Genomic DNA, 56,910 nt, shown 5'->3' with positions numbered 1-56,910 from the left:
ATAAAACCCTGCCGATGGCCGAGCTCTCCACGGCGTTTGCGCAGGCATTTCTTCACTGGCAGGGCAACCAGCCGCGACGCGATGACGTCACCTGGTTTGGCCTGCGTTATTAACGAGCCTCTTATGCATCCAGCTTCCACCGGCACGCACCTGCCGCCCGACAGCGTTGCGCTGCACTATACCGGCTTCTTTTCGCCGCAGAACATCACCGCGATGGGTGAAGTGATCAAAGTGTTTCTGGAAAACCAGCAGGCCCCGCTGAAAGTGCGCCGCCGGCTGTTCTCCAGCTTTGTCGAGATTGTGCAGAACATCCTGCGCTATTCGCAGGACAGCCGTACCCTGAGCCATGCCGAACAGCACTATCGCTTTGGCACCGTAACGCTGCACGTGGATGGCGATAGCTATGTGCTGGAGAGCAGTAATCAGGTCGAACAGGCCGCCTGCGAGCAGCTGCGCGACTGGCTCGATCTGCTGCGTACCATGAGTAACGACGAAATTAAGCAGGCCTACCGTGTCGGTCTGCGCACCGAGAGCCCCGCCACCAGCAAAGGGGCCAATATCGGTTTGCTGACGCTTGCCCGTGATGTCAGTGAACCGCTGGAGTATGAACTGCGTCCGCTGCCCGCCAGCGGCTACGCCACGTTTTGGCTTAAAGCCACCATTCACCAGGATTGAGGTTGTATGCAAAACCTGATTATCGCTGCCACTGAGAGCACGCCCGAAGTGAGTTTTGATTTTGCCACCCGCCAGTTTGCGCTGCGCGGCGAGTCGTGGCCGGAGAACGCGGCGGCGTTTTATCGCCCGCTGCTGGATGCCCTTGAGCAGTGGCAACCCACCGACAACGACGCGGTGGTCGTCACTATCGCGCTGCGCTACTTCAACAGCTCCAGCACCAAAATGCTGTTCAGCCTGTTCGATCTGTTCAACCAGCTGGCGCAGCGCGGTCAGCGCGTCACGCTAAACTGGCTGTTTGATGCGGAAGATGACATCGCAGAAGAGTTTGGTCAGGAACTGGCGCTGGATTTTACCGATCTGCAGGTTAATCTGCAGGCGGAACTGGCGTCATGATGGACCTCAATGAGCTGTTCCGTGAAGAGAGCGAGGTGCTGAATCGCTCACAGCATGTGGCGGCGCAAAACACGCTGAGCGCGCAGGATTACCGCGAGGCGCTGCTGCACCTGAATCGCCACTATCAGCGCCTGATGCGCGAAACCTGGCGGCTGATCTCCCGCAGCGATCGCGCGGAGCGCGAGCTGAACCGCGTGAATGAGCAGTTAAACCAGCTGGCGCAGGAGCTGGAGTACAAAGCCAGCCACGATCCGCTGACGGCGGTGTGGAATCGCGGCGCGATTATTCAGCGCATCAGCCAGACGCTGGAGAGCGGTCCGGCGGCGCTGATTATTCTGGATATCGACCACTTCAAGAAGATCAACGACGAATACGGCCATCCGATGGGCGATAAGGTGATTTGCGGGCTGGTGACGCGCATTCAGGCGCACTGCCCGGCCGGCGCCAGCATTGGCCGCATCGGCGGCGAAGAGTTTACCGTGCTGCTGCCGCACTATCGTCTGTCCGACGCGGTGATTGTCGCCGGTGCGATCCACGCCTCGCTTAACGCCTCGCCGCTGGCGGTGCTGCCGCAGCAACTGGTGACCGCCAGCCTCGGCGTGAGCTACGGCAAGCCGGGCTCCGATTTCGACACGCTATACAGCAATGCCGATGCCGCGCTCTACGATGCCAAACACCACGGCCGCAACCGGGTATTTTTCCGCTGATCAGTGCACCTGCGCGGTGCTGGCCGTCTGCATCGGCACGCTGCTATCCGGCGGCGGCAGGAAGATGTGGTCGAGGATGTTGCGCATCACCGGCGCGGCGGTAATGCCTTCGTTACCGCCGTTTTCCAGAATCAGCGCCACCGCCACCTGCGGGTTGTTAAACGGCGCAAAGGCGGTATAGAAAATGTGGTCGCGCAGGCGCACCGGGATCATCTTCGCGTTGTAAGTCTGGTTCTGCTTCAGGCTAAACACCTGCGACGTACCGGACTTGGCGGCGATGCCGTACGGCGCGGTATGGAAATATTTATAACCGGTGCCGTTAGGCGCGTTAGCCATACCAAACATGGCGTGGCGCACCAGCGACCAGTACGGTGATTTCGCATCGCCAATCTGCGGCTGGGGCGCGGTCGGCTGATAAACCTGCTGCCAGGTGCCGCGCTGTGCTTTGGCCAGCAGGTGCGGATTAATCACCCGGCCGTTATTGATCAGCGCCACCATGGCTTTCACCATCTGAATCGGCGTGGCGATCCAGTAGCCCTGACCGATGCCCACCGACACCGTATCGCCCTGATACCACGTATGTTTATGCACTTTCTGCTTCCATTCGCGGCTTGGCAGCAGCCCGGCGTACTCTTCATTCAAATCGATACCGGTAGGTTTGCCGTAGCCGAACTGGCTGAGCATGCTGTGGATGCGGTCGATGCCCATCATGAACGCCACCTGATAGAAGAAGGTGTCGGCGGACTCTTCAATCGCTTTGGTGACGTCGAGCATGCCGTGGCCGGACTTTTTCCAGTCGCGGTATTTACGATCGGTGCCCGGCAGCGTCCAGGTGGGCGCGCCAAAGAAGGTGGTGCCCGGCGTAATCACTTTGCTCAGCAGCGCCGACATCGCCATGTAGGGTTTTACCGTCGATGCCGGTGGATACAGCCCCTGGGTAACGCGATTGATCAGCGGCAGGTTTTTATCCTGCAGCAGCGTTTTATAGGCTTTGTAGCTGATGCCCTTCACGAACGGGTTGGGATCGTAGCTCGGGCTGGAGACCATCGCCAGCACGCCGCCATCGTGCGGATCCTCAATCAGCACCGCCGCACGCTGCCCGGCCAGCTGGCTCTCCACATACTGCTGCAGATGCAGATCCAGCGTCAGCCAGATGTTTTTGCCCGCCACCGGCGGCACCTCTTTCAGCACGCGCACGATGCGGCCGTGGTTATCCACTTCCACTTCCTGATAGCCGGTCTTGCCGTGCAACAGAGATTCGTAGTAGCCCTCAATACCTTGCTTGCCGATGTTATGGTCGGCGGCATAGTTTTCGCCGACGCCCTCGGCATTGAGCCGCTTGTAATCGTTATCGTTAATCTTCGACACGTAGCCGACCACGTGCGCCAGATCGGCGCCGTACGGGTATTCCCGATCCTGATAGGTATCAATGGTGACGCCGGTGAAGCGGAACTGATTGACCGAGAAGCGCGCCACCTCCTCGTCGGTGAGCTCGGCCTTCAGCTCCACCGGTTTATAGCGGCTGCTCTGCTTCAGTTCATGCTCAAAGGTTTCGATATCATCCGGAGTCAGATCAACGATGGGCGTCAGCGCCTTCAGCGTCGCCTGCATGTTGTCGATTTTGTACGGCGTGACGAGGATGTCGTACCAGGTAACATTGCGCACCAGCGGGATGCCGTTGCGATCGAAAATCAGCCCGCGCGTCGGCGCGATGGGGATCATTTTGATGTCGTTCTCGTTAGAACGCGTCTGGTAATAGCTGTGCTGATCCACCTGTAAGCGATACAGGTTGATGCCAAGAATGGTGAAGCAGATAACAACCAGGGCAAACGCCACCAGCGCGCGGCGCACAAACAGTTTCTCTTCGGCTTCGAAATTGCGGAAATTCATCAGGGGCTTAGTCTCTTCATTATCACGCTAATGATAGGGAGAGATCGCCGCAGAGCCAGCAGGAAGATGCACAAGCCTGGGTAAAAGTGTGTCAGATGTTTACGGTGTAGCGGCTACGTCAGGAATGCGGGACAGAGGCTGGAGATAGGAGGCGGAAATGAGGACGGTGCGCGTGGGCGCCCTCTCCCGCGCGCAGGCATTAACCGTTGCTCGATCAGTCCCCTCTCCCGCGCGAGGGCGTTAACCGTTGCTCGATCGGTCCCCTCTCCCGCGCGCGGGAGAGGGTTAGGGTGAGGGCAAAGGAAAAGCGAGGAAAATCAATCCCCCAGCAGCACCGACTCCAGCGCGATCTTAATCATATCGTTGAACGTCGTCTGACGCTCTGCCGCGGTGGTTTGCTCGTGCGTACGGATGTGATCCGACACGGTACAGATGGTCAGCGCTTTGGCACCAAACTCTGCCGCCACACCGTAGATGCCGGCGGCTTCCATCTCCACGCCGAGGATGCCGTACTTCTCCATCACGTCGAACATCTGCGGGTCCGGCGTATAGAACAAATCCGCAGAGAAGATGTTACCGACGCGCGCGTCCACACCCAGCGCTTTAGCTGCGTCGACCGCGTTACGCACCATGTCGAAATCCGCGATGGCGGCAAAATCGTGATCTTTGAAACGCATGCGGTTAACTTTTGAGTCGGTGCAGGCGCCCATACCAATCACCACATCACGCAGTTTCACGTCTGCACGCACGGCACCGCAGGAACCCACACGAATGATCTTCTTCACGCCGAAATCGGTGATCAGCTCTTTGGTGTAGATCGAGCAGGATGGAATACCCATACCATGGCCCATCACGGAGATTTTGCGGCCTTTGTAAGTCCCGGTGAAGCCCAGCATGCCGCGTACGTTGTTCACTTCGACCACATCGTCGAGGAAAGTCTCGGCAATGTGTTTTGCACGCAGCGGATCGCCTGGCATCAGCACCACGTCCGCGAAATCGCCCATTTCGGCATTAATATGAGGAGTTGCCATTGTTGTTCTTCCTTATCAAAAAGTGGTGGCTGTTTTACAGCAAGCTTTTGCCGTAGTCCATGCTGGACAGGCCAAAATAGCTGGCGATGGTCTGGCCGATATCGGCGAAGGTATCACGGTAACCCAGCGAGCCCGGTTTTACTTCTGGACCGTAGATCAGAATCGGGATGTGCTCGCGCGTGTGCTCGGTGCCATGCCAGCTCGGATCGCAGCCGTGGTCAGCGGTGAGAATCAGGATATCGCCCTCTTTCACCAGCGCCATCAGCTCCGGCAGACGACGGTCAAACAGCTCCAGCCCACCGGCATAACCGGCGATATCGCGGCGATGGCCCCAGGTCGAGTCAAAATCGACGAAGTTGGTGAACACAATTGAGTTGTCCGGCGCCTTCTTCATCTGCTCAATGGTGGCATCAAACAGCGCGTCCAGACCGGTGGCTTTAACTTTTTGGGTGATGCCCTGCTCCGCGTAGATATCAGCGATTTTACCCACTGAAATCACTTCGCCGCCCTTCTCATCCACCAGCTTTTTCAGCATGGTCGGTGCAGGTGGTTCGACCGCCAGATCGTGACGGTTACCGGTGCGCTGGAATTTACCGGCTTTATCGCCGACAAACGGACGCGCAATCACACGGCCAATGTTATAGCCGCCGTTGGTCAGCTCTTCACGGGCGATTTCACACAGCGCGTACAGGCGATCGAGGCCAAAGGTCTCTTCATGACAGGCAATCTGGAACACCGAATCTGCCGAGGTGTAGAAAATCGGCTTGCCGCTTTTCATGTGCTCCTCGCCCAGCTGGTCGAGAATTACCGTGCCAGAGGAGTGGCAGTTGCCGAGGTAGCCCGGCAGATCGGCGCGTTTTACCAGCGTATCCAGCAGCTCCTGCGGGAAGCTGTTCTCTTTGTCGCTGAAGTAGCCCCAGTCAAACAGCACCGGCACCCCGGCGATTTCCCAGTGGCCGGACGGCGTATCTTTGCCCGAAGAGAGTTCGCTGGCGTAGGCGTAAGCGCCGATAATTTCCGCCTGCGGGTCCAGTCCCGGCGGGAAGCGGCCGGTAGAGAGTTCCGCCGCTTTGCCAAGGCCGAGCGCGGTCATATTGGGCAGATGCAGCGGACCTTCGCGGCCTTCATTGGCGCGGCCTTCAAAGCACGCTTCGGCGATATGGCCGAGCGTATCCGATCCTTCATCACCGAATTTATCGGCGTCTTTGCTGGAACCAATCCCGAAGGAGTCGAGAACCATAATAAAAGCACGTTTCATGCAAGTCTCCTGCGCCATAGCGCGATGACAAGTCAAAAAAAAGCGATCAGATCAGTATACCCGAACGGCCGCTGCCTGGCACGCAGTTACGCCACTATTCGCTGATGCGGCGATACACCACCGGCGTGGCCTGCGGAGCATGGTCGCTGAGCGTTATCGCCGCTTTCACTGCCGCAGCGGCCTGCTGCCACTGCGCTTCCGATGCGGCATGAATCACCGCCAGCGGCTGCTGCGCATTTACTTCACTGCCCAGCGTGATCATGTCGCTGAGGCCCACGCTGTAATCAATGCTGTCGCTGGCGCGCTGACGGCCACCGCCCAGCGCCACCACCGCCATGCCCAGCGCCCGCGTGTCCATGGCGCTGACGATGCCGGGACGATCGGCGTACACCGCTTTGCTCAGCATCGGTGCCGGCAGGTAGCGGTCCATCTGCTCGATGAAATCCGTCGGGCCGTTCTGCGCCGCCACCATGCGGGCAAACACCTCAGCCGCTTTACCGTTATCCAGCACCTGCTGCAGTTTTTGCCGCGCTTCGGCTTCGTTCGCCGCCAGTTTGCCGGAGATCAGCATCTCAGCGCACAGCGCCAGCGTGACCTCCAGCAGCCGCGGATTGCGCGCCTCGCCGGTGAGGAAATGCACCGCTTCACGCACTTCCAGCGCATTACCGGCGCTCGATGCCAGCACCTGATTCATGTCGGTGAGCAGCGCGGTGGTTTTGCATCCCGCGCCGTTGGCGACGCCGACAATCGCCTGCGCCAGCTGCTGCGAAGCCTCAAAGGTTGGCATAAACGCCCCGGATCCGACTTTGACATCCATCACCAGCGCGTCTAATCCCTCGGCTAATTTTTTGGCGAGGATCGAGGCGGTGATCAGCGGAATGGAATCCACGGTGGCGGTGATATCGCGCGTGGCGTAGAACCGCTTGTCCGCCGGCGCCAGCGAATTAGTCTGACCGATAATGGCAACGCCGACCTGTTTGATGATCTGGCGGAAGCGATCGTCGCTGGGGAAGATATCGAAGCCAGGAATGGCTTCCAGCTTATCCAGCGTGCCGCCGGTGTGACCGAGGCCGCGCCCGGAAATCATTGGCACGTAGCCGCCGCAGGCCGCCACCATCGGACCCAGCATCAGCGAAGTGACATCGCCCACGCCGCCGGTCGAGTGTTTATCAACAATCGGTCCGTTGAGATTCAGCGCCTGCCAGTTGAGCACCGTGCCGGAATCGCGCATCGCCATGGTCAGCGCCACGCGCTCTTCCAGGTTCATGTCGTGAAAATAAATCGTCATCGCCAGCGCGGCGATTTGCCCTTCAGACACGCTGTTATCACGCACACCGTTGATGAAAAAGCGGATTTCCGCTTCGCTCAGCGGCTGGCCGTCGCGTTTTTTACGAATAATTTCTTGTGGCAGGAACAAGGTTGCCTCCCCGGAAAAGCGATGTATCGCTGAATGACAGCCGCCAGCTGCGCGGCTATGCGCACCTGACGGCAGTGACGCCGTGGGCCGCCATTTTGGCGACCGCGTGGATCAATAACCGGCTTTGCTGGTCGCCGTAGCGTGGCCCAGGGTATTCAGCAGGCTGGCTAACAGGCTGGAAGCGCCGAAGCGGAAATGACGCGCATCCGCCCAGCCGCTGCCGAGGATATCGTCGGCCAGCTGCAGGTAGATAGCGGCATCTTCCGCCGTGCGCACGCCGCCAGCCGGTTTGAAGCCCACCTGCTGCTGCACGCCTTTGTCACGGATTACCTGCATCATGATCGCCGCCACCTCTGGCGTGGCGTTGACCGGCACTTTACCGGTAGAGGTTTTGATGAAATCCGCGCCGGCATCGATCGCGATTTCGGACGCCGCACGAATCAGCGCTTCCTCTTTCAGCTCGCCGGTTTCAATGATCACTTTCAGCAGCACGTTCGCCGCCGCGCAGGCCTCTTTACAGGCTTTTACCAGCGCAAAGCCGACGTCACGGTTACCGGCAATCAGGGCACGGTACGGGAACACCACGTCAACTTCATCCGCGCCGTAGGCGATTGCCGCATGGGTTTCCGCCAGCGCGATGTCGATGTCGTCGTTACCGTGCGGGAAGTTAGTGACGGTCGCGATGCGGATTTCCGGCGTGCCCTGCTCGCGCAGCGTTTTACGTGCAATCGGGATAAAGCGCGGATAGATACAGATCGCCGCCGTGTTACCGGCCGGTGATTTCGCCTGATGGCACAGCGCGATCACTTTTTCATCGGTGTCGTCTTCGTTAAGGGTGGTCAGGTCCATCAGTTGCAGCGCGCGCTGCGCGGCCGCGTTCAGATCGGTCATGGTGCTCTCCAAAGTCAGGCCGGTGACATCTGCTCACCGGAGAATGTGATAATTATAACAACCCACGCCGCGTAGAATTGCGAGGGTTGTCACAAGGAAAAGGAAACCGCGCATTGATATACATGCATTTAGCGATGTTAATCACATTAAATCGCTATTTTTCCGAACAGCGCGGCACGATGCGATTGTGATTATTATCACAAATGTTGCCGCAAAAAGGTATCGGATATCGTTAAAGCGTAGTTAATTTGCGACTGAGCGGGGGTTGTCAGCACATCATCAGAAGTGGCAGAGGCGTTGCAGCGACGCGATTCATCGCGCAATAAATTATGCCTCTGGCAAAATTGCAACGGCCATTAAGCAGATTTAACACGTAACTGACCGTGACGGCGCTATTACCTGAAGTGAGATAGTGGCAGGCGCAGGATCATTACTCAATCCGGCAGCGCGAACAAACGCAGGCTGTTGTGCCACAGCGCATCGGCGATCTCATCGGGCGGTTCCGGGCGCAGCTGGCACAATACTTCGAACACATTACGCGCCCGTTCCGGGCGATTTGGCTGACCCTGAAAACCGTGCAGCGGCATATCCGGCGCATCGGTTTCCAGCAGCAGCGCCTGCAATGGCAGGCTGGCGATGGTGTGGCGGGTTTTGCTGGCGCGCGCATAGGTAATGGTGCCGCCGACACCAATCGCGTAGCCAAGCGCGATGAAACGCTCCGCCTGCTGCTGGCTGCCGGCAAAGCCGTGCACCACGCCACGCCGCGGCACATCGTGACGGCGCAAATACTGCGCCAGCTGATCGTGCGTACGTCGCGAATGCAGGATCACCGGCAAATCATAGCGCTTTGCCAGCTTCAGCTGCGCCTCCAGCAGCCGGGTTTGCCGCGCAAAATCCGGCGCTTCCATATACAGATCCAGCCCGATTTCCCCGATCGCCACGCGTTTTACATCCGGCGTTTGCAGGTGCTGCTCAAGGTGATTGAGATCGTCATCCTGATGTTGCGCAATATTGATCGGGTGCAGCCCGAGCGCGCTATACAGCGCCGGATGCTGCTGTGCCAGCTGGCTCACCACGGCAAAACGGCTGGCATCCACGCACGGCACGATGATGCGTTCCACGCCCGCCTGCGCCGCCTGCGCGATACTCTGTTCGGCAGCGGTGACAAATGGCGGAAAATCAAAGTGGCAGTGGGTGTCGATAAATCTCATGCCAGCGATCCTGCATCGTAGTCGGCGTCATTACCCGCCAGCGGCGGCGTGCTGACCGGCCGGTTATCCGGCGCGTTGGCGACGGCGGCGGGCGGCGTCACGGCAATCGGTCGCGCCAGCGGTTCAGCATCGCTCAGCCACTGGCCCAGCGTCGCCAGGAAATAGCGCCCGCTGCGGCGGCCCAGATGATAATCCTGATTCAGCGACGCCAGACGACTGCCCAGCGCCATGCTGGCCAGCGGCTTGGGCGGAAAGATCTCAATGATGCGCAGATTATCCGGCGGCTGTTCAATAAACTGCTGAATCTGGCGGTAGCTCTCTTCGTGCTGATGCAGGATATTGATCATCGGCTGCAGGGCGCTGTCGCTCAGCCAGCGCTCCATGCGTTTAAACCACTTCGGCGTATACGCCATCTGTGACGGCACGGTACGGATCACCACAATGGTATCGGCGCCACGCCGCGCCGCTTCGCGCACCGGAATGGCGTCGCTGATGCCGCCGTCGAGATAGCTCACACCATCCATCAACACGCCGCTGCGGTAGAAACCGGGGATCGCGCTGGAAGCCTTAATGATGTCATGCCAGGTCAGATTGGTGGGATTGAAATACTGCGCGCTGTAATCATCGCTGCGGCAGGCGCACATGTAAAATTCGCTGCCTTTGGCAAACAGGCTTTCGGCGCTGCTCAGCGCCAGCGGGAACTCCTGTTTAGTGATATCCACCAGCCAGTCGAGATCGATCAGGTGGCCACCGCGCACAAAACGCAGCGGATCGAAAAAAAGTTTACTGGTGGTGTAACGGGTAATCACGCGCCGCGCATAACCGGGCTGAGCACAGACAAAGGCTGAGAGGTTTTGTGCACCGGCTGAGGTGCCGAGCATTAACTGAAAGGGGTTGAAGCCTGCGCGCTGAAATTCATCCAGTACGCCCGCCGTGAAGATGCCGCGTTGCCCGCCGCCTTCGCAGACCAGCGCGATTTTTTTGGATTTGAATGGCGTGAGTGCCAGTGGCTCAAAGGTGTCCAGCGACACCGGGATACGTATTCCCAATGGATGTCCCTCAGTGTTTGCTGCTCTGAGGGAGGCGCTCAATCAGCATCCCGGAGAACCAGTCATTGTCGTTCCCTGACCAACCGCATCCTGCAATCGTCGCGGCGCACCTTCAATGGTGGCAATGACTGGCCTCCGCTTTATGTGACTAGCGGGTTAACATGGTTAACGCAGTGGGTCAGGGTCGTTTGCGCCCGGTAAACAGGCTCACGAGGAACAGAATAATACCGACAATAAAGACAATTTTAGCTGCCCATGCTGCCGTACCCGCCAGACCGCCAAAACCTAATGCTGCAGCAATCAGAGCGATGACCAGAAAGATAATACCCCAACGAAACATAAGCCTCTCCTTTACCATAGTGAAAATCGAACTGCTTATTCTTCACATCACTGTTTTTAATACGGAACGGCACCGTTGGTGATGCCGTTCCGGTTGCGTTAAGATTTCACCTTGAGGTCATTCTTCACGCTTTTCACGCCTTCAATGGCTTTGGCGATCTTCTCAGCCCGATCGGACTGGGCCTGATTCGCCACTTCCCCGGACAGCTGTACCACGCCATCGGTGGTTTCCACCTTCACGTTGCGCGATGGCACAATGTCATCTGCTAAAAGTTTAGCTTTTATTTCACTGGTGGTTGCTGCATCACCTGCATAACCTTTCAATGAACTCTGTTTGCTGTCTCTGACGTGTAGTTTGTCGCTGACGGATTTAACCCCTTCCACCTTCTGCACCAGCGCCACAGCCTTCTCGGCCTGGTCCTGCGAGGTGACAAAACCGCTCAGCGTAACCACGCCCTGCTGCGTTTTGACCGAGATATCCGTACTTTTAATCGCTTCATCGTCCACCAGCGCGGCTTTGGCTTTGGCGGTGATGCCGCTGTCATCCATAAAGCCATCGACTTTTTTCATAGAACTATCGATTTTGGAACCCGCGCTGCTGCTGGTATCAGCCGCCATTGCCGCGCCGCTTAACAGCGCAGTACCGGCCAGTGCAGCAATCAGGGTTTTAGCAATCTTAGTCTTACTCATCGATATCATCCTTCTATCAGTTAACCCACTCGCAACCGCGAATGCGCCAGCAACACACCACGTTGCTGCGTGATGGACGTAATCAGACCCACAGGTCCGTTTTCTCGTCCGACAGAATAATCATAGTAGGGATTACAGCTTTTGCTGGCTTTTGTGGTTGATATCTCGCCAAAAAGCGATAACCGCAGCGCAATTAAGAGGAGTCTGTATCGGAGAAAACCGGGCGGCAGAAAGCAGCAGCCCGGTGAAGACGGCGAACTTAGTGTTCGCGCGTTTTACGGAAGGTCACGTCAGGATAGCGCTCCTGCGTGATGTTGAGGTTGACCATGGTCGGGGCGATATAGGTGAGGTTGTCACCGCCATCGAGCGCCAGGTTGATCTCGTTTTTGCGCTGGAAGTCGTCGAACTTCTTCGCGTCGCTGCACTCAACCCAGCGGGCGGTCGACACGTTGATGGCCTCGTAAATCGCCTCAACGTTGTACTCGCTCTTGAGACGCGCCACGACCACATCAAACTGCAGCACGCCCACCGCACCCACGATCAGATCGTTGTTGTGCACCGGACGGAACACCTGCACGGCGCCCTCTTCCGACAGCTGGACCAGCCCTTTCAGCAGCTGTTTCTGCTTCAGCGGATCGCGCAGGCGAATGCGACGGAACAGTTCCGGGGCGAAGTTCGGGATACCGGTGAACTTCATGGTTTCGCCCTGGGTGAAGGTGTCGCCAATCTGGATGGTGCCGTGGTTATGCAGGCCGATGATATCGCCCGGATAAGCTTCTTCAACGTGCGAACGGTCGCCCGCCATGAAGGTCAGCGCGTCGGAGATCACCACATCTTTACCGGTGCGCACCTGACGCAGCTTCATGCCCTTCTCATATTTGCCGGACACCACGCGCATAAAGGCCACGCGGTCACGGTGTTTCGGGTCCATGTTGGCCTGAATCTTAAACACGAAGCCGCTGAACTTCTCCTCTTTGGCTTCGACTTTGCGGGTATCGGTCTGGCGCGGCATGGGCGCCGGCGCCCAGGCAACCAGACCATCCAGCATGTGATCGACGCCAAAGTTGCCCAGCGCGGTACCAAAGAACACCGGCGTGATTTCGCCGCTCAGGAACAGCTCTTTGTCGAACTCGTGCGATGCGCCCTGCACCAGCTCCAGCTCGTCACGCAGCTGCTGCGCCAGCTCTTCGCCGACGGCCGCGTCCAGTTCCGGGTTCGCCAGCCCTTTTACCACGCGCACTTCCTGAATCGTGTGGCCTTTGCCGCTCTGATACAGGTAAGTTTCATCGTTGTAGAGGTGATACACGCCTTTGAACAGCTTGCCGCAGCCAATCGGCCAGGTGATCGGGGCACAGGCGATTTTCAGCTCGCTCTCAACCTCATCCAGCAATTCCATCGGATCGCGAATGTCGCGGTCCAGTTTGTTCATAAAGGTGATGATAGGCGTGTCGCGCAGACGGGTCACTTCCATCAGCTTGCGGGTACGATCCTCAACCCCTTTCGCGGCGTCGATCACCATCAGGCAGCAGTCCACCGCCGTCAGCGTACGGTAGGTATCTTCCGAGAAGTCTTCGTGCCCGGGGGTATCCAGCAGGTTAACCAGGCTGTCGCGATACGGGAACTGCATCACCGAGGTGGTGATGGAGATACCGCGCTGCTTCTCCATCTCCATCCAGTCTGATTTGGCATGCTGGCTGGAGCCGCGACCTTTAACGGTACCGGCGGTCTGGATCGCCTGTCCGAACAGCAGGACTTTTTCGGTGATTGTGGTTTTACCGGCGTCCGGGTGCGAGATGATCGCAAAGGTACGGCGGCGCGCCACTTCTTCTAAAAAGGGAGCAATAGACATGAGTGAATTCTTCTTCAGGGCAACGCGCGAGCGGCGCGCTGCGAATAAATCATTCCGGAGCCAGTCCGGCGGATAACGGTGCCAATGGCGACGCATGCGCGTCGGGTCACAGCAGGGTGTGTGCGATCTACATTGGCGGCAGTCCGGTTATCCCATCAGCATTGAGGCGGCATAGCATACAATATTTCAGCAGGCGGGGGAATCTGCGGCAGGATGAGACGATGCTCGCGCAGTTCAGGACATGTCTTGTAAACACTAAGCGATGTCTGGCTGAGAATGCCTGTCCGGAACCGTCACCCCGGCAAGGACAGCAAAATGACCCTACAGCTTAACCCACATACCTACAGCCCGTCGCACCGAAACGCCGCCCTGTCGTCGCCCGCGCAGATGTACTGCAAACCCGGCGAGATGCTGCTGATCAACGCGCCGGATAACCCAGTGCTGCCTGCCACCGGCCGCGCTGATTTTTCCCGCAGCAGCCTGCCGGCGCACCTGCATTATCTGCTCACGCCGCGTCCCGGTTTTTCTGCCGGTCAGCATTTTGTCCCGGAGTATCCGTACATGCTGGACGCCGCGCTGTCGGTCACCGCCCGCCGGGGCGCGGTGTCGTTAGCACCGTATCACGCCGACAGTGACAAGTGCGCGCTGGTGATTGAGCGGCAGACGCTGGTGAAGTTTGATCTGCCGCCGCTGCACGATTTGGTGCTGAGCTACATCGGTCTCAACACCTACTTTAGCGAAGTGCGCTTCTACAACCGTGCCGGACGCATCGTGGCGTTTCGTCGCCTGAACGCCAGCAAAAAGCGCCACGAAGTGTTCTGCTTCGCCGGCATGAAGCCGGTCTCAATGGTGATTGAGACCAGCCAGCACAGCTCGATTTTGCTCGATGAGATGGTGTGGAACCAGACCGTAGGCGCGGGCGCGCGCTGAGGCGCGTTACCCCAGCATGCGCACCACTGCCGCCTTGAAGATTTTCACACCGATCTCCAGCGAATTCAGCTCAAAGCGCATCTGCGGGTGATGCAGTCCCGGCACCAGATTGGTTCCCAGCCCCCAGAAACCGGCTTTCACCTGCGGATTTTTCACCGGATAGTAGAAGAAATCCTCGCTGCCCGGCGTGGTTTTCGCCGCCAGTAATCCCTGCTCGCCGAGCACATCGACAATCGCGGCGCTCAGCAGCGCGGTGGCATCGGCATCAATTTCCGCCGCCGGCATCTCTTTCAGCACCACCACTTCAGCGGTTGCGCCCAGCGCGGCCACGCTGTGCTGAATCGCCTGGCTGACTTTCTCTTTAAGCAGTTCCATCGGCGCGTTCTCCTGCGAACGCAGATCCCACACCACGCGCGCCTCGTCCGGCACCGAGTTGGTCACGCCGGCGTCGCACAGGAAGCGCGTCGCTTTCACGCTCCAGGTGAGGCCCGGTGCCAGATGAATGCTATTCACCGCCTGCACCGCCTGGACTGCCGCATCAAGCGCGTTGACGCCAAGATGCGGTCGCGCGGCATGGGCCGGGACACCTTTAATGGTGGCCTCCAGCGTGCTGCACGCTGAATAGATCACCGCAGGCGTCGCCTGCCCGACCTGGCACTCCTCCAGCGGGCGCAAATGGAAGCCGAGGATCATCTCCACGTCATCCAGCGCGCCGCCCTCAATCATCGCCAGCGCGCCGGCCCCCAGCTCTTCAGCCGGCTGGAACAGCAGCTTCAGCCGCCCTTTTTTAATAGCGCCTTCCTGCAGCAGCTCCTGCGCGGCGGTCAGCACCACCGACGAGTGGCCGTCATGGCCGCAGGTATGGCGGGCGCAGGCAACGCCGTCGATCACGTGCCCGAGCGCATCCATGTCGGCGCGCAATGCCAGCACCGCGCCCGGCACGCCGCTGTCGATCTCTGCCACGATGCCGGTGGTCTGGTTGATGCCGCGCGTGACCTTAATGCCAGCCTGTTCCAGCTGGCCGGCGATGTAGGCCGAGGTTTTAACTTCCTGAAACCCCAGCTCGGGGATTTCATGCAGAAAATGGTAGTGATCGAGAACTCTGGACACCGTTTCGCTCCTAAACAAAAAAACGCATCACGAACATTGCGATAACCGCATTGATAATGCTGGTGAGCATCAGCAGCGGCCAGTATTTTTTCGGCACATCGGCGACGCCCAGCAGGCGGCCCATGTACTGCAACTGCGAACCCATAAGAAAAATCGCCGGTGCGAGGATAGTGATGTCGGTACCGCTCAGCAGGCCTTTGGCCATCAGGCTCACCGCCACCCCGACGCTGGCCGAGGATGACAGCCATGCGGTCAGCAGCACGGTAATCGCCTCGCCGGGCAAACCGAAAATCCCCATCAGCGGCGCAAACGCGTGGCCAAGAAACTGCATGATGCCGAGCAGATTCAGCACTTCCGCCAGTACGTAGGCCATCACCACATTGGGCATCAGATTGTGAATAGCAATATGGAAGCCTTTACGCGCGCCGACAATAAAAATATCAAACGGATTATTATTGACCCGCGTCTGTACATTATTTGACATCAGCAAAATCCTTCTTATAAACACTGTTTAACACAAAACGGACAAATGCCGCACCGACGAATTTCAGCACAAACATTAACAGCAGCGGAATAATGATCGGCGCACTCATGGACGCAAATAGCGCCGAGCCAATGGCAAAATAATTATTGATCAGTCCGGCACCGGAATATTGCCAGGCGCTCATCACCACCAGCTCTTTTTTACCGATTTGCTGCTGATCCGCCATCTCTTTGGTGAGCGCCGCGCCGGCATCGGTACTTTGCAGATCGGTAATCAGCGCCAGGCCGCAGCGTCCCGGCAACCCCATCAGCGGTTTCAGCAGTGGCGTCAGCAGCGTGTGGGCGGCACGAATCGCGCCGTAGTGGGTGAAAATCTCCAGCACGCCCAGCGCCAGCATCACAGTGGGTGCCAGCGACAGCGCGAACAGGAAGCCGGCTTTGGCGCTGATGCCACCGGCACCAAGAAAGGTGGAACCTGATTCTTTGATGGTGCCAAAGCTGCCGCCCAGCGTGGTGAAATCAAACGCGCCCAGCCAGCTAAAGCCTTCGACCTTATAAAGCAAACCGGAAAAAAACAGTATTGCCAGTATCAGCGCGAGATAATTTCCGGCGCTCGCCGTGACCGTTTGTGGCGCTGCGATGATTTTTTCTTCAGACATCTTTTCTCCTGCTGACCCTATTTCTGCCAGACGTGGTTGCAATATACGGAACTATTAACCAAGCAGGATTTATGCCAACGCGCACTTTCTTTAATTTCGCTATGGCTAATTTTGTTCAGTAACAAGCAGCAGCCGGAATAAGCGTTTATATCGCCGTGCCAGGTTTATTGCCGGTCGCGCCAGTGCTTATTTTATCGGCGGGTTGACTGGCGAAGAAGTGATCGGTGCGGTTGTGCGCTGCACCGCCAGCAGGCAACGCAACTGCACTAAAATAGTGCTGCGGACTGTGAATGAAAATTAGTCAAAGTTGAGAATTCTTCGCATTCAACTAGCGGAATAATTCCATTTATAATCAATAAGATAAATTCAACTTTTTTACGAAAAAACCTTCACAAAAAAGTATAGATTGATGCATAATTCGCCGTACTTCACCTGACAAATTAAAAAGGACTCAGCCATGTTAACCGCTGAAATGACCTCACGCCTGAACGACCAGCTTAACCTCGAATTCTTCTCCGCCAACCTCTATCTGCAGATGAGCGCCTGGTGCAGCGATAAAGGCTTCGAAGGTGCCGCCTCCTTCCTGAAAATGCACTCGCGCGAAGAGATGCAGCATATGCAGAAGCTGTTTGATTACGTCAGCGATGCCGGCTCACTGCCGGTGCTGGGCAGCATCGCCGCGCCGGCGGTAAGCTGGAACTCGCTGAATGACGTACTGGAAGAAGCGCTGAAGCACGAGCAGCTGATCACCAGCAAAATCAACGAGCTGGTGCACGCCGCGCTGACTTCGCAGGATTACTCCACCTTTAACTTCCTGCAGTGGTACGTTGCCGAGCAGCATGAAGAAGAGAAGCTGTTCAAAACCGTGCTGGACAAGCTGGCGCTGGTGGGCAACAAAGGCGAAGGTCTGTTCCTGGTGGACAAAGATCTGGGCCGCATGAACGTCGAAGGCCACGGCCAGTAAAGATAATAAAGATTATGCACAGCAGCATGCACAACGCCCGACTCTGTCGGGCGTTTTTTTGTGCTTACTCCAGCGCCTTCAGTCTGAGCTCCGACGGCTGTGGCCGGCCAAACAGGTAGCCCTGAAACAGCGTACAGCCCTCTTCGCGCAGGCGGACAAACTGCTCATTACTCTCCACGCCCTCTGCGGTGATCTGAATATCCAGGCTGCGGCTCATGCCGGTAATCGCGCGGATGATCGCCAGCGCCTCGCGGCTGTCGCCCATATCATTGATAAATGACTTGTCGATTTTGATCTTATCGAACGGGAACGAACGCAGATAGCTGAGCGACGAGTAGCCGGTGCCGAAGTCGTCGAGCGCAATCTGCACGCCCAGCGTTTTCAGGCTCTGCAGCGTACGAATATTGCCGAGCGTGTCATCCAGCAGCACCGATTCGGTGATCTCCACCTCCAGCCGATGCGGCGCCAGGCCGGATTCGCGCAGCGCGCCCTCCACCACCGACACCAGCGAGCTGTTCTTAAACTGCAGCGGCGACAGGTTGACCGACACCGACTGTTCGGTTTCCCAGCTCTGCGCCTCGCGGCAGGCTTCGTACAGCGCATAGGCGCCGAGCATATGGATCAGGCCGGTCTCTTCGGCAATTGGAATGAAGTCATTCGGCATGATCAACCCTTTGATCGGATGATGCCAGCGCATCAGCGCCTCATAGCCAATGATGCCGGTTTCGTTGGTGATCGGCTGATAGTAGAGCTTGAGCTGCCGTCCGGTAATTGCCTCGCGCAGATCGTTCTCGATCACCCGGCGGCTGCGCGCCACATTATCCATCTCCAGCGTAAAGTGCTCATAGCGGTTACGGCCGTTGCGCTTGGCTTCATACAGCGCCATGTCGGCGCAGCGCAGCATGTGTTCCGGCGTATTGGTGGCCTGCGAGGTCAGCGCGATGCCGACGCTCAGCCCGACCGACAGGTTGTGGCCTTCAACATTCACCGGCGGGCGGATCGCCTCGATCAGGCGCTGCGCCACGATCGCAGCCTCATCGGCGTTACGCACGTTGGGCAGCACGATGGCAAACTCATCGCCGCCGATGCGCGCCAGCGTGTCCTGATCGCGCAGTACGCTGCGCAGCCGCTTCGCCACCACGCGCAGCAGATCGTCACCGATCTGATGCCCCAGCGCGTCGTTCACGTTCTTAAAGTTATCCAGATCGAGACACAGCGTGGCGCTGGTCTGGCCCTGCTGCTGATCGACGCGCAGCGCCTCGCTCAGCTTCTGGCGAAACAGGATGCGGTTCGGCAGGCTGGTAAGATTATCGTGATGCGCCATGTGACGAATGCGCGCATCGGCTTCGCGCTGATCGGTGACATCTTCCACAATCAGCATCACGTAATTCTGCCGCATGTCTTTGCCGCTGATGGTGGTGGCGCGGGTGTGCAGCACCCGCTCACCGCCAGCGGTCAGTAACAGCTGCTCGCGCGCGTGGATGCCTTCGCTGCGCAGCGCGATATCCGCCAGGCTGTTGAAGTAGTCACTCAGTTCCGCCGACATACATTCGTGCGGCCGCTTATGCATAATCAGCGACTTACTGAAGCCAAACAGCTGCTCGGCTTTGTCATTCACCATCAGGATTTCGCGGCTGATGGCGTCTTCGACGATCACGCAGGAGGGAATGTTGCTGATGATGGTGTCGAGGAAGCCGGAAAGCTCCGACATTTTGGCGCTCTGCACCTGCGCCAGATCGCGCGCGCGCAGCAGCTGCTGCTCGTGCTCACGCCGCTCGGTGACGTCGCGGGTGATCTTGGCAAAGCCGATCATTTTGCCCTCTTCATCATGAATCGCGTCAATCACCACATGCGCCCAGAAGGCGGAGCCATCTTTGCGGTAGCGCCAGCCCTCGTCCTCAAAGCGACCGGTTTTCAGCGCGATGCCCAGATTGGCATCCGGCGTACGCGCCTGACGTTCCGGTGAGCCGTAGAACACGGAGAAGTGCTGGCCCACGATCTCGTCAGCCATGTAGCCTTTGGCGCGCTGCGCGCCAGCATTCCAGTTCACCACCCGGCCCTGTAAATCCAGCATGTAGATGGCGTAATCCGTCACGCCTTCCACTAACAGGCGGAAGGTTTTCTCGTATTCACGCTGCTTGCGCAGCAGCGCCTGCTGTTCGGTGCAGTCGCGGGTGATTTTGGCATAGCCGATCAGTTTGCCGGCGTCATCGCGAATCGCGTCGATGATCACGTGCGCCCAAAAGGCGCTGCCATCTTTGCGATAACGCCAGCCTTCGTCTTCAAAGCGACCGGTTTTAAACGCGGTGGTCAGGTTGCGTTCCGGGATATGGTTCAGGCGATCCTGTGCGCTGTAGAAGCGCGAGAAGTGCTGACCGACAATCTCTTCAGCCACATAGCCTTTGGCGCGCTGCGCGCCGGCGTTCCAGTTTTCGACGTTGCCGTCAAGGTCGAGCATGTAGATGGCGTAGTCCGTTACGCCTTCAACCAATAAACGGAAACGCTGCTCCTGTTCCTGTTGTTTACGCTGCTGCGCCTGCTGTTCAGTGCAGTCGCGGGTGATTTTGGCAAAGCCCAGCAGTTCGCCGTACTCATCGCGGATGGCGTCAATCACCACGTGCGCCCAGAAAGCGCTGCCGTCCTTGCGATAGCGCCAGCCTTCGGTTTCATAGCGCCCGGTGGCGGTGGCGATGGCCAGACCGCGCTGCGGCGCGCCGTTGCGCCGATCCTCTTCACTGTAAAACAGCGCAAAATTCTTCCCGACGATCTCTTCGGGGGTATAGCCTTTGGCGCGTTGCGCCCCGGTGTTCCAGTTAGCCACCGTGCCATCCGGCTTAATCATGTAGATGGCGTAATCCACCACGCTCTGCACCAGTAGCCGGTACATTACGTCAGAGTTATTGTTCATTGTTGTTCGCCTATGCTGGCCTGGTCTCGATGCGCAGTTAAGATAATTCTTAATCTTCAGGCAGACTTAAACGCAAAAGCGCATCGCTTACAAGCGCAAATCATCCGCAGACAAAAGTTGGTAGTGTGGTTATCGGCAGTGGCGAGAAAATGTTCAGTGGGATAGTGGATTTATTGCGCAAAGTTGACAGCACGCCGCGCGGAGATTCTCCGGCGGCGTGCTGTCAGGTGGCATTAACTGACGTCATCTGGCGCGTTCAGGTTAAATGCATGCCGATATAGCGCTCATAACGCGCGGGTTTTACGCGTGACAGATCGACCAGCACCAGACCATCAATGCAGTGATTGAAATCCGGATCGCTGCCGAAATCGATAAACTGCACGCCGCCCGGCTCGCACACTTCCGAATACTGTTTGTACAGCGTCGGAATCGCGGTACCGAGATTAGCCAGCAAATGCTTGAGACGACGCAAATCGTCGGCATAGTTATCGCCGGTGAACTGCGCCAGCACCTCCGGCAGCGACGCCGGATAAGGGCGGCGCGATTTCGCCAGCGGCAGGTCGGTCGGAAAGTAGAGACGGTAAAACGCCACCAGCAGATCGCGCGCCGCCAGCGGCATGGTGCCGGAGATTGATACCGGGCCAAACAGGTAGCGCGTCTGCGGATAGCGCGCAATGTAAGCGCCGATGCCCATCCATAAATAATCCAGCCCGCGCTTGCCCCAGTAGGCCGGCTGAATGAAGCTACGTCCCAGCTCCAGCCCCTGCTGAATAATCGGCAGCATGCGCTCATCATAGTGGAACAGGCTGTCGCTGTAGATGCCCTGCAGCCCGCGCCGCGCCAGCTGCTCGGCGCCGGGAATAAAGCGGTAGGCCCCGACAATCTCCAGCGCCTCGTCATCCCACAAAATCAGGTGATAGTAATCATCGTCATACTTGTCGAGATCGCGCCGCCGGCCGCTGCCCTCGCCCACCGCGCGGAAGGCGATTTCGCGCAGCCGGCCCAGTTCACGCAGCAGCGGCACCCAGCTGGCCCCGTTGCGCCGCCACAAATAGATCTGTTTGCCGTCCGGCAGCGTCCCGAGCCGTTCACTTTCCAGTAACGCTTTTTTCAGCTCAGCGCGATCTTCCGGGCGGGCGATGGCGGCTTCGGTAAGAAACAGACCGCGCCGTCCCTGGCCGATGCGGTACAGATGCTTGCGCAGCCGCTTCGCCAGCTCTTTGCCCGGCGTATGGCCATCGTGCCAGTTGGCGAAGGGAATCTGCTCGCCGATATGCAGTTTGATGCGCGTGCCGCGCTGGCGGAACATTTCGCGCACCAGCATCAGCAACGCCAGCGGTGCCGCCACCTTCGCCGCGGCGTAAAACGCCAGGCTGTTACGTCCGACTACGTGCACCGGTACCAGCGGCGCGCGGGCGCGGGCGGCGAGGCGCAGAAAACTGTGGTGCCAGTGGCGGTCACGCACGCCGCGGCTGGACAGGCGCGAGACTTCACCGGCCGGGAAGATGATCAGCGCGCCCTGGTTGTCGAGATGCTGCTGCATGCGCGTCAGCTGCTCGCGGCTGGTGCGGTTGCCCATGTTATCCACCGGCAGCATCAGGTTGTTGATGGGCTCCAGCATCATCAGCATGCGGTTGGCAACGATTTTCACGTCGCGCCGCACCTGCGATACCGCCGCCAGCAGCGCCAGGCCGTCCAGCGCGCCAAGCGGATGGTTGGCAACGATCACCACCGGCCCGTGCGTCGGGATCTGTTCAAGGTCGCGTTCGCTGAGCTCACAGCGCACATCCAGGTGTTCCAGCACCTGCTCCACCATATCCACCCCTTTCAGATGCGGATAGCGCTGGGCAAAGTCCTGAAACTCCTGTTCACGCACCGCCCACTTCAGCAGGCTTTTCTGCCAGTGCGCCGGCTGCTGGCCTGGCCAGTAAGTATTGAGAAGCTGATCAACGGAAAACATGGTGCACCTTTTTATACGCAGCGGTTTATTCCCCTGACGTTAAAACGGCTTGTTTTCAGATTTATGACCACGGCAGATGCGGACAGGAAAAAGTATCGGCGCGCTTTGTGCTGGCGCATAAAAAAGTCAAATTTACCTTAAATGAGAATTTTCCAGACAGGACTTAAATCTTATTCTTAAGACCCGTGAATTAATCTGGTCACACCTCTGCTAATGAATTTTCATCGGTGTTTATTCCTTTCGTTCTTTTTTTGTTTATTTTTGGACTACACATATGATTCATTCGGTATTTATAGTTGATGACCACCCATTAATCTGTGCGGGTATTCAGGCACTGCTGCACGCTTATGACTATTCGGTTGCGGGCATTGCCAACAAAGGCGATTTATTGATTAGCGAATTACATCATGCGCAGCCAGACGTAGTGCTGCTGGACCTGACCATGCCCGGCCGCGCAGGCATTCCGCTGATTGCCGACATTAAACGTATTTTGCCGCAGCAAAAAATCATTGTTTTTACCGCCTCAGAAAGCCTGTTTTATCAACGCTGTTGCCTGCAGTTAGGGGTAGAAGGCTATGTGTGTAAACGCGGCGATTTGGAAACTTTATTGACAGCAATAAAAGAAGTCGAGCGCGGAAAACGTTTTTATCCGGTCACGCACAGTGCGGCGGATGCCGCCGAGCTGATTGAAAGCGAGAAATTGATGAGTTTAACGCGCCGCGAATTGATTGTGCTGGTGAAACTGGCCTCCGGGATGAGTAATAAAGAGATCGCCTCGCAATTACAGCTGAGCAGTAAAACCATCAGCACTTATAAAATTAAAATTCTGCGTAAGCTCGGCCTGAAAGGGATTAGCGGAATTAATACGGCGGCGCGCGCCAATGAGCTGGTGTGAGTCAAACCCGGCCCGGTCCGCCAGCGTGACGACCGGGCAGCAGGTCAGAGCTTGAGCGGCGGCAGCTGAGAGAACACGCTCAGCAACCCTTTACTCCACAGCTGGCGGATCTGGGAAAAGTAGGGATGCTGTTCGGTGATGTGGTACTGCTCGCTGTCGCTAAAGCTGTCGCTGTGGTAAACCATCGCGTCGAGCGGCAGGCCGACGGAGATGTTACTCGCCAGCGTCGAATCCATGGAGATCAGCGCACACTGCATCGCCTGGCTGAGCGAGGTCTCATAGCGCAGCACGCGGTCAATAATTGGCTTACCGTATTTGCTCTCACCAATCTGGAAGTACGGCGTGTCGACGCTGGCTTCAATAAAGTTGCCCTGCGGATAGATCTGGAACAGCCGAGGCTCTTCGCCGCGAATCTGCCCGCCCAGCAGCAGCGTGCCGCCAAACTCCTCGCCGTCGCGCGCAATCACTTCACGCAGCGTGGCGCCTACCAGCAGCGCAATGTCGTACAGTGAACGCCCGTTGAGCAGATTGGGTTGTTCGCTGTCGTTGCAGTTGCGCCGCAGCAGGCTCATCACGCTCTGCGTCGTCGCCAGATTGCCGGCGCTTTGCAGCACCAGCGTGCGCTCATCGTCCACCTGAAACACATGCAGTTTGCGAAACGAGGAGATATGATCCACGCCCGCATTGGTGCGTGAATCCGAGACAAAAATCATCCCGGCCGATAAACGCATTGCCACACAATAAGTCATAGTTACGCCTGTTCCGATTACTGCTGCCCGTGCACCTGTTGCACCGCAGCCACCGCCAGCATATCTTCACCGCCGCCGCCCAGACGAATGCCGCGCACCGGACAGGCATCGAGATAGTCGACGCCTACCGCCAGCCGCAAATGCTGCCGCGTACTGCGCGTGTTATTGGTGATATCAAAGCTGTGCCAACTGCCATCCAGCCAGGCTTCAACCCAGGCGTGGGTAGCAACGTGTTCAACGTTGTCAGTATACAGATAGCCACTGACGTAGCGCGCCGGGATCCCCAGGCTGCGACAGCAGGCGAGAAACACGTGGCTGTGATCCTGGCAAACGCCGCTGCCGGCAGCAAACACTTTCGCCGCGCTGTCGCTTACCTGCGTGCTGCCGGGCTGGTACGGCATTTTCAGCAGCAGCTCGTCCATCAGTTTTTCCAGGCTGGCGAGCGGTTTCTCCGCCTGCCAGTAGCGCCGGGCGAAGTCGCGGATTGCCCCGTCCGGCTGGGTCAGCGGCGTGGCGCGCAGAAACACCAGCGGCGACAGAGTCGACTGCGGATCCGGCGCCAGCTCGCTGGCATCCAGAATCTCGACCACGCCGCGCGCGGCAATCTCCAGCAGCTGATGCGGCCTGTCCAGCGTCAGCACGTGCAGCACGTTGCCGTAAGCATCCAGCGTGCGCGTCGCCTCACACGGCAGATCGAGCTGCCACGACAGCACCTGCTGGTGCACCGAATTCTGCGGCGTCAGGCGCAGATACTGGGTGCTGAGTTTTACCTGCTGCTCATAGGCGTACCAGGTTTTATGCTCAATGTTCAGTCTCATTTCGCCTCCAGATAGGTGTGATTGATGCTCTCCGCCAGCGCGTTGATGCGGCTGAGAAAATGGTCCAGCCACGGCTGCAGGCCGTCGCGCGTCAGGCTCTCCCAGGTGCTGAAGCGCATCTCCGCCAGCAGAACCGTACTGAAATAGCGCGGGCGATCCTCGCCGCTGCTGCCAATCTGCTCCAGCTGGCTGGCGATCTCTTCAATGCAGGAGTGCAGCGAGCGCGGACTTTCGCTGCGCAGGATCAGCATTTCGTTGACCAGCGGCGGCATCAGCTGCTGCTTAAAGATGGCGTTGTAGGCCTCGCGCGCCGACACCGCGCGCAGCAGGCTGTCGAGGCAGTAATATTCCCGCACCGTGTCGGGATGCTGCTCCAGCAGCTGCTGGTTAACGCTCAGCAGCCGCGCGGTGCCGTCGCTGCGCTCCATCAGCGTGCCAAGCCGGATAAAACGCAGCGCATCGCCGCGCAGCAGCGTGCCGGACATCGCGCCGCGAAACAGATGCGAACGCTCTTTCACCCAGTCAAAGAAGCTGTCGGCACCGGCCGGCGAGATGCCGCGGCGGCGCGTGTTGCGCATCTCAATCCACGTCGAGTTAATGCTTTCCCACACTTCGGATGAGAGGCTGCCGCGCACCGCGTGCGCGTTGTTCCACGCCGCCTGCCAGCAGCTGAAAATACTGCTCGGGTTACGCTCATCCAGCGCGAAGAAGTTAAACAGCTGCGGCATGGTGCAGCGCCCGTTGAGGGTTTCAAATAGCTGACGCGTGCCGGTCAGGTTGAGCGGCAACAGCAGTTCGTCGCCCTGGCGATTGCGCACCGGCATCAGCGACAGGCGATGGGTCACATCCAATACCCGGGCAAGTTGTTCTGCGCGCTCCAGATAGCGCGCCATCCAGTAAAGGCCACTGGCCGTCCGGCTTAGCATGATGTGTCATCCTCCAGCACCCACGTGTCCTTGGTGCCGCCGCCCTGCGACGAGTTCACCACCAGCGAGCCTTCGGTCAGCGCCACGCGCGTCAGGCCGCCCGGCACCAGCCGGATATCCGCGCCGTACAGCGCAAAAGGCCGCAGATCGATATGGCGCGGTGCCAGACCGTTGTCGATAAATGTCGGGCAGGTGGAGAGCGACAGCGTATCCTGCGCGATGTAATTATCCGGCCGCGCCAGCAGCCGTTCGCGAAACTCGCTCAGCTGCTGCTGGCTGGCGACCGGGCCAATCAACATGCCGTAACCACCGGCACCGTGCACCTCTTTCACCACCATCTGCGCCAGATTGGCCAGCACGTAGCTCAGATCCTGCGGCTTGCGGCACTGCCAGGTGGGCACATTGTTGAGGATCGGATCTTCATCAAGGTAGTAGCGGATCATCTCCGGCACGTACGGGTAGATCGACTTGTCATCGGCGACGCCGGTGCCGATCGCATTCGCCAGCACCACATTGCCGGATCGGTATACCGACAGTAATCCCGGCACGCCGAGCATCGAATCCGGCCGGAAGGCGAGCGGATCGAGAAAGGCGTCATCCACGCGGCGATAGATCACATCCACTTTGCACGGCCCGGCGGTGGTACGCATCAGCACCGCGCCGTCTTTGACAAACAGATCGGCGCTCTCCACCAGCTCCACGCCCATCTGCTGGGCGAGAAAACTGTGTTCGAAGTAGGCGCTGTTGAAACGTCCCGGCGTCAGCACCACCACCACCGGATCGTTAACCGGCGAGCTTTCGCGCAGCGTCTGCAGCAGGTGCGACGGATAGCGCTCCACCGGCGCGATATGCTGCGCGGCAAACAGCTCCGGATAGAGGCGCATCATCATTTTGCGGTTTTCCAGCATGTAAGAGACGCCGGATGGCGTGCGCAGATTATCCTCCAGCACGTAATAGTCACCGTCGCTGTTGCGTACCATATCGACACCGGTAATGTGCGCGTAGATCTGGCGATGCAGATCGACATCCTGCATACAGGGCTGATACTGATCGTTAACCAGCACCTGCTCGGCCGGCACGATGCCGGCTTTGAGAATATATTGCTGATGGTAGATATCGTGCAGGAAGGCGTTGAGCGCCTGAACGCGCTGGCGAATGCCGCGTTCCAGCATCGCCCACTCGCTGGCAGGAATGATGCGCGGCACGCTGTCGAACGGGATCAGCCGCTCGGCACCGCCATCGTCACCGTAGACGTTGAAGGTGATGCCAACGCGATGAAACAGCAGTTCTGCCTCTTCACGTTTGCGCGCCACCGCCTCTTTGTCCGCCTGTTGTAACCATTCCCAGTAATGCTGGTAGTGAGCGCGGTGCTGACCGTCGCTCTGCAACATCTCATCGTAGAAGGTTGATGCTATCTGGTCGCGTGCTTTCATGATTTACCCGGCGCTTGTCAGAGGACCTGACTTCTCTCCTGCACAAAGTGTGCCAGAGGCCCGCCGCCGCAACGGCACGCGCGCCCCGAAAGCGGAGCCGCGCCGAATAATCGTTGCCTTGCACCTTACTGGTGCATCAGCTGCTGCGCCACTGGCAGCCAGATTTCGGTCATTGCTCCTTCGCCGCCGGTAAAGGGGTCGCGATCCGGCAGCGGCACGCGCTGAATCTGCTCTTTCGACGCGCGCAGCCGGGAGGGTTCGTCGCGCACGGTTTCCGGTGACATCCCTTCAGGATAGGCGCCAACGGTGAAAAAGTCGTCGGAGGCAAACACCTGTTTATGGCCCACGCCGGCCGGGATCAGCACCGCATCCCCCTCACGCAGCGTCACCATGCGGCCGCTGTCGCCGCCAAACAGCACTTCCGCCCAGCCCGCGCCGACGCCCAGTACCTCATGGGTATTAGGATGATAGTGGGTGTAAGGAAAAATCGGCGCGCGCCACGCTGCAGGCCAGCCGCTGGCGCTAAAGGTTTTTTCAAACCAGGCCGCGCTGTCCTCCTCCTCTTCCGGCACCACGCACGGCCAGATGATCAGCGGCAGCGGATTATTGGGTACACCGCCGGACGGCAGCGATAACATTAAATGCTGCGGGTTACCTGACGATCCCGCGGAAAAGGTACCGGCGGCGAAAGACATCAGTAACAGCAGACTGGAAGATTGGGCAGACATACTCTTTCTCCGGATAGCCACGTTGCCTAATTGTGGCAAAGCCACCGGGCATTGCAATGTGCGCACACCGGCAAAATTCACATAAAAGAATGATTTAGCTTACTAAAGCCAAATTACTTATTAACATATTTAACATTTCGTGGCATGCCATGGCGCGCCTCGTTTACCCGGCGTCTGCCGCAGCTAAAAACAGGCAAAAAAAAACCGGTGGATTTCGCCACCGGTAGAATCAACAGTTGATTCAAAGGCACTGACAGGTTATCGCAGGCGGTCAGCGATGGGTTTCACCACGTTCTCCCCTTCGCGACCATAAAACTGAAACAGCGTCTCGGCTGCCGCCTCGGTGAGCACCATGATTTCAATACGGCGGTTACGTGCGCTGAGCGGATCGGCTTTGTCCAGCGGCATACGGGATGACATGGCATTCACCTGCAGCACGCGCGTGCTTTCCAGCCCGCCGCGCTCCAGCGCGCGCCGCGCCGCCAGCGCACGGTCACCGGAGAGATTCCAGTTGTTGTACGCCGCGTTGCCGCTGTACTGCGCGGCGTCGGTGTGGCCGCTGATCATGATTTTGTTGTCGATACGGTTAAACACCGGACCAAGTTCGGTCAGCAGGCGCTGATAAAACGGCGTCAGCACCGCGCTGCCGCGCGGAAACATCATGCGATCCTGGTCATCCTGAATCAGGATACGCAGCCCCTGCGGCAGGGTTTCCAGCGTCAGCAGGTTCTGGGCGTGATAGCTGTTGATGATGCTCTGGATCTGCTGACGCAGCTGCGCCAGCTCGGCGTCGGAGCGCGACAGCACGCTGTCCAGATCTTCCTTAGGCTGATTGGCGTTGTTGTCGCTGTTTTCCGCGCTGGTGTCACTGACGGTGGCGCCCTCGGTCGGCGGCGCAATCGCCAGCGTTTCACCAATGATGGCGGAGCCGCGTCCGGTTTCGACATCGAACGGATTAAAGCCGGAACCGTTAAACACCGAGGTGCCGTTAAGCTGCGCGACAATCTCCTTACGCTCGTCTTCGGTGACGGCGCCCATGATCCACAGCACCATAAACAGCGCCATCATCGCCAGCGTGAAGTCGGCAAAGGCCACCTTCCATGCGCCGCCGTGAGCCCCGTGATGCGCTTTCCTGCTGCCGCGTTTAATGATCAACTTTGTGGTGGTGACCAAAGGGGCCGAGCGTATTTCTGAAGTGTCGGCGCGCTTTACCCTCGACGCGCTGCCGGGCAAACAGATGGCGATCGACGCCGATCTTAACGCCGGGCTGATTAATCAGGAACAGGCGCGCGTACGGCGTCAGGATGTGGCCAACGAGGCGGACTTCTACGGCGCGATGGACGGTGCCTCTAAGTTTGTGCGCGGTGACGCCGTCGCCGGCATCATGATCCTGCTGATCAACGTGCTGGGCGGCATCCTGATCGGCGTGTTCAAACACGGTTTACCGGCCGGCCAGGCGTTCGAACAGTATGTGCTGCTGACCATCGGTGACGGTCTGGTGGCGCAGATTCCGTCACTGCTGCTGTCGACGGCGGCGGCGATCATCGTGACGCGCATCAGCGACGGCGCTGACATGGGCGAGGACGTGAAGTCGCAGCTGCTGGCGAAACCGGCCACGCTGTATACCGCTGCGGGCGTGATGTTTGTGCTGGCGATTGTGCCCGGCATGCCGCACATGGTGTTCCTCGCCTTCACCGCCCTGCTGCTGTTCGCCGCGTGGCGCCAGAGCCGCGTGGTGCAGAAGCCGACGCAAAGCCATGTCGACATGGAGGCGATCAATCAGGCGCTGGCGCAGCCGGACGAACAGCCGACCATCAGCTGGGACAATATTCCGCTGGTCGAGCCCATCGGCCTTAACCTGGGCTACAAGCTGGTCACGCTGGTGGACAAAGGCAAAGGCGCGCCGCTGACCCAGCGTATGCGCGGCGTGCGCCAGGTGGTGTCGGAAACCAGCGGCGTGCTGCTGCCGGAGATCGCCCTGCGTGAAGATTTCCACTTAAAGCCGTCGCAGTACGCCATCAAGATCAACGGCGTCCGCACTGCCGTGGGCGAAGTGCACGCCGACCGCCTGATGGCGCTGCCGACACCGGATCAGTACGGTGAGATCGACGGCCTGCTGGATACCGATCCCGCGTACGGTATGGCGGTGACCTGGATCCTGCCGGAGCAGAAAGCCAAAGCGCTGAATCTGGGGTATCAGGTAGTCGACTGCGCCAGCGTGGTGGCCACGCACGTCAACAAAGTGGTGCGCGAAAACCTGCCGGAGCTGTTCAATTACGACGATATTACTCAGCTGCATCAGCGGCTGGCGAGCGTGGCGCCGAAGCTGTCAGAGGATCTCAACGCCGCGGTGAACTACAGTCTGCAGCTCAAGGTGTATCGTCTACTGCTCAACGATCAGGTATCGCTCAAGGACATCACCACCATTGCCACCACGCTGCTGGAGAGCGTGGCGATCACCAAAGATCCGATCCTGCTGACCTCCGACGTGCGTTACGCGCTGCGCCGCGCCATGGTGGCGGCGATTGCGCCGGACAACAAACCGCTGTCCGCCTATACGCTGGATAACAACCTGGAAAACCTGCTGCTGGCAGCGCTCAATCAGGCGCAGCAGGGCGGCAAAGTGGCGCTGGACAGCTTCCCGGTCGACCCTAACATTCTCACCCAGCTGCAGAGCACGCTGCCGGTGATGATGGAGCAGCTGAAAGCGCAGAACCTGACGCAGGTGCTGCTGGTGACGCCGCAGCTGCGGCCGCTGATTGCGCGCTACGCCCGGCTGTTCGCCAGCGGGCTGAATGTGCTGTCGTATAACGAGGTGCCGGACGATGCCAATCTGCAGATTGTCGGGCAGGTGAGCTGATGCGTTACGGAAAACTGTTATAAAAAAACACCGCTGATCTGTCTCTGCCGCCCTTCACTGTTATGTGGTTTACTGGCAGGCAGTGATATTCAGAGGTGAATAATGGACGCGATTAAACAAATTCTGATCGATGAAATCGACACGCTCAACCGCGAAGAGCGGCGCGATAATCTGCCGCGTTTTAGCTTTAACTTCCTGAAAACCCATCCGGGGCTGTGGGGCGTGATGTACCTGTGCTACGGCCTGTGCGTGGCGCTGATTTTCTCGACCGAGATGCTCGGCTGGCCGGCCTTCTGGTTCGCCACGGTGTTCGTGCTGGTGATGAGTTTTCTGATGCTGCTGGACATCAACCCGAAATACCGCTTTGAGGACATCGATACGCTGGATCTGCGCGTGTGCTACAACGGCGAGTGGTATTACGTGCAGCCGGTCTCACAGCAGGCGCTGGACAAGATCCTGGAGAATCCAGGCACGCCCGAGCGCGTGCGCAGCGGCATCGATCGCCTGATGCAGCAGAAAGGGGAAGTGGATTTTTATGATGTCTACTACCTGACCTGGGGCCATCAGCGCGCCGCGAAGATCTGATCGGGCAAATTCATTGCTGCTTCCATGGTATTTATAAGTCTTTAATGACTCACTGCTTAATGACTACCCCCAGCGTCTTTACACAGAAGGTATGCAAAGATAAGGCGGTTAGTAAGACAACGCCTGAAGGCTGGGTCTGGAAGTTTCGCCAGCGCGCACCAAATCAAAACGCCGGCACGCCGCTGTGAAAGCGCAGCTCAGCGTCCGGTTCGCTGATCAAGCGCGCTTCTGCTGCCCCAATCGCCCGCACGCGCGGTGCGATATCCTTCGGTGAAATCTGTGCCGCCAGCGTCAGGTAATCCTGATAGTGGCGCGCTTCGGAACGCAGCAGTGAGATGTAAAACTTCTCCAGCTGCGCATCCAGATACGGCGCCAGGCTGGCGAAGCGCTCGCAGGAACGCGCTTCGATATACGCCCCGCAAATCAGTTTATCCACCAGCGTATCCGGTTCATGGGTAGTCACTTCACGCAGCAGCCCTTTGGCGTAGCGGCTGGCGGTGATCTTGCGATAGGGCAAACCGCGCGCCTGCATGATTTCCCACACCTGATAAAAGTGGTGCAGCTCCTCTTTGATCAGCAGCACCATCTTTTCCACCATCTCATCAGCCCACGGCAGTTCATTGCGCACAATAATGCTTTTGCTGAGATTCTTGTGGGCATTGATAAAATCGCTGTCGTGATTCTCGCCGAAAATAAAATCTTCGTACGGCTGCAGCCACGCCAGAATCGCGTCGCCACTGGGTTTATCCGCGACGTATTTGCGAATCAGCCACACCGCGGTCTGCGCCGCTTTCAACTCGCATACCATGTGATCGGTAAGCAGCAGCGTGAGATTTTCCGGCTTGCGCGCTTCATCAATCCACGCCTGCGGCGTGCGGCACTGTAAAAACTGGTGAATGGGGTCTAATAGCGAAGCGTAATTCATCGGAGGTTCTTTGCTGGCAGGAAAATTACCGGGCGGCACGTGCCGCCCGTCAGGGCTTAGTGACGCACACCGTCATCGTCTTCGTCGTCGATCTCTTCGCCGTCGTCTTCATCTTCGGCATCCGGATCTTCAAAGTAGGTGCCCCAGCCGTCGTAATCGACGTTGTATTTCCCGACCAGATTCACCAGCTGCTCGACCTGCGCGTCAATCAGCTCCGGCTTCAGCGCCGATTCGCTCAGGATGTCGACGCACATCACGGTGCTGCCGTCTTCCAGCTCCAGCTCTTCCGGCTCGGTGACTTCATAGCCCAGCTTGAACGCGTCAACCGCGGCCTTCTCCAGCGAGTCGAAGTTGTTGCAGGAGAGATGATGCTCGATGGTGTAAAGCGCATCCGGATCGCTGCCGTCTTCCAGCAACTCTTCAATGATCAGGCGCGTCTCTTCGCGCTGTTCTTCCAGCAATGCTTCGTATGCCATGGGCGTGTCCTCAAAATGGTGGCAGTGAATGCAATTATTTTCCCACACTGCCTCGCGCGCCACTACACAAAACAGAAAGTTTCTTATCGCTGGGGTTGAAAATGCATATTCATACGGTTAGATTGAATTTTAATTCATTATTGATGTAATGCGGAGCGCAGTATGAGTCAGCTGTATTCGAGACATTTCCTGAGATTGCTGGATTTCACCCCAGCCGAAATCACCGGTTTGTTATCACTCGCCAGTGAATTAAAACAGGCAAAGAAAAACGCCAGCGAAACCCAGTACCTGAAAGGCAAAAACATCGCGCTCATCTTCGAAAAAGACTCGACCCGTACCCGATGCTCTTTCGAAGTTGCCGCCTACGATCAGGGCGCTAACGTCACCTATCTCGGCCCGAGCGGCAGCCAGATCGGCCATAAAGAGTCGATGAAAGACACCGCGCGCGTACTGGGACGCATGTATGACGGCATTCAGTATCGCGGCTACGGTCAGGCGCTGGTAGAGACGCTGGCCGAATATGCCGGCGTGCCGGTGTGGAACGGCCTGACCACCGAGTTCCATCCGACGCAGCTGCTGGCTGACCTGCTGACTATGCAGGAGCATCTGCCGGGCAAAGCGCTGAGCGAGATGACGCTGGTGTACGTTGGCGATGCGCGCAACAACATGGGCAACAGCATGCTGGAAGCGGCGGCGCTGGTGGGGCTGGATCTGCGGCTGGTGGCACCGAAAGGCTGCTGGCCAGAAGAGGAGCTGGTGGCGCAGTGCCGCGCGGCAGCGCAGCACACCGGCGGCAAAATCACCCTGACAGAAGAGATTGCCGAAGGCGTGCAGGGTGCTGATTTCATCTATACCGACGTCTGGGTATCAATGGGCGAAGCGAAATCGGTGTGGGAAGAGCGCATCGCCCTGCTGCGTCCCTATCAGGTGAACAGCGCGATGCTGGCGCTGACCGGCAATCCGCAAGTGAAATTCCTGCACTGCCTGCCCGCGTTTCATGATGACCAAACCACGCTCGGACGGCAGATGGCCGAACAGTATGGTCTGCACGACGGCATGGAAGTCAGCAACGAGGTGTTTGAATCCGACCATAGCGTGGTGTTTGACCAGGCGGAAAACCGCATGCATACCATTAAAGCGGTGATGGTGGCGACGCTGAGTCAGCGCTAAGCCTGCGCGGCGCAAACGTTTACCTCGCGCGTGATTTCTGCTTGATGCGGCTCAGTGAATGCGTATAATGCGCCACAATTTGCCGGAGGAAACATGCAACAGCGCAGCGCACAATTTGCCGCTCCCGTACGCCTGAATGCAGGCGGCGCACCTGTTTCTTTCCGTCATTCATCGATCGCCAGAAAGCCCCTGTAAAGGGGCTTTTTTTTGTCCGCAATCCGGCAGCGCAGAGGAGAGAGCTATGGCCAACCCGCTATATCGCAAGCACATTATTTCCATCAACGACCTCAACCGCGATGAGCTGGAGCTGGTGCTGCATACCGCCGCCCAGCTGAAAGCCCATCCGCAGCCGGAGCTGCTGAAACACAACGTTATCGCCAGCTGCTTCTTTGAGGCTTCAACGCGCACCCGCCTGTCGTTTGAAACCGCGATGCACCGGCTGGGCGCGTCGGTGGTGGGGTTTGCCGACGGCAGCAACACCTCGCTGGGCAAGAAAGGGGAAACCCTCGCCGATACCATCTCGGTGATTGGCACCTATGTGGATGCCATTGTGATGCGCCATCCGCAGGAAGGCGCGGCGCGGCTGGCCACGGAGTTTTCGGGCGGCGTGCCGATCCTTAACGCCGGCGACGGCGCCAACCAGCACCCGACGCAGACGCTGCTCGATCTGTTCACCATCCGGGAAACCCAGAGCCGCCTCGATAACCTCAACGTGGCGATGGTCGGCGACCTGAAATATGGCCGCACCGTGCATTCGCTGACCCAGGCGCTGGCGAAGTTCAGCGGCAACCGCTTCTACTTCATCGCACCGGATGCACTGGCGATGCCGTCCTACATCACCGATATGCTGGATGAACAGAACATTGCCTGGTCGCGCCACGACAGCATCGAAGAAGTGATGCCGGAGCTGGATATTCTCTACATGACGCGCGTACAGAAAGAGCGTCTCGATCCCTCAGAGTATGCCAACGTGAAAGCGCAGTTCATCCTGCGGGCAGCCGACCTGGCCGGTGCGCGCGATAACATGAAGGTGCTGCATCCGCTGCCGCGCATTGATGAGATCACCACCGATGTCGACAGCACGCCGCACGCCTGGTATTTCCAGCAGGCCGGCAACGGCATCTATGCCCGCCAGGCCCTGCTGGCGCTGGTACTGAATAGCGAACTGGCACTGTAAGGAGCAGAACGATGACCCACGATAACAAACTTCAGGTTGAAGCCATCAAACGCGGCACGGTGATCGACCATATTCCGGCGCAGGTCGGCTTTAAGCTACTGTCACTGTTCCGCCTCACCGAAACCGATCAGCGCATCACCATCGGCCTTAATCTGCCGTCGGGCGAGATGGGGCGTAAAGATCTGATCAAAATCGAAAATACTTTTCTGACCGATGACCAGATCAATCAGCTGGCGGTGTACGCGCCGCACGCCACGGTGAATCGCATTGATGAGTATGAAGTAGTGGCGAAGATCGCACCGACGCTGCCGGAACGCATCGAGCGCGTGCTGACCTGCCCCAACGGCAACTGCATCAGCCGCAGCGAGCCGGTGTTCTCCAGCTTTGCGGTGAAGCAGCGTGACGACGATGTGCACCTGAAGTGTAAATACTGCGAGAAAGAGTTCGCGCGCCACGTGGTGCTCGGTCACTGGTAATCGCCCGTTTCCTCCCTATAATGGGGCGAACATTTTCGCGGCGGGCAAGGGTTCGCCGCGCATGCCTAAGGAGAAACAATGTCTCGCGAAATCAGTACTGAAAAAGCCCCGGCAGCGATTGGCCCGTACGTCCAGGGCGTGGATCTCGGCAGCATGATCATCACCTCCGGCCAGATCCCGGTCGATCCGGCCACCGGTGCGGTTCCGGACGACATCGCCGCGCAGGCGCGTCAGTCGCTCGAGAATGTGAAGGCGATTGTGCTGGCCGCTGGCCTGCAGGTGGGCGACATTGTGAAGACCACCGTGTTCGTCAAAGACCTGAACGATTTCGCCACGGTCAACGCCACCTATGAAGCGTTTTTTACCGAGCATCAGGCCAGCTTCCCGGCGCGCTCCTGCGTGGAAGTGGCGCGTCTGCCGAAAGACGTGAAGATTGAGATCGAAGCCATCGCGGTACGTCGCTGATTTAGCGGTCATCAATCACACAGCATGCAGGGGGCGTATCCGTGCGCACCTGGCGAGATCGCCAGGTCGTCATCAATGACGACCCTGCATAGTTCGTGACTTCCGATCTTCCCTATCTCGACGATCGCAGCAGTTTCTCCAGCGGTCGCACCAGCGCCAGCACCGTTTCATCCTGCACCTGCGCCGCCGCATCCAGCTGGGCGTGCATCTGCGCCACCTCGCCTGCACCGTAGGCCTGGTTACGCTCCAGTGCGTTCACCAGATCCAGCCCCATCCGGCTCAGCTCTGCGACCTGGCGCACCTGCGGCTGCAGTGCTTTCAGCTGATAATTGCCCAGCACCAGCGGCATCACCGCATCGCTGTTGCGCTGCCAGCGCTGCAGCTGATGGCGCAGGGCGCTGGCGGCAGCATGATCGCCGCGATTGGCAATCAGCGCATCCACCTGCCTATCCAGCAGCCGCACCGGCTCGCTCTCGGCCGGCAGTACGTCCGCCAGCCGGTTCAGCGGCTCAAAATAGTCATAATGCCCGGCCTGAAACTTCAGGTGCTGGCGGGTGTAATATTGCGCGGGTTCCAGCACTTCCGCCAGCACGCGCAGCGGAGTGATATCGCTGCTGTTGGCCAGCCGCATCATCTGCACCTCGGCCTGCTGATGCTGCTGCAGGCCGACCGACACCGTCCCCCAGCGATCAATCGCGCTGAGCCGCTGGTACATATTCTCGCTGTCGGTCACATCCTGCGCCGACCACAGCCGCTCCGCCACCACAAAGGCGCGCGGCCACAGTCGCGTATCAATCACCCGGCTATTCACATTCTCCGCCCACAGCGCCGCTTCACCGCCCAGCAAATCACGCTGCAGCTGAGCGGGCGTGGGCAGTACCGGGGCAATACCGGCCGGTATCTGCGCCAGCCTGCTGCCTGTGGTCGGATAGCGCACGTTGCCCACCAGCACGTAGCCGGTCAGGCTGTCACGCGTCAGCGTCACCACCGGCTGAAACGGCCCCATCCAGCTGTCGACGCTGAAGGTCAGCTGCGTCGGTGATAGCCAGCGAATGTCGCTGACCTGGCGTCGCGCCTTGCCGCTGAAATCGATAAAACCGCGCCAGCCGTTTTTGCTCTCAATCAGAGTGAAACTGCCCTGCACCGCGCTGCCTTTCAGACGCGGCATAGTGAACTGCCAGCTTTGCGCCTGATCGTCGGCGCGCAGTTGATCGACGCCGTTCAGCCCCTGCGGCCAGGGATCATTGCGATAGTGATACGCGGCGCTCTGCGGCTGGTCGAGATAAAAACCGGTGGAAAGAATGCCGCGATACCCCTGCTTTACCACTTCGCTCAGCGCGTCCTGCCCCTGCCACGACTGAATCACAATACTTTTCGGCAGGTCGGGATGGTACACCTCATCCCAGCCAAGCATGCGCCGCTGATGCGCAGCGAGAATCTTCTCAACCCGCTGGTTGAACCACGCCTGCAGCGCATGGGTATCCTGCAGGCCGTGGTCGCGCATAAACTGCTGAATCTTCGGTGAGGCGTTCCACTGACTGGGATCGACTTCATCCCCGCCGATGTGAATGTAGGGATCGGGAAAGATCGCCGCGACTTCGCCGATCAACGTGTCGATAAAGCGAAACACCGCTTCATTGCTGGGATCGAGCAAGGGTTTAAATACCCCCCAGCCGCGCTCCATGGCATATGGCCCCGGCGCGCTCATCAGCTCCGGCATCGCTACGGCCAGGGCGGAAGCATGGCCGGGCAGATCGATTTCCGGCACCACGCGCACGCCGCGCAGAGTGGCATAGTGCACCAGCTCGCGCATTTGCTGCTGGCTGTAGAACAGGCCATCACTGGCCTGCTGCTGCAGCTGCGGATAGTGACTGGAAGCAAAACGCCAGCCCTGATCGTCGGTCAGGTGCCAGTGAAACACATTCATGCGCGCCGCGGCGATACCATCAATCTGCCGCTTGAGGGTTTCCAGCGGCAGGAAGTGGCGCACCGGGTCGATCAGCACGCCGCGCCACGGGAAGCGCGGCCGATCGTCAATGATGACAAAGGGAATTTGCGTGCCGCTGGCGGTGTTGGCGATCAGCTGCAGCAGGGTTTCCATGCCGCGCATCGCGCCAAAACGGGTAGGTGCCTGCAGCAGTACGCCACTGCTACTGACCTCCAGACGGTAGCTTTCGTCGCTGTCCGGTTGCGGTAGCGGATCGACCGCGTCGGCAATCCGGATCTGAATGGCGGGACGATCGCTGGCCGGGCTGGCGGGCAGCAGCGCCCAGCCGGTTTGCCGCGCAATGCGGGCGCGCCAGCGCGCTTCGGCCCCTTCCAGGTGATCGCCGGTGATGTGCAGCGAGAATTGCGGCGTCAGGGTAAACGCGCCACCGCCTGCGGGCTGCGTCACCTGCTGTGGCCACGGCATCAGCGGCAGATCGCCTGCCGGTGCGGCCTGCGTGGAAAACGTCAGGGAACACAAAACGGCCAGCAGCGTACGGGGCAGAAGCATGGTGGGCATCCTTGTAAGGCAAAACGATGGGCCGGAAATGGCGCAAAACGCTCATTAAACCTGTTTCGCAACGCAAAGCAAGTTGCAGCCGGCTGAAGTTTGTGTGGCTTAAAACTTTTCAGTGTAGCGGCTGTTGACCACTGCACGGCTTTCAGGCGCTGGCCGCGCTTCTTTGCGACAGGTCAAAAACAGTGTGATTAATTCCCTCTGAAACACCACATGTTGCGATTACACTCCTTAAAATTATCTACATGTAGTTTCCAGCGGAGAAAGGGAAGATGGCAACGGTAGTGATTAAGCGTGACGGCTGCAGGGTGCCGTTTGATGCCCGGCGCATTGAAGCTGCAGTGCGGGCCGCCGCGCAGGCTGCCCAGGTTGACGACCTGGCCTGGTGCACGACGGTCGCTCAGCAGGTCAGCGCGCAGCTGGCAACCCAGGCTGAGGTCGATATTCGCGACATCCAGTGTGCCGTGGAAGAGGCGCTGATGAGCGGACGCTGGCCGCAGCTGGCGCGCGCCTATATTGAATACCGTCACGACCGCGATCTGGCGCGCGAGCAGCGCGGCAAGCTGCACCATGCCATTCGCGGCCTGGTGGAACAGACCAACGCGGCGCTGCTCAACGAGAACGCCAATAAAGACAGCAAAGTGATCCCGACGCAGCGCGACCTGCTGGCCGGCATCGTGGCCAAACATTATGCCCAGCAGCAGTTGCTGCCGCGCGATGTGGTGCTGGCGCACGAGCGTGGGGAAATCCATTATCACGACCTCGACTACTCTCCCTTCTTCCCGATGTTTAACTGCATGCTGATCGATCTGCACGGCATGCTGACGCACGGCTTCAAAATGGGTAACGCCGAGATTGAACCGCCAAAATCCATCGCCACCGCCACCGCGGTGACGGCACAGATCATTGCGCAGGTCGCCAGCCATATTTACGGCGGCACCACCATTAACCGCATTGACGAAGTGCTGGCACCGTTTGTCACCCTCAGTCTCGACAAGCATCGCCAGATTGCCCGCGAATGGCAGATTGCTGACGTGGAAGCTTACGCACGCGCGCGCACGGAAAAAGAGTGCTACGACGCGTTTCAGTCGCTGGAGTACGAGGTCAATACGCTGCACACCGCCAACGGCCAGACGCCGTTCGTCACTTTTGGCTTTGGCCTCGGCACCGACTGGGCGGCGCGCCTGATTCAGCAATCGATTCTGCGCAACCGCATCGCCGGGCTGGGCAAAAACCATAAAACCGCAGTGTTTCCTAAGCTGGTGTTTGCCATTCGTGAAGGCGTCAATCGCCGCGCCGGCGACATCAATTACGACATCAAACAGCTGGCGCTGGAGTGTGCCAGCAAGCGCATGTATCCGGATATCCTCAACTACGACAAAGTGGTGGAAGTCACCGGCTCGTTTAAAACGCCGATGGGCTGCCGCAGCTTCCTCGGCGTTTACGAGGAAAACGGTGAGCAGATTCATGAGGGCCGTAACAACATCGGCGTGATCAGCCTCAACCTGCCGCGCATTGCGTTAGAAGCTCAGGGAGACGAAGCCCGCTTCTGGACGTTGCTGGATGCGCGTCTGGCGCTGGCGAAGCGGGCGCTGATGACCCGCATTGCCCGGCTGGAAAAAACCAAAGCGCGCGTCGCACCGATTCTTTACATGGAAGGCGCCTGCGGCGTACGGCTCAACGCGGACGACGAGGTGGGCAAGATCTTTCGCAACGGCCGCGCCTCGATCTCGCTGGGCTATATCGGTCTGCATGAAACACTCAACGCGCTAAGCGGCAACGCCGTGCATCCGTATGATGCCGCGCACCTGCGCGCAACCGGCGTGGCGATTGTGACGCATCTGCGCCAGGCGGTGGATGCGTGGAAAGCGGAAACCGGCTACGGCTTTAGCCTGTACAGTACGCCCAGTGAAAACCTGTGCGATCGCTTCTGTCGCCTTGATGCCGCCGAATTTGGCGTAGTGCCGGGCGTGACCGACAAGGGCTATTACACCAACAGCTTCCATCTCGACGTAGAGAAAAAGGTCAATCCCTACGACAAAATCGACTTTGAAGCGCCCTACCCGGCCATCGCTAACGGCGGCTTCATCTGTTACGGCGAATACCCCAACATTCAGCACAACCTGCGGGCGCTGGAGGATGTGTGGGATTACAGCTATGACCGCGTGCCCTATTACGGCACTAATACGCCGATCGATGAGTGCTACGAGTGCGGCTTCAGCGGCGAATTCAGCTGTACCAGCAAAGGCTTTACCTGTCCGAGCTGCGGCAATCACGATCCGGCGCGCGTTTCGGTCACGCGCCGCGTCTGCGGCTATCTTGGCAGTCCGGATGCGCGGCCGTTCAACGCCGGCAAGCAGGAAGAGGTGCAGCGCCGCGTCAAACACCTTGATACCGGACAGCTGGGATGATGCACATTCATCGCTACTACGATGTGGATATCGTGAATGGGCCCGGCACGCGCTGCACGCTGTTCGTCGCGGGCTGCGAACATCAGTGTCGCGGCTGCTACAACCAGAGCACCTGGCGGCCTGACTCCGGCGTGCCGTTTACGCTGGCCATGGAGGAGCAGCTGATTGCCGATCTGCAGGATCGACGCATTCCACGTCAGGGGCTGTCGCTGAGCGGCGGCGATCCGCTGCATCCGCACAATGTGCCGCATATTCGCCGGCTGGTGAAGCGCGTGCGGCGCGACTGTCCGGATAAAGATATCTGGCTGTGGACCGGCTACACCCTGGCGGAGCTGACGGCGGCGCAGCGCGAAGTGATTGCGGAAATCGACGTGCTGATTGATGGACGTTTCATCGAAGCGGAAAAAGATGCGCGGCTGCTGTGGCGCGGCAGCCGCAATCAGACTATCTGGTATCTACGCCAGCCACAGTGCGAGGATGCCGAGCAGCATGCCGCTGACGGCCACGCCGCAGAAGGCGATCCACAACGCGCGCGGCGGGAACGCGCGATGCAGCATCAGTAGCGACGGCACGCTGACCGCGGGCAGCGTCACCAGCAGCGCCAGCGCCGGTGCAATGCCCATGCCCGCCAGCATCATGGTTTGCACGATGGGGATTTCGGCGGCGGTAGGGATCACAAACAGGCAGCCGGCGATGGCCATCAGCATTACCCAGAACAGCGTATTGCCCACCGCGCCGTCCGCGTGCGGAAACAGCCAGACGCGCGCGGCGCCGAGCAGCAGCACCGCCACGATGTAGAGCGGAATGGTGTTACAGAACAGCCGCCACATCACGCGCAGCCAGCGCGTCACAAACCGTTCATGGCTTTCGTGCGGCAACAGCGGCGCGGCAACGGCGGTTTCCGGCACGCTGCGCTGCACCAGCATGGCAATGCCCAGCACCGTCACCCCACCCGCCACCAGCCGAATGGCGGCAAACTGCCAGCCGAGCACAAAGCCCATAAACACCAGCGTTGCCGGATTGAGCAGCGGATTCGCCAGCCAGAACGCCATCGCCGCGCCGCTTGAAACCTGCGCCTGGCGCAGGCCGACGGTCACCGGCGCGGCACAGCAGCTGCACATCATGCCCGGCAGGCCAAAACCGGTGCCAACAAGAGTGGCCCCCAGCCGGTTGCTGCCCATCAGGCGCAGCAGCCAGCGGCGCGGAATCAGCACCTGCACCAGCGAGCCCAGCACCACACCGAGCACCGCGGCTTTCCACACCGCGAGAAAATAGACCATGGCGTAATCCAGCGCGGCGCGCCATGGCGAATCTGCGGCATCGGCAAGAATAGAGCGGCCGATGGAATGGGTTTCTGCAGCCGTGAAGGCTTTGCCATAGTAAGGCTGCCATTTAACGTACCACAGGCCGATAAGCACCACGGCGAGGAACAGCAGCGGTTTCCACCAGGCGAAGCGGGCCGCTGGTGCAGGTGAGGCGAATTGGGTCATAACCGGTTCCGTATTCAACTGAATAACGTATGCCGCGCGGAGGGCGCGACGCAGATCCCACAGTGTTATTCAGGTTATGCCTGTGTGCCAGCGTCGTCACGCTTAAACTTGATCTGTCTCCGGAATTTAACCAATCCCGCCTGCGCCGGCTGGCTTGCGTTTCCGCGCTCAGGGTCCAGACTTGTCTGTTGAAACGTGTCACGCACAGCAGGTGCGTGACCAGCAAGGAGGAGAAAGATGAGCAAGAAAATAGCGGTTCTGATTACCGATGAATTTGAAGACTCAGAGTTTACCTCACCAGCCGAGGCCTTCACCAAAGCGGGCCATGAAGTGGTCACTATTGAGATGCAGGCGGGCAAAACCGTGAAGGGAAAACAGGGCAAAGCCGAAGTCAAAATCGACAAGGATATTGACCATGTCAGCCCGGCCGAGTTCGACGCGCTGCTGCTGCCCGGCGGTCATTCGCCTGACGCGCTGCGCGGTGACGATCGCTTTGTCACCTTCACCAAAGAGTTTGTCGCCAGCGGCAAACCGATTTTCGCCATCTGTCACGGTCCGCAGCTGCTGATCAGCGCGAACGGTGTGCGCGGTCGCAAAATGACTTGCGTGAAAGCTATCGCCATCGATCTGCGTAATGCCGGCGCGGACTTTTACGATAAAGAGGTGGTGGTTGATGATGACAAGCTGGTTACCAGCCGCACGCCTGAAGACCTGCCCGCGTTTAACCGCGAATCCCTGCGCATTCTGAACGCAGCGTAAGGCGGTCGCCCGGTGCGCCTCTGCGCGTGCCGGGCTAACGCTGCCAGACAATCTTTTTGCCAAACCCCAGCGCGTTATCGGTCATTTTCAGCTCATCCAGCGTAATTTCCCACAGCGGCGCGGTGACTTTTTTTGCCACCGGAAAGCGCGACTGATAGGCCTTCAGCGCCTGCGCCTCATCGGTCAGTTGTATACGACCACTATACTGCACGCCTTTAATCAGCAACACCGTTTTCGGCTGGCCGTTCACCGTACCGGCGACGCGTGGATGCCGCGCCATCAGCGCGCCGTGACGCGTATCGGTTTCGGTCATCAGCCAGAACGCCATACGCGCTTCATCGAACACGTAGAAACAGTTGGCGCACCAGAGCGCATCGCCGTCGCTGGCACACAGCGACAGCACGTGCTGCTTTTTCAGATAGCGAATCAGATGAGAATGGTCAGACAAGAGCAACTCCGTGCGTTGATAGCGATGCGGCCGCAGGCGCGTTACACTGCCCGCCAGCACATGAACGAGGTTTGTAAATGGAACAGGGCTGGCAGCTGTATATGCTGCAAACCGCCGCCGGGATGCTTTATACCGGCATCACCACTGACGTCAACCGTCGCCTGCAGCAGCACCAGCAGGGGCGCGGAGCCCGTGCGCTGCGCGGCAAAGGTCCGCTGACGCTGGTGTTTCACTGCGCGGCCGGCGATCGCGCGGCGGCCTCCCGGCTGGAGTATCAGGTAAAACAGCTGAGCCGGGCGCAGAAACTGCTGCTGGTTGCCCAGCAGCCGGCCTGCTTAACGGCGTGGTTTAGTCGATACGATTGAAAGGTGCCGAGAAGGCGATCAGCCCTTCTGCCCCATCGAACGCATCGTCCGCCAGTTTATACACCTGAAACGCCGCTTCGCTGCCGGGCCAGCGGCAGTGCAGGCCGTGACGCGCCGCCGGCTCAAAGCCGAGCGGATTGTAGAACTGCGGATCGCCCAGCACCACCACGGCGCTGTAGCTGAACTCATTGAGCGAATCGAGCCCTTCATACACCAGCTGTTTAGCAATGCCCTGACTGCGTACCGAGGCATCAACCGCAAGCGGCGCCAGCGCCACCCAGTTACGATCCTCGCCCTGCAACGTCACCGGACTGAAGGCCGCATAACCCAGCACCTGGCCTTCGTCATCGGTAGCCACCACGCCCAGCGTGAGTAAACCGTCTTCACGCAGCTGCTGTACCAGTTCCGCTTCGGCTGCGGTGGCAAAACTGCGTTTTAACAGGCTGTCGATGCCTGCCGCGTCCACACCAATTTCAGTACGAATCAACATGAGATCCCCGCGCGCGCCTCAGCGGCCTTCGCGTCCTGTGTCATTCCTGCCTCAACAAAAGCAGCCAGCTGCAGCAACCCCGTGCGCAATGGCGTGGGCATGGCGTCCAGTTCTATGGCATCCATCAGATTCTTCACCTCCAGTCCCAGCTCCGTGTCGCCCTCAATCACCAGACGGCGCTGAAAGAACAACATATCGGGGTCGGCTTTGCGTGCTGCTACCAGCAGCAGATCGTTGGCTTCGCCACGAAACCAGACATCTGCTTCGGCATCGCGCGAAACGGTCAGGCGCCCGTCCTGCAGCGTGGTGATCCAGCGCAGATTGACGTCCGCGATCTCAATGCCGAGATAGCGCCCTTGCAGAAAGTCTAACTCACCTTCAGCCAAAGCATGACGAAATTGCCAGTTTAGGAGTTGTTGCAAAACCGTTTTTTTCACGGCGAATGGTGTTAGCGACACCGGTAAAGCGAGGAATTCCGGCCCTTTTTCAATTAACAGGCCGCGTAAGCGTGCGAACATGCGCTGCACTCCCTTGAGAAAATTTTATCTATATTGCCACATCCGTCGGCTTTCGCCTCAACCGGGATCAAGGAAATCGCCCCGCGTCTGTGCGAAAATTCTCCATTCCGCCCTGGCAATCCCGCTTTCACTGCCTTAAATCAACATTGCTGCACCTGCGCTTCCTTACACTCAACGGCGTTCAGAATCCGGGGGAGGAAATTGTATGGAACTGCTGTGTCCGGCGGGGAATTTACCTGCGCTGAAATCGGCGGTGGAGCACGGCGCTGACGCGGTGTACGTCGGCCTGAAAGATGACACCAACGCCCGCCACTTTGCTGGCCTCAATTTTACCGATAAGAAACTGGCAGAAGCCGCGCGCTTCCTGCATCAGCACCGGCGTAAACTGCACGTGGCGATCAACACCTTCGCCCATCCTGACGGCCTTAACCGCTGGCAAAGCGCCATTGACGTCGCCGCACAGAACGGTGCCGATGCGCTGATTCTGGCCGATATCGCCACGCTGGAGTACGCCGCCAGCCGCTATCCGCAGGTTGAACGTCACCTGTCAGTGCAGGCGTCCGCTACCAATCTGCAGGCCATTCAGTTTTATCACCGCCACTTTGCGCTGAGCCGCGTGGTGCTGCCGCGCGTGCTGTCGATGCACCAGGTGAAGCAGCTGGCGCGCGAAACGCCGGTGCCGCTTGAGGTGTTCGCCTTTGGCAGCCTGTGCATCATGGCCGAAGGCCGCTGCTATCTCTCGTCGTGGCTGACCGGCGAGTCGCCGAACAGCGCGGGCGCCTGTTCACCGGCCAAATTTGTGCGCTGGCAGCAGACGGCACAGGGCATGGAGTCGCGCCTGAACGAAGTGCTGATTGACCGTTACGCCGCCGATGAGAGTGCGGGCTATCCGACGCTGTGTAAAGGACGCTACGAGGTGGATAACCAGCGCTATCACGTGCTGGAAGAGCCCACCAGCCTCAATACCCTGGCGCTGCTGCCGGAGCTGCTGCGCGCCAATATCGCCTCGGTGAAAATTGAGGGACGCCAGCGCAGCCCGGCCTATGTGGCACAGGTGGCGAAAGTGTGGCGTCAGGCGATCGATCGCTGTATGGCCGATCCGCAACAGTTCACGGTGCAGGCGCCGTGGATGCGCGCGCTCGGTGAACTTTCTGAAGGCAGCCAGACCACGCTCGGCGCCTATCACCGCGACTGGCAATAAGGAGACCGTATGAAATATGCCATCGGCCCGGTGCTGTGGTACTGGCCAGCCGCCACGCTGGAGCAGTTTTACCAGCGCGCCGCAGAGAGCAGCGCAGAGATTGTCTACCTTGGCGAAGCGGTGTGCAGCAAACGCCGCGCCACTGCGTTCAGTCAGTGGATGGAGATGGGCCGCACGCTGGCGGCCAGCGGCAAACAGGTGGTGCTGAGCACGCTGGCGCTGCTGCAGTCCCCTTCGGAAGTCAAAGAGCTGCGCCGCTATGTTGAAAACGGTGAGTTCTTACTGGAAGCCAACGATATCGGCACCGTGAACATGGCGGCAGAGCGCAAACTACCGTTTGTCGCCGGTCCTACCCTGAATGTGTATAACGCGCAGACGCTCCAGCTGCTGCTGCAGGAGGGCATGACGCGCTGGTGCATGCCGGTGGAGATGTCACGCGACTGGCTGATTCAGCTGTTGCAGCAGTGCCATGACGCTGGCCTGCGCGATCGGTTTGAGGTTGAAGTGCTCGGCTACGGCCATCTGCCGCTGGCGCTATCGGCGCGCTGTTTTACCGCGCGTTCCGAAAACCGTGCCAAAGATGATTGCCAGACCTGCTGTATTGATTATCCCACCGGGCGCCGCGTGCTGTCGCAGGAGGGCCAGCAGGTATTTGTCCTGAACGGCATTCAGACCATGAGCGGCTACTGTTACAACCTTGGCAACGATCTTGCCGGTATGCATGGCTGGATCGATATTGTGCGCCTGTCGCCGCAGGATGAGAGCACGCTGGCACAGGTTGATCGCTTCCGCGCTAACGAAGCGGGTGAAGCGCCGCTGATGATGGCGCGCGGCAGCGACAGCAACGGTTACTGGCGCCGCCTGGCCGGAATGGCGCTGGATAGCGGCGGTTAAAGGCACATTCCGGCTATATTCCTGCCGTTATTAGCAGTTTTAATATGGGTAATGATGCGTAATACTGACTGGTGCAGGTTTACTTATCACCTGCGCCATCCTTTGCTGGAGTACCCATGTCTGAGAAGAAAACTGTTCGCCTGTCCGTGCTGGATCTGGCCCCCATTCCGCAAGGCTCGTCTGCGCGCGATGCCTTCCATAATTCGCTGGCGCTGGCGCGTCAGGCTGAAGCCCTTGGCTTTCATCGCTACTGGCTGGCCGAACACCACAACATGACCGGCATCGCCAGCGCTGCAACGTCGGTGCTGATTGGCTATCTCGCCGCTAACACCGAAACGCTGCGCCTCGGCTCCGGCGGGATCATGCTGCCCAACCACGCACCGCTGGTGATTGCCGAACAGTTTGGCACCCTGGAATCCCTCTACCCTGGCCGTATCGATCTCGGACTGGGCCGCGCGCCCGGCTCCGATCAGCGCACCATGCTGGCGCTGCGCCGTCATCTTTCGAGCGTCCAGGCCGACAGCTTCCCGGAAGATGTGGCCGATCTGATCCGCTGGTTCGATGCCGAAGAGGGCGAGCATCCGCCGGTGCAGCCGGTGCCTGGCCTCGGGCTGAAAATTCCGGTGTGGCTGCTGGGTTCCAGCCTGTATAGCGCGCAGCTGGCGGCGCAGCTTGGTCTGCCGTTTGCCTTTGCTTCGCACTTCGCGCCAGACCTGCTGTTGCAGGCGCTGCACCTGTATCGCGAAAAATTCCAGCCCTCTGCGCGTCTGGCAAAACCTTACGCTATGGTGTGTGTCAACGTGGTGGCGGCAGACAGCGATCGTGATGCGCGCTTCCTGTTCACCTCGATGCAGCAGCAGTTCATTAATCTGCGTCGCGGCAAGCCCGGCCCGCTGCCGGCGCCGGTGGAGAACATGGATAACCTGTGGTCGCCGTCCGAACAGTATGGCGTGCAGCAGGCGCTGAGCATGTCGGTGGTGGGCGATAAAGATAAAGTGCGCCACGGCCTTGCCGCGCTGCTGCGCGAAACCCAGGCGGATGAGATCATGGTCAACGGCCAGATTTACGATCCGCAGGCGCGCCTGCGTTCGTTCGCGCTGGCGATGGAAGCCGCACGCACGCTGTAAGCCTTACTGCGGTGGGGAGAGTCCTTCCGGCCCCACCGCCATCTTGCGCACATCGCGCGCCGGTGACTGGCCATAAAAACGGCTGTACTCCCGGCTGAACTGCGACGCACTCTGATAGCCCACCCGGTAGCCCGCCGTCCCGGCATCCAGCTTCTCAATCATCATCAGTCGGCGCGCTTCGTTGAGCCGCAGCTGCTTCTGATACTGCATCGGCGTCATCGCCGTAACCGCTTTAAAGTGATGGTGCAGCGATGAAATGCTCATGCCAACGCTGCTGGCCAGCTGATCCACCTTCAGCGGTTGATGAAAGTTTTCGCGCAGCCAGCGCGCCGCGCGCGCCACTTTGTTGCCCGGGCGCTCGGTCAGCGCCATGTTCAGAATGCGCGGCCCTTCCGGCCCGGTCAGCAGGCGATAGAAAATCTCCTGCTCAATCAGCGGAGCCAGCGCGGCGATATCCTGCGGCTGATCCAGCAGCGCCACCAGCCGTATCACCGCATCCACCAGCGGCGGCGCGACTTTATGGACGGTAATGCTGCGTTCGGGGGCAGCGCTGCCAATCTGCTGCGGCGGGAAATGCTCCAGATAGCGCAGCAGGCGCGCTTCGTTGATGGTGATGCCGACGCCAAGACAGGGTTTTTCTGGTGTCGCCAGCACCACGCAGGACTGCACCGGCATGTCCATGGTGACCAGCAGCAGATCGCCCGGCCCGTAATGCATCACATCATCGCCCATGCGCAGTGCTTTCTGGCCCTGGGCCATCAGCGCAAACCCCGCCCAGCTGGCAATGTGCGCCAGGCTGGAGGGATGCGAGCTGCGGCCAAAAGAGAGAAAATCAATCGCGCTGGCGGTACGCCCATCCTGCTGCGCGTGACGGGCAATCATCGCCACCAGCTGCTGCCACTGTTCCTGATGAATCATGCGTTATGCACTCCGCGATGAAAAATCACTGAATCCCCATTCTTACCTGCCGATGCGGTTGCGCCTAGTCCCTGCGCCACAGATTTGCAGGATCGTGCAAAAAGCTTGCAGGATTGCGCTACCGCACAAAGCGGCAACAGCGCATGCTTTACTCACCCGAAATCTCAGGTGGAGAGACACAATGCAAGCACTTGAAGGCAAAATTGCGCTGGTGACGGGCGCGTCGAAAGGCATTGGCGCCGCCATCGCCATGACTTTCGCCGCGGCCGGCGCCCGGGTGGTGGTGAATTATCGTCAGGATGAAGCGGGCGCGGCGGATGTGGTGACCGATATCTGCGCGCTGGGAAGCGACGCCATCGCCGTACAGGCCGATATATCCCGTGAAGCTGACGTGCAGCGCCTGTTCGCCAGCAGTATCGCGCAGTTTGGCGCGCCAGACATCGTGGTCAACAACGCCGGCATGTTTCACCATGGCGACTTCGCCAGCCTCAGCGTCAGCGACATGCAGCAGCAGCTCAACGTCAATCTGCTCGGTACGCTGCTGGTGTGCCAGCAGGCGGCGCAGCATTTCCCGGCGCGCGGCGGCTGTATCATCAACCTCAGCGCGCTGAACAGCCAGCGCAGCCTGCCCGGCTCGGTACTGTGGTCAGCGACCAAAGGCGCAATCGATACCTTAACGCAGGGGCTGGCACGTGAGCTGGGCCCGCGTAATATTCGCGTCAACGCGCTGGCACCGGGCATCATTCTGACCGAAGGACTGCTGGCAGCGAAAAAAATGAATGCAGAATTTAAAGCGCAGCTGATCGCGGCCACGCCGCTGGGACGCTTTGGCCTGCCGGAGGATGTGGCGCAGGTGGCGCTGTTTCTGGCGTCGGAAGAGTCGGCTTATGTTACCGGTGAGCGGGTGCTGATTGCCGGCGGCGTGTAAAGCCCGCGTTACAGACATAAAAAAAGGACGCTTGCGCGTCCTTTTTATTTTTAAGCGATTAACGCTTATGCATCACGGCGACGTGGTGCAGCTGCGCCTTCGTCGCGACGTGGGCCACGGCCACCTTCACGGCTGAAACGTCCGCCTTCACGACCGCCTTCGCGACGCTCAGAGAAACGACGCGGTGCGCCACCTTCACGGTTGCCACCCTCGCGGTTACCACGACGCTCACCACCGAAGTCACGACCGCCGCCACGACGCTCGGTGCGCTCGTGTGGCTGCGCATCGCCCAGCAGCTGCATATTCATCGGCTTGTTGAGAATACGCGTACGCGTGAAGTGCTGCAGGACTTCACCCGGCATGCCTTTTGGCAGCTCGATAGTGGAGTGAGTACCAAACAGCTTGATGTTACCGATGTAACGGCTGCTGATGTCGCCTTCGTTAGCAATCGCGCCCACGATGTGACGCACTTCAACACCGTCGTCACGGCCCACTTCAATGCGGTACAGCTGCATTTCGCCAACGTCACGACGTTCGCGACGTGGACGATCGCCACCTTCGCGGCTGTCACGGCTGTCACGACGTGGACGGTCGCCGCCACGCTCATCGCGATCGCGGAATTCACGACGCTGTGGACGTGGTGCATCCGGTGGCAGAATCAGTGGACGTTCGCCCTGCGCCATTTTCAGCAGTGCAGCGGCCAGCGTTTCCATATCCAGCTCTTCTTCTGGCTGCATTTTAGCCAGCAGCGCACGGTACTGATCCAGATCGCTGCTTTCCAGCTGCTGCTGAACTTTCGCAGCGAACTGCGCCAGACGACGCTGACTCAGCAGCTCGGCGTTAGGCAGCTCAACTTCCGGAATAGTCAGCTTCATGGTGCGTTCGATGTTGCGCAGCAGACGACGCTCGCGGTTCTCAACGAACAGCAGCGCACGGCCAGCACGACCCGCACGACCGGTACGGCCGATACGGTGTACATACGATTCGGCATCCATCGGGATGTCGTAGTTAACCACCAGGCTGATACGCTCAACGTCCAGACCACGGGCCGCAACGTCAGTCGCGATCAGGATATCCAGACGACCGTCTTTCAGACGCTCCAGCGTCTGCTCACGCAGCGCCTGGTTCATGTCACCGTTCAGCGCGGCGCTGTTGTAGCCGTTACGCTCCAGCGTTTCTGCGACTTCCAGCGTGGCATTTTTGGTGCGCACGAAGATGATGGCAGCATCGAAGTCTTCCGCTTCGAGGAAGCGCACCAGCGCGTCAGACTTACGGCCGTAAGCGGTCCAGTAAGACTGAGAAATGTCCGGGCGTGTAGTGATGCTGGACTGGATGCGCACTTCCTGCGGATCCTTCATGAAACGCTTAGTGATACGGCGAATCGCTTCCGGCATGGTTGCAGAGAACAGTGCGGTCTGATGACCTTCCGGGATCTGCGCCATGATGGTTTCAACGTCTTCGATGAAGCCCATACGCAGCATTTCATCGGCTTCGTCCAGTACCAGACCACGCAGGCTGGACAGGTCCAGGGTACCGCGTTTCAGGTGATCCAGCAGACGGCCCGGGGTACCAACCACGATCTGTGGCCCCTGGCGCAGTGCGCGCAGCTGCACGTCATAACGCTGGCCACCGTAGAGGGCCACGACGTTAATACCGCGCATGTGTTTAGAGAATTCTGTCATCGCTTCAGCCACCTGAACCGCCAGTTCGCGGGTCGGCGCCAGCACCAGGATTTGCGGTGCGCGGACAGAAGGATCAACGTTGTTCAGCAGCGGCAGCGAGAACGCTGCTGTTTTACCACTACCGGTCTGCGCCATACCCAGCACATCACGGCCCGCCAGCAGGTGAGGAATACACTCAGCCTGGATTGGCGATGGCTTAACGTAGCCCATACCGTTCAGTGATTCGAGGATGTCGGCGTTCAGGCCCAGATCAGCAAAAGTGGTTTGAATATCAGTCATGTAGTACACGTGCCTCTTAGATTGCGGCGGCCAGTCTACATAACTCGTCGTGAAAACTTTCAGTCATTTTCATCAAAAAGTGTGAACCGGCTCAAATTAGAAGTTTTGACGAACAGAAAAGCCCTCACCTGTTCAGGCGATGACTTTACGGGTAAATCAGGCAATAAAAGTTCGTCAGCTATTGCTGGTCAGATTCTGATAAATCGTCTTGTGTCTGGCCGAGTTGCGCCAGTTCCAACAATGCGTATCGGTGTTCAACAAAGTTATTGACGTTGTTGGCCACCGCCAGTTTGAACAACGCTTTCGCGTCGTCCTTCTCCCCCAGACTTAGGTAGTACTTACCTAAATAGAAGTTGGTTTCACTGAGATGTTCAGCGAGCGAGGTGTTATCCGTTGCGTCCGCCTTGAGACGTTCCATCAATGTTTTTTCACTGATGTCGCCCAGGTAGAACTCGACAATATTCCATCCCCATTGGTCCTTAGCCGCCTTGTCGTAACGCTGTTGGAGCGTCACTTTTGCCTTGTCGGCATCCATCTCGCGTTCAACGAGGTAGAGCCACAGGCTGCGGAACGGATCGTTAGGATCGTCTTGATAAAACGCCAGCAGATCATCTTGCGCTAACTTGTATCGACCGCCGTAATAGAGGGCGATACCACGGTTTAAATGCGCATAGTTGTAAGTTGGATCAAGCTCAAGTACAGAATCAAACGCTTCATAGGCAGCATCAAAATTGCCTGCCTGCGTTAAGTAAATGCCGAGATAGTTAAACACTTCCGGCATATCCGGTCTGATAGACAGCGCTTGCGAGAAATCGTTCCGCGCTAGTGCCCTCAGACCCAAACTATCATACAACACTCCGCGCTCATATAACAGCTGTGCGCGTTCATCATCGGTCAGGGCCCGACTGGCAAGAATTTGTTCCATTCGCGCCAGAATAACCTCTTGCTGCAGTGTGGGCTGCAAAGGTACTGCCAGAACTTCGTTCTTACGCCAATTGGAGTTGCTGCATCCTGCCAGCGTGATAGCTGTCGCAACAAAACACCAGCGCAAAAAAGGCTTCATTTCCCACTCCCGAATACAAACATTGGGATAACCATCCTGTCATCCGCCTGCTATGCACAAGGGTTCCCGCCCTCGCGATGATACCCGTCCTGCTTCAGCTGCACTGACACGCTGACCAGCGCGCCACGCATTCCGGGTATACAAACACCGCTCCCCGCCAGCTGGCAGAGAGCGGCTGATCAGGAAAAACGCTTACTCGGCGTCAGGCGTCGTCACCGCAGCGGTTTCTTCTGCTGGCTTCTGCTCTGTCGCTTCTTTGATGCTGAGACGAACGCGGCCCTGACGATCCACTTCCATCACTTTAACTGGCACTTCCTGACCCATCTGCAGGTAATCGGTCACTTTCTCTACGCGCTTGTCGGCGATCTGAGAAATGTGTACCAGACCTTCTTTACCGCCGCCGATCGCCACGAAGGCACCGAAATCAACGATACGGGTCACTTTACCGGCGTAGATACGGCCCACTTCGATCTCAGCGGTGATCTCTTCGATGCGGCGAATCGCTTCTTTGGCTTTCAGGCCGTCGGTCGCTGCGATCTTCACGGTGCCATCATCTTCGATTTCGATGGTGGTGCCGGTCTCTTCGGTCAGCGCACGGATAACTGAACCGCCTTTACCGATGACGTCTTTGATCTTGTCTGAGTTGATCTTGATGGTGTAGATGCGCGGCGCGAACTCGGAGATCTCCTGACGCGGCGTGCTGATCGCCTGTTCCATCACGCTCAGAATGTGCAGACGCGCACCCTTGGCCTGGTTCAGTGCCACCTGCATGATTTCGCGAGTGATACCTTCAATTTTGATGTCCATCTGCAGCGCGGTGATACCTTCACGGCTACCGGCTACTTTGAAGTCCATATCGCCGAGGTGATCTTCGTCGCCGAGGATGTCAGACAGCACCACGAACTTCTCGTCTTCTTTCACCAGACCCATCGCGATACCGGCAACGGCCGCTTTGATCGGTACGCCAGCGTCCATCAGTGCCAGTGATGCACCGCACACGGAAGCCATAGAAGAAGAACCGTTCGATTCGGTGATTTCAGACACGACGCGCACGGTGTACGGGAACGCATCCTGTTTAGGCATCACTGCCAGCACGCCACGCTTCGCCAGACGGCCGTGACCAATTTCACGACGCTTCGGTGAGCCAACCATACCGGTTTCGCCCACGGAGTACGGAGGGAAGTTGTAGTGGAACAGGAAGCTGTCAGTACGCTCGCCCATCAGCTCATCGAGATTCTGTGCGTCACGTGCGGTACCGAGGGTGGCAGCGACCAGCGCCTGCGTTTCACCACGGGTAAACAGCGCAGAACCGTGGGTACGCGGCAGTACGCCAGTGCGCACGTCCAGACCACGGATCATATCTTTTTCACGGCCATCGATACGTGGTTCGCCGTTCAGGATACGGGTACGCACCACGTTCTTTTCCAGGCTGTGTACGATGTCACCGATTTCGGCATCATCCAGCGTTTCGTCTTCAGCCAGCAGTGCGGCGATGGTTTCGTCTTTGATGACGCCAACCTGCGCATAGCGCTCCTGCTTGTCAGTGATGCGGTACGCATCGCTGATGCGCGCTTCGGCCAGGGCGGCAACGCGTGCGATCAGCGCATCGTTGGCCGGCTCTGGCTGCCAGTCCCAGCGTGGTTTGCCGGCTTCGGCCACCAGTGCATTGATGTTTTCAATCACAACCTGCTGCTGGTCGTGGCCGAACACCACAGCACCCAGCATCTGGTCTTCGGTCAGGATGTCCGCTTCAGATTCCACCATCAGCACTGCATTCTGCGTACCGGCAACCACCAGATCCAGACGAGACTGTTTGATCTCATCCGCGGTTGGGTTCAGCACGTACTGATCGTTGATGTAACCAACGCGCGCCGCACCGATTGGGCCGTTGAACGGAATACCAGACAGTGACAGCGCAGCAGAAGCACCGATCATCGCAACGATGTCCGGGTTAACCTGCGGGTTCACGGATACCACAGTCGCGATAACCTGTACTTCGTTAACAAAACCTTCCGGGAACAGCGGACGCACCGGGCGGTCAATCAGACGTGCAATCAGGGTTTCGCCTTCGCTTGGACGGCCTTCACGACGGAAGAAGCTGCCCGGAATACGGCCAGCGGCGTAAGTACGCTCCTGATAGTTCACTGTCAGAGGGAAGAAGTCCTGACCGGCTTTGGCTTTTTTCTGGCCCACGACGGTAACGAATACCGCGGTGTCGTCCATGCTTACCATTACTGCTGCGGTGGCCTGGCGCGCCATCATGCCGGTTTCCAGCGTGACGGTATGCTGACCATATTGGAATTTGCGTACGATCGGGTTCAGCAAAATTTAAGTCCTTAAATTCGTGGCAAAGCCTGCTCGGCCCGCCGGGGATTACCGATCTTTAGTTGCATCCTCGCGACTAATGACAACCCTTAACCGCCCCTGCGGTAAAGCCTCTCATTAGCCGCGCGAACCTCTGCAAGCAAAGATCACTCTCAGCAACAATACATGAGTTTGGTCCGGATTGCTGCGGATTGCTCGAAAAAAGGGGCCATAAAGGCCCCCTTTTCGCGAAACTCGCACAAATCTGATCGCCAGATGCGGTTTTTTGCATACTGCATGCGCTACATCGTTGATCAGATTCTTCAGACTTAGCGACGCAGACCCAGGCTTTCGATCAGGCTGGTGTAACGTGCAACGTCTTTACGCTTCAGGTAGTCCAGCAGCTTACGACGCTGGGATACCATGCGCAGCAGACCGCGACGGCTGTGGTGGTCTTTCTTGTGCTCAGAGAAGTGACCCTGCAGGTGGTTAATCTGAGCAGTCAGCAGAGCAACCTGAACTTCAGTTGAACCGCTGTCGTTAGCGCCACGACCGTATTTAGCAACGATCTCTGCTTTAGCTTCTACGCTTAGAGACATAATAAACTCCAGTAAAAAATGAATGTATGGGTGCCGATCTCTAATTCAGCAGCCCGCTTTTAAAGCCGCGCTATTCTACTCTTCGCCCGGTAGCAACGCAAATGCGCTGTAACGGCCAGCGGTGATACGCGGTCAGTCGGCAAACTCCACCACCAGACGACGCGGTGCCACGCGGCCATCGTCGGCGATTTCCGCCATGCCGATAAATTTCTGCTCATCGCCTTCGGTCACCCGCACCAGCCCGCTAACCGGCGCGTTTTCCGCATGGACCGGCATGCCCTGTTTGAACCAGGCCGCGACCGGCGTGGGCAGATTGACCGCTGGAAAATCTTCCGCCGGGCTGTCCATCGGCAACAGCAACGCGTCCAGCGGTGCGTAATCCGGCGTTTCCGCCGCATTAACCTGCGCCGCCAGCGTCTGCAGCTGTTCCAGCGTCATCATGCGCGCAATCGGGTAGCGCGCCACCTGCAGACGGCGCAGCATGATCACGTGTGCGCCGCAGCCGAGCTTCTCACCTAAATCGTCAATGATGGTGCGAATGTAGGTACCTTTGGAAACATGGATTTCCAGCTCCAGCTCGTCGCCCTGCCAGCGAATAAACTGCAGTTCAAACACGGTAATCGGTCGCGCTTCACGCGGCACGGTGATGCCTTCGCGCGCATATTCGTACAGCTTGCGGCCCTGATACTTGAGCGCCGAGAACATAGTAGGCACCTGCAGCGTCTCGCCGCGAAAGCTCTCCAGCGCCACATCCAGCTCAGCCTGGCTGAAGGTCACCGGCCGCGTTTCAACGATATTGCCGTCCGCATCGGAGGTATCGGTGCGCTGGCCCAG

The 56,910-nt window shown here is 58.7% G+C and carries 54 protein-coding genes and 2 pseudogenes (2 of these 56 only partly in view); 21 read left to right on the top strand and 35 right to left on the bottom strand.

Annotated elements, in window-relative coordinates:
- The 4 genes in view from CBW22_RS03715 to CBW22_RS03700 are tightly spaced (at most 10 nt apart) and all read left to right on the top strand, a layout consistent with a single transcriptional unit that may run on beyond the window.
- Positions 1–113, top strand: the end of a protein-coding gene (locus CBW22_RS03715) for a SpoIIE family protein phosphatase (protein WP_088516050.1). 1,111 nt of this gene lie to the left of the window's left edge; 113 of the gene's 1,224 nt are visible here — the last part of the coding sequence; the start codon falls outside the window, past its left edge; it ends in the stop codon at positions 111–113.
- 10 nt (positions 114–123) lie between these two features.
- On the top strand, positions 124–675 hold the full coding sequence (locus tag CBW22_RS03710; protein ID WP_088516049.1) for a SiaB family protein kinase: 552 nt from the start codon (positions 124–126) through the stop codon (positions 673–675).
- Positions 676–681: 6 nt separating this feature from the next.
- Complete coding sequence (locus tag CBW22_RS03705; RefSeq protein ID WP_021507651.1) at positions 682–1,068, top strand: DUF1987 domain-containing protein; 387 nt, start codon at positions 682–684, stop codon at positions 1,066–1,068.
- Complete coding sequence (locus tag CBW22_RS03700; RefSeq protein ID WP_021507652.1) at positions 1,065–1,775, top strand: GGDEF domain-containing protein; 711 nt, start codon at positions 1,065–1,067, stop codon at positions 1,773–1,775. The genes CBW22_RS03705 and CBW22_RS03700 overlap by 4 nt, the downstream gene beginning before the upstream one ends.
- Here the strand turns inward: CBW22_RS03700 and mrdA are convergent, their stop codons facing one another.
- The 10 genes from mrdA to prfC all read right to left on the bottom strand — a co-directional run bounded on the left by mrdA (position 1,776) and on the right by prfC (position 13,400).
- Positions 1,776–3,665 carry a penicillin-binding protein 2 gene (gene mrdA / locus CBW22_RS03695; RefSeq protein WP_021507653.1) on the bottom strand — a complete coding sequence of 630 codons (1,890 nt, stop codon included), beginning with the start codon at positions 3,663–3,665 and terminating at the stop codon, positions 1,776–1,778.
- 317 nt (positions 3,666–3,982) lie between these two features.
- Positions 3,983–4,696 carry a purine-nucleoside phosphorylase gene (deoD, locus tag CBW22_RS03690; protein WP_021507654.1) on the bottom strand — a complete coding sequence of 238 codons (714 nt, stop codon included), beginning with the start codon at positions 4,694–4,696 and terminating at the stop codon, positions 3,983–3,985.
- Positions 4,697–4,730: 34 nt separating this feature from the next.
- Positions 4,731–5,954, bottom strand: a complete 1,224-nt coding sequence (gene deoB, locus CBW22_RS03685; protein ID WP_088516048.1) for a phosphopentomutase — start codon at positions 5,952–5,954, stop codon at positions 4,731–4,733.
- 94 nt (positions 5,955–6,048) lie between these two features.
- Positions 6,049–7,371, bottom strand: coding sequence for a thymidine phosphorylase (gene deoA, locus CBW22_RS03680; RefSeq protein WP_088516047.1), 1,323 nt, complete (start codon positions 7,369–7,371; stop codon positions 6,049–6,051).
- Between the two features lie 111 nt (positions 7,372–7,482).
- On the bottom strand, positions 7,483–8,262 hold the full coding sequence (deoC, locus tag CBW22_RS03675; protein ID WP_088516046.1) for a deoxyribose-phosphate aldolase: 780 nt from the start codon (positions 8,260–8,262) through the stop codon (positions 7,483–7,485).
- A 434-nt stretch (positions 8,263–8,696) separates the two neighbouring features.
- Entirely contained in the window at positions 8,697–9,473 is a 777-nt protein-coding gene (locus tag CBW22_RS03670; RefSeq protein WP_088516045.1) for a TatD family hydrolase, read from the bottom strand.
- A complete protein-coding gene (locus CBW22_RS03665; protein ID WP_031279725.1) occupies positions 9,470–10,522 on the bottom strand; it encodes a patatin-like phospholipase family protein in 1,053 nt (350 codons plus the stop codon). Before CBW22_RS03665 ends, CBW22_RS03670 begins: the two co-directional genes overlap by 4 nt.
- A 178-nt stretch (positions 10,523–10,700) precedes the next feature.
- On the bottom strand, positions 10,701–10,862 hold the full coding sequence (locus tag CBW22_RS03660) for a DUF1328 domain-containing protein (protein WP_007893192.1): 162 nt from the start codon (positions 10,860–10,862) through the stop codon (positions 10,701–10,703).
- 98 nt (positions 10,863–10,960) lie between these two features.
- A complete protein-coding gene (gene osmY / locus CBW22_RS03655) occupies positions 10,961–11,551 on the bottom strand; it encodes a molecular chaperone OsmY (RefSeq protein WP_088516044.1) in 591 nt (196 codons plus the stop codon).
- 259 nt (positions 11,552–11,810) lie between these two features.
- Positions 11,811–13,400 (bottom strand): peptide chain release factor 3, encoded by a 1,590-nt coding sequence (gene prfC / locus CBW22_RS03650; protein ID WP_021507661.1) that lies wholly within the window; start codon positions 13,398–13,400, stop codon positions 11,811–11,813.
- Positions 13,401–13,715: 315 nt separating this feature from the next.
- Here prfC and CBW22_RS03645 point away from each other — a divergent pair, with 315 nt between their 5' ends.
- Positions 13,716–14,330 carry a hypothetical protein gene (locus CBW22_RS03645; protein ID WP_088516043.1) on the top strand — a complete coding sequence of 205 codons (615 nt, stop codon included), beginning with the start codon at positions 13,716–13,718 and terminating at the stop codon, positions 14,328–14,330.
- Positions 14,331–14,336: 6 nt separating this feature from the next.
- Here CBW22_RS03645 and CBW22_RS03640 read toward each other — a convergent pair whose 3' ends face one another.
- From CBW22_RS03640 to CBW22_RS03630, 3 genes are read right to left on the bottom strand one after another with little or no spacing between them, the layout of a single operon-like run.
- Positions 14,337–15,440, bottom strand: coding sequence for a M20 peptidase aminoacylase family protein (locus CBW22_RS03640; RefSeq protein ID WP_088516042.1), 1,104 nt, complete (start codon positions 15,438–15,440; stop codon positions 14,337–14,339).
- A 10-nt stretch (positions 15,441–15,450) separates the two neighbouring features.
- Positions 15,451–15,924, bottom strand: a complete 474-nt coding sequence (locus tag CBW22_RS03635; RefSeq protein WP_021507664.1) for a YjiG family protein — start codon at positions 15,922–15,924, stop codon at positions 15,451–15,453.
- Positions 15,914–16,582 (bottom strand): nucleoside recognition domain-containing protein, encoded by a 669-nt coding sequence (locus tag CBW22_RS03630; protein ID WP_088516041.1) that lies wholly within the window; start codon positions 16,580–16,582, stop codon positions 15,914–15,916. The genes CBW22_RS03635 and CBW22_RS03630 overlap by 11 nt, the downstream gene beginning before the upstream one ends.
- A gap of 457 nt (positions 16,583–17,039) precedes the next feature.
- Between CBW22_RS03630 and ftnA the strand changes: the two genes are divergently transcribed.
- On the top strand, positions 17,040–17,546 hold the full coding sequence (gene ftnA / locus CBW22_RS03625) for a non-heme ferritin (RefSeq protein WP_021507666.1): 507 nt from the start codon (positions 17,040–17,042) through the stop codon (positions 17,544–17,546).
- Between the two features lie 64 nt (positions 17,547–17,610).
- Here the strand turns inward: ftnA and CBW22_RS03620 are convergent, their stop codons facing one another.
- Entirely contained in the window at positions 17,611–20,454 is a 2,844-nt protein-coding gene (locus CBW22_RS03620; protein WP_088516040.1) for a sensor domain-containing protein, read from the bottom strand.
- Positions 20,455–20,710: 256 nt separating this feature from the next.
- A complete protein-coding gene (locus CBW22_RS03615; protein WP_021507668.1) occupies positions 20,711–22,414 on the bottom strand; it encodes a lysophospholipid acyltransferase family protein in 1,704 nt (567 codons plus the stop codon).
- 274 nt (positions 22,415–22,688) lie between these two features.
- On the opposite strand from CBW22_RS03615, the gene CBW22_RS03610 reads away from it, so the two are divergent.
- Entirely contained in the window at positions 22,689–23,309 is a 621-nt protein-coding gene (locus CBW22_RS03610) for a response regulator transcription factor (RefSeq protein ID WP_021507669.1), read from the top strand.
- Positions 23,310–23,353: 44 nt separating this feature from the next.
- On the opposite strand, the gene CBW22_RS03605 is transcribed toward CBW22_RS03610, so the two are convergent.
- From CBW22_RS03605 to lafU, 6 genes are all read right to left on the bottom strand, one after another.
- Positions 23,354–24,058, bottom strand: a complete 705-nt coding sequence (locus tag CBW22_RS03605) for a proteasome-type protease (RefSeq protein ID WP_031279727.1) — start codon at positions 24,056–24,058, stop codon at positions 23,354–23,356.
- Between the two features lie 17 nt (positions 24,059–24,075).
- Positions 24,076–24,876 carry a transglutaminase family protein gene (locus CBW22_RS03600; RefSeq protein ID WP_058759558.1) on the bottom strand — a complete coding sequence of 267 codons (801 nt, stop codon included), beginning with the start codon at positions 24,874–24,876 and terminating at the stop codon, positions 24,076–24,078.
- Positions 24,873–25,802 carry an alpha-E domain-containing protein gene (locus CBW22_RS03595; RefSeq protein WP_088516039.1) on the bottom strand — a complete coding sequence of 310 codons (930 nt, stop codon included), beginning with the start codon at positions 25,800–25,802 and terminating at the stop codon, positions 24,873–24,875. The genes CBW22_RS03600 and CBW22_RS03595 overlap by 4 nt, the downstream gene beginning before the upstream one ends.
- A complete protein-coding gene (locus tag CBW22_RS03590; protein WP_058770669.1) occupies positions 25,796–27,235 on the bottom strand; it encodes a circularly permuted type 2 ATP-grasp protein in 1,440 nt (479 codons plus the stop codon). The genes CBW22_RS03595 and CBW22_RS03590 overlap by 7 nt, the downstream gene beginning before the upstream one ends.
- Before the next feature lie 125 nt (positions 27,236–27,360).
- Positions 27,361–27,963, bottom strand: coding sequence for a hypothetical protein (locus CBW22_RS03585; protein ID WP_021507674.1), 603 nt, complete (start codon positions 27,961–27,963; stop codon positions 27,361–27,363).
- A gap of 258 nt (positions 27,964–28,221) precedes the next feature.
- Positions 28,222–29,136 (bottom strand): putative lateral flagellar export/assembly protein LafU, encoded by a 915-nt coding sequence (gene lafU, locus CBW22_RS03580; protein WP_088516086.1) that lies wholly within the window; start codon positions 29,134–29,136, stop codon positions 28,222–28,224.
- On the opposite strand from lafU, the pseudogene CBW22_RS03575 reads away from it, so the two are divergent.
- Positions 29,108–30,823, top strand: a pseudogene (locus tag CBW22_RS03575) (flagellar biosynthesis protein FlhA); the annotation flags it as partial. The gene lafU and the pseudogene CBW22_RS03575 overlap by 29 nt on opposite strands.
- Before the next feature lie 102 nt (positions 30,824–30,925).
- Positions 30,926–31,408, top strand: a complete 483-nt coding sequence (locus CBW22_RS03570) for a YlaC family protein (RefSeq protein WP_021507677.1) — start codon at positions 30,926–30,928, stop codon at positions 31,406–31,408.
- Between the two features lie 163 nt (positions 31,409–31,571).
- On the opposite strand, the gene miaE is transcribed toward CBW22_RS03570, so the two are convergent.
- Positions 31,572–32,333: a tRNA isopentenyl-2-thiomethyl-A-37 hydroxylase MiaE gene (miaE, locus tag CBW22_RS03565; protein ID WP_088516037.1), complete on the bottom strand. Its 762-nt coding sequence runs from the start codon at positions 32,331–32,333 to the stop codon at positions 31,572–31,574.
- A gap of 56 nt (positions 32,334–32,389) precedes the next feature.
- Positions 32,390–32,809 carry a ribonuclease E inhibitor RraB gene (gene rraB, locus CBW22_RS03560; RefSeq protein WP_010615961.1) on the bottom strand — a complete coding sequence of 140 codons (420 nt, stop codon included), beginning with the start codon at positions 32,807–32,809 and terminating at the stop codon, positions 32,390–32,392.
- A gap of 162 nt (positions 32,810–32,971) precedes the next feature.
- Between rraB and argF the strand changes: the two genes are divergently transcribed.
- From argF to ridA, 4 genes are all read left to right on the top strand, one after another.
- Complete coding sequence (argF, locus tag CBW22_RS03555; protein ID WP_021507679.1) at positions 32,972–33,979, top strand: ornithine carbamoyltransferase; 1,008 nt, start codon at positions 32,972–32,974, stop codon at positions 33,977–33,979.
- A gap of 241 nt (positions 33,980–34,220) precedes the next feature.
- Positions 34,221–35,156: an aspartate carbamoyltransferase gene (gene pyrB, locus CBW22_RS03550; RefSeq protein ID WP_058770675.1), complete on the top strand. Its 936-nt coding sequence runs from the start codon at positions 34,221–34,223 to the stop codon at positions 35,154–35,156.
- A gap of 11 nt (positions 35,157–35,167) precedes the next feature.
- Positions 35,168–35,632 (top strand): aspartate carbamoyltransferase regulatory subunit, encoded by a 465-nt coding sequence (gene pyrI / locus CBW22_RS03545; RefSeq protein ID WP_010615964.1) that lies wholly within the window; start codon positions 35,168–35,170, stop codon positions 35,630–35,632.
- Positions 35,633–35,710: 78 nt separating this feature from the next.
- Positions 35,711–36,097, top strand: coding sequence for a 2-iminobutanoate/2-iminopropanoate deaminase (gene ridA / locus CBW22_RS03540; protein WP_010615965.1), 387 nt, complete (start codon positions 35,711–35,713; stop codon positions 36,095–36,097).
- Between the two features lie 112 nt (positions 36,098–36,209).
- Here the strand turns inward: ridA and CBW22_RS03535 are convergent, their stop codons facing one another.
- Positions 36,210–38,594, bottom strand: coding sequence for a beta-N-acetylhexosaminidase (locus tag CBW22_RS03535; protein WP_088516036.1), 2,385 nt, complete (start codon positions 38,592–38,594; stop codon positions 36,210–36,212).
- 278 nt (positions 38,595–38,872) lie between these two features.
- Here CBW22_RS03535 and nrdD point away from each other — a divergent pair, with 278 nt between their 5' ends.
- Both nrdD and nrdG read left to right on the top strand, forming a co-directional pair.
- Positions 38,873–41,011: an anaerobic ribonucleoside-triphosphate reductase gene (gene nrdD, locus CBW22_RS03530; RefSeq protein ID WP_088516035.1), complete on the top strand. Its 2,139-nt coding sequence runs from the start codon at positions 38,873–38,875 to the stop codon at positions 41,009–41,011.
- Positions 41,008–41,472 (top strand): annotated as a pseudogene (nrdG, locus tag CBW22_RS03525) (anaerobic ribonucleoside-triphosphate reductase-activating protein); the annotation flags it as partial. The gene nrdD and the pseudogene nrdG, both read left to right, overlap by 4 nt.
- Here the strand turns inward: nrdG and CBW22_RS03520 are convergent.
- Positions 41,467–42,501, bottom strand: a complete 1,035-nt coding sequence (locus CBW22_RS03520; RefSeq protein WP_088516033.1) for a permease — start codon at positions 42,499–42,501, stop codon at positions 41,467–41,469. The pseudogene nrdG and the gene CBW22_RS03520 sit on opposite strands and share 6 nt — an antisense overlap.
- A 237-nt stretch (positions 42,502–42,738) precedes the next feature.
- Between CBW22_RS03520 and CBW22_RS03515 the strand changes: the two genes are divergently transcribed.
- The gene (locus CBW22_RS03515) at positions 42,739–43,260 is read left to right on the top strand and encodes a type 1 glutamine amidotransferase domain-containing protein (RefSeq protein ID WP_021507686.1); all 522 of its coding nucleotides are present in this window, start codon (positions 42,739–42,741) and stop codon (positions 43,258–43,260) included.
- A gap of 34 nt (positions 43,261–43,294) precedes the next feature.
- Here CBW22_RS03515 and CBW22_RS03510 read toward each other — a convergent pair whose 3' ends face one another.
- Positions 43,295–43,708: a YhbP family protein gene (locus CBW22_RS03510; protein ID WP_088516032.1), complete on the bottom strand. Its 414-nt coding sequence runs from the start codon at positions 43,706–43,708 to the stop codon at positions 43,295–43,297.
- A 77-nt stretch (positions 43,709–43,785) separates the two neighbouring features.
- On the opposite strand from CBW22_RS03510, the gene CBW22_RS03505 reads away from it, so the two are divergent.
- Positions 43,786–44,073 carry a GIY-YIG nuclease family protein gene (locus CBW22_RS03505; protein WP_021507688.1) on the top strand — a complete coding sequence of 96 codons (288 nt, stop codon included), beginning with the start codon at positions 43,786–43,788 and terminating at the stop codon, positions 44,071–44,073.
- Here the strand turns inward: CBW22_RS03505 and CBW22_RS03500 are convergent.
- Both CBW22_RS03500 and ubiT read right to left on the bottom strand, forming a co-directional pair.
- Positions 44,057–44,563 (bottom strand): GNAT family N-acetyltransferase, encoded by a 507-nt coding sequence (locus CBW22_RS03500; RefSeq protein WP_021507689.1) that lies wholly within the window; start codon positions 44,561–44,563, stop codon positions 44,057–44,059. The two genes, CBW22_RS03505 and CBW22_RS03500, sit on opposite strands and share 17 nt — an antisense overlap.
- On the bottom strand, positions 44,557–45,081 hold the full coding sequence (gene ubiT, locus CBW22_RS03495; protein WP_058759570.1) for a ubiquinone anaerobic biosynthesis accessory factor UbiT: 525 nt from the start codon (positions 45,079–45,081) through the stop codon (positions 44,557–44,559). Before ubiT ends, CBW22_RS03500 begins: the two co-directional genes overlap by 7 nt.
- Positions 45,082–45,286: 205 nt before the next feature.
- Between ubiT and ubiU the strand changes: the two genes are divergently transcribed.
- From ubiU to CBW22_RS03480, 3 genes are all read left to right on the top strand, one after another.
- Complete coding sequence (ubiU, locus tag CBW22_RS03490; RefSeq protein ID WP_058759571.1) at positions 45,287–46,282, top strand: ubiquinone anaerobic biosynthesis protein UbiU; 996 nt, start codon at positions 45,287–45,289, stop codon at positions 46,280–46,282.
- 9 nt (positions 46,283–46,291) lie between these two features.
- Complete coding sequence (locus CBW22_RS03485) at positions 46,292–47,176, top strand: U32 family peptidase (RefSeq protein ID WP_058759572.1); 885 nt, start codon at positions 46,292–46,294, stop codon at positions 47,174–47,176.
- Between the two features lie 116 nt (positions 47,177–47,292).
- Positions 47,293–48,303 (top strand): luciferase-like monooxygenase, encoded by a 1,011-nt coding sequence (locus CBW22_RS03480; protein ID WP_088516031.1) that lies wholly within the window; start codon positions 47,293–47,295, stop codon positions 48,301–48,303.
- A 3-nt stretch (positions 48,304–48,306) separates the two neighbouring features.
- On the opposite strand, the gene CBW22_RS03475 is transcribed toward CBW22_RS03480, so the two are convergent.
- Positions 48,307–49,221 carry an AraC family transcriptional regulator gene (locus CBW22_RS03475; RefSeq protein ID WP_058770683.1) on the bottom strand — a complete coding sequence of 305 codons (915 nt, stop codon included), beginning with the start codon at positions 49,219–49,221 and terminating at the stop codon, positions 48,307–48,309.
- A 181-nt stretch (positions 49,222–49,402) separates the two neighbouring features.
- Here CBW22_RS03475 and CBW22_RS03470 point away from each other — a divergent pair, with 181 nt between their 5' ends.
- Positions 49,403–50,149 (top strand): SDR family NAD(P)-dependent oxidoreductase, encoded by a 747-nt coding sequence (locus tag CBW22_RS03470; RefSeq protein ID WP_021507695.1) that lies wholly within the window; start codon positions 49,403–49,405, stop codon positions 50,147–50,149.
- 65 nt (positions 50,150–50,214) lie between these two features.
- Here the strand turns inward: CBW22_RS03470 and CBW22_RS03465 are convergent, their stop codons facing one another.
- The 6 genes from CBW22_RS03465 to truB form a co-directional block, all read right to left on the bottom strand.
- Entirely contained in the window at positions 50,215–52,110 is a 1,896-nt protein-coding gene (locus CBW22_RS03465; RefSeq protein WP_088516030.1) for a DEAD/DEAH family ATP-dependent RNA helicase, read from the bottom strand.
- Between the two features lie 16 nt (positions 52,111–52,126).
- Positions 52,127–52,183: a protein YrbN gene (yrbN, locus tag CBW22_RS26915; protein WP_098053093.1), complete on the bottom strand. Its 57-nt coding sequence runs from the start codon at positions 52,181–52,183 to the stop codon at positions 52,127–52,129.
- 105 nt (positions 52,184–52,288) lie between these two features.
- Positions 52,289–53,173 (bottom strand): lipoprotein NlpI, encoded by an 885-nt coding sequence (nlpI, locus tag CBW22_RS03460; RefSeq protein ID WP_021507697.1) that lies wholly within the window; start codon positions 53,171–53,173, stop codon positions 52,289–52,291.
- A gap of 192 nt (positions 53,174–53,365) precedes the next feature.
- Entirely contained in the window at positions 53,366–55,498 is a 2,133-nt protein-coding gene (gene pnp / locus CBW22_RS03455; protein WP_058770684.1) for a polyribonucleotide nucleotidyltransferase, read from the bottom strand.
- A 308-nt stretch (positions 55,499–55,806) separates the two neighbouring features.
- A complete protein-coding gene (gene rpsO / locus CBW22_RS03450; RefSeq protein WP_010615981.1) occupies positions 55,807–56,076 on the bottom strand; it encodes a 30S ribosomal protein S15 in 270 nt (89 codons plus the stop codon).
- A 132-nt stretch (positions 56,077–56,208) separates the two neighbouring features.
- Positions 56,209–56,910 carry the 3' portion of a tRNA pseudouridine(55) synthase TruB gene (gene truB / locus CBW22_RS03445; protein WP_088516029.1) on the bottom strand. The gene runs 243 nt beyond the window's last position, so only the last 702 of its 945 coding nucleotides appear in the window; its start codon lies beyond the right edge, outside the window; the stop codon is at positions 56,209–56,211.

Origin of the sequence: Pantoea sp. VS1 (assembly GCF_002207995.1) — a bacterium.
Lineage (GTDB): Bacteria > Pseudomonadota > Gammaproteobacteria > Enterobacterales > Enterobacteriaceae > Pantoea > Pantoea dispersa.
This window is presented reverse-complemented; position numbering and strand designations above follow the sequence as displayed.

Coding starts and splice junctions, on each gene's coding strand:
- CBW22_RS03605 (WP_031279727.1), bottom strand. CDS start 24,058: ATGACTTATTGTGTGGCAATGCGTTTATCGGCCGGGATGATTTTTGTC.
- CBW22_RS03645 (WP_088516043.1), top strand. CDS start 13,716: ATGACCCTACAGCTTAACCCACATACCTACAGCCCGTCGCACCGAAAC.
- nlpI (WP_021507697.1), bottom strand. CDS start 53,173: ATGAAGCCTTTTTTGCGCTGGTGTTTTGTTGCGACAGCTATCACGCTG.
- CBW22_RS03705 (WP_021507651.1), top strand. CDS start 682: ATGCAAAACCTGATTATCGCTGCCACTGAGAGCACGCCCGAAGTGAGT.
- CBW22_RS03600 (WP_058759558.1), bottom strand. CDS start 24,876: ATGAGACTGAACATTGAGCATAAAACCTGGTACGCCTATGAGCAGCAG.
- CBW22_RS03590 (WP_058770669.1), bottom strand. CDS start 27,235: ATGAAAGCACGCGACCAGATAGCATCAACCTTCTACGATGAGATGTTG.
- CBW22_RS03615 (WP_021507668.1), bottom strand. CDS start 22,414: ATGTTTTCCGTTGATCAGCTTCTCAATACTTACTGGCCAGGCCAGCAG.
- CBW22_RS03520 (WP_088516033.1), bottom strand. CDS start 42,501: ATGACCCAATTCGCCTCACCTGCACCAGCGGCCCGCTTCGCCTGGTGG.
- pyrI (WP_010615964.1), top strand. CDS start 35,168: ATGACCCACGATAACAAACTTCAGGTTGAAGCCATCAAACGCGGCACG.
- ridA (WP_010615965.1), top strand. CDS start 35,711: ATGTCTCGCGAAATCAGTACTGAAAAAGCCCCGGCAGCGATTGGCCCG.
- CBW22_RS03630 (WP_088516041.1), bottom strand. CDS start 16,582: ATGTCTGAAGAAAAAATCATCGCAGCGCCACAAACGGTCACGGCGAGC.
- ubiT (WP_058759570.1), bottom strand. CDS start 45,081: ATGTTCGCACGCTTACGCGGCCTGTTAATTGAAAAAGGGCCGGAATTC.
- CBW22_RS03475 (WP_058770683.1), bottom strand. CDS start 49,221: ATGATTCATCAGGAACAGTGGCAGCAGCTGGTGGCGATGATTGCCCGT.
- CBW22_RS03670 (WP_088516045.1), bottom strand. CDS start 9,473: ATGAGATTTATCGACACCCACTGCCACTTTGATTTTCCGCCATTTGTC.
- CBW22_RS03535 (WP_088516036.1), bottom strand. CDS start 38,594: ATGCTTCTGCCCCGTACGCTGCTGGCCGTTTTGTGTTCCCTGACGTTT.
- nrdD (WP_088516035.1), top strand. CDS start 38,873: ATGGCAACGGTAGTGATTAAGCGTGACGGCTGCAGGGTGCCGTTTGAT.
- pyrB (WP_058770675.1), top strand. CDS start 34,221: ATGGCCAACCCGCTATATCGCAAGCACATTATTTCCATCAACGACCTC.
- ubiU (WP_058759571.1), top strand. CDS start 45,287: ATGGAACTGCTGTGTCCGGCGGGGAATTTACCTGCGCTGAAATCGGCG.
- CBW22_RS03500 (WP_021507689.1), bottom strand. CDS start 44,563: ATGTTGATTCGTACTGAAATTGGTGTGGACGCGGCAGGCATCGACAGC.
- CBW22_RS03480 (WP_088516031.1), top strand. CDS start 47,293: ATGTCTGAGAAGAAAACTGTTCGCCTGTCCGTGCTGGATCTGGCCCCC.
- CBW22_RS03620 (WP_088516040.1), bottom strand. CDS start 20,454: ATGAACAATAACTCTGACGTAATGTACCGGCTACTGGTGCAGAGCGTG.
- prfC (WP_021507661.1), bottom strand. CDS start 13,400: ATGTCTATTGCTCCCTTTTTAGAAGAAGTGGCGCGCCGCCGTACCTTT.
- CBW22_RS03595 (WP_088516039.1), bottom strand. CDS start 25,802: ATGCTAAGCCGGACGGCCAGTGGCCTTTACTGGATGGCGCGCTATCTG.
- CBW22_RS03515 (WP_021507686.1), top strand. CDS start 42,739: ATGAGCAAGAAAATAGCGGTTCTGATTACCGATGAATTTGAAGACTCA.
- CBW22_RS03610 (WP_021507669.1), top strand. CDS start 22,689: ATGATTCATTCGGTATTTATAGTTGATGACCACCCATTAATCTGTGCG.
- osmY (WP_088516044.1), bottom strand. CDS start 11,551: ATGAGTAAGACTAAGATTGCTAAAACCCTGATTGCTGCACTGGCCGGT.
- CBW22_RS03570 (WP_021507677.1), top strand. CDS start 30,926: ATGGACGCGATTAAACAAATTCTGATCGATGAAATCGACACGCTCAAC.
- argF (WP_021507679.1), top strand. CDS start 32,972: ATGAGTCAGCTGTATTCGAGACATTTCCTGAGATTGCTGGATTTCACC.
- deoC (WP_088516046.1), bottom strand. CDS start 8,262: ATGACCGATCTGAACGCGGCCGCGCAGCGCGCGCTGCAACTGATGGAC.
- miaE (WP_088516037.1), bottom strand. CDS start 32,333: ATGAATTACGCTTCGCTATTAGACCCCATTCACCAGTTTTTACAGTGC.
- CBW22_RS03635 (WP_021507664.1), bottom strand. CDS start 15,924: ATGTCAAATAATGTACAGACGCGGGTCAATAATAATCCGTTTGATATT.
- CBW22_RS03470 (WP_021507695.1), top strand. CDS start 49,403: ATGCAAGCACTTGAAGGCAAAATTGCGCTGGTGACGGGCGCGTCGAAA.
- rraB (WP_010615961.1), bottom strand. CDS start 32,809: ATGGCATACGAAGCATTGCTGGAAGAACAGCGCGAAGAGACGCGCCTG.
- ftnA (WP_021507666.1), top strand. CDS start 17,040: ATGTTAACCGCTGAAATGACCTCACGCCTGAACGACCAGCTTAACCTC.
- CBW22_RS03485 (WP_058759572.1), top strand. CDS start 46,292: ATGAAATATGCCATCGGCCCGGTGCTGTGGTACTGGCCAGCCGCCACG.
- CBW22_RS03700 (WP_021507652.1), top strand. CDS start 1,065: ATGATGGACCTCAATGAGCTGTTCCGTGAAGAGAGCGAGGTGCTGAAT.
- CBW22_RS03505 (WP_021507688.1), top strand. CDS start 43,786: ATGGAACAGGGCTGGCAGCTGTATATGCTGCAAACCGCCGCCGGGATG.
- deoB (WP_088516048.1), bottom strand. CDS start 5,954: ATGAAACGTGCTTTTATTATGGTTCTCGACTCCTTCGGGATTGGTTCC.
- rpsO (WP_010615981.1), bottom strand. CDS start 56,076: ATGTCTCTAAGCGTAGAAGCTAAAGCAGAGATCGTTGCTAAATACGGT.
- CBW22_RS03465 (WP_088516030.1), bottom strand. CDS start 52,110: ATGACTGATATTCAAACCACTTTTGCTGATCTGGGCCTGAACGCCGAC.
- CBW22_RS03585 (WP_021507674.1), bottom strand. CDS start 27,963: ATGTCTGCCCAATCTTCCAGTCTGCTGTTACTGATGTCTTTCGCCGCC.
- CBW22_RS03660 (WP_007893192.1), bottom strand. CDS start 10,862: ATGTTTCGTTGGGGTATTATCTTTCTGGTCATCGCTCTGATTGCTGCA.
- CBW22_RS03710 (WP_088516049.1), top strand. CDS start 124: ATGCATCCAGCTTCCACCGGCACGCACCTGCCGCCCGACAGCGTTGCG.
- deoD (WP_021507654.1), bottom strand. CDS start 4,696: ATGGCAACTCCTCATATTAATGCCGAAATGGGCGATTTCGCGGACGTG.
- mrdA (WP_021507653.1), bottom strand. CDS start 3,665: ATGAATTTCCGCAATTTCGAAGCCGAAGAGAAACTGTTTGTGCGCCGC.